This window comes from Variovorax sp. P4_D9, assembly GCF_056401695.1.
In genome coordinates this window covers 1-44450 of the sequence record NZ_JBFUIU010000006.1, presented here as the reverse complement: position 1 = coordinate 44450, position 44450 = coordinate 1, and the positions used below count along the sequence as shown (strand labels likewise).

The window sequence follows — 44450 nt, the reverse complement described above, 5'->3', positions numbered from 1 at the left end:
GGCGGCTATTCGCGACCGCCCGCCGCGGCGCCCCGCGCGCCGGCGGCGGCTCCGCGCCAGGCACCAGCCAAGTCGTCGTCGGGCTTCGACGACATGGACGACGACATTCCGTTCTAGCGCATAGCTCTTTGGTGTTGTAAATAAAGGCCGCGAACCGCCCATGGCGCCGGACTTTTCCAAGGGGGCGAGGGCGATCCTGACGGTGGTGCCTGTTGAGTTGTTTGGCGCGTCAACCGACGGCTGCGCGGCACCATGCCCCCGAAACGATCTGGTCCAGGTCATGCCGACAGGGCCAGTGCGGGGACATTCCACACGCCAGGCGAGGGAATTGAATACTGGAGCGGCCGATAGACCGACTTTCAATCTTCGGGGCAGAGACGGCAGTGCGAGAAGTACGCTCGGCGGCCTATCAATTGAAGCTGGTACGCCTCCCGGCCTGCCATGACCACGCGGGCTTCGACGTCGCGCGCAGAGAGGTTCAGGAAGTCTTGATGCGCGAGGGCAACTGATCCGAATCGACGAAGTCCATGCTGCAACTGAATCAGGAAATTGATCGCCGGACGCATTCGATGAATGGCTCGAGCAGCGGATTATTCATGTCACTGCGCCAGCAGACTGCGACGTCGAAGGCATCGCTTGCATCGAGAAAGGGCTTGAACTTGATTCCGGGAGGCCCTCCTAGTGCTGCGCAGGCAGGGACTATGGCCAGGCCTTCCCCTGCCAATACCAGGGCGAGGGCCGAATGAACGGTTGCCACTCTGTGCGCGACCTTCATCGTGACATGGTGACGGCGCAGAAAGCTCGCTACGACGGACGAATCTGCGCCTTCAGCGTATGTTGGCAGGCCGATCAACCGGCAGCCCTGCAGTGCCAATGGGTCGATAGCTCGTACGCGAGCGAACGGAGACGTCGCAGGGACAGCTACTCTCAATGCTTGTCGTCCAACGATGGCCGCTGAAATGCCTTCTCTGCGAATTGGAGGCATGCATATTCCAACGGTCACTTTTCGCTCCTCGATCTGCTGCTCATAGGTCAGCGCGCTCATCTCAAGGAATTGAAGATCCACATCCGGAATGGTTCGCCGCAAACTGGGTATCAACTTCGGAAGAACGGCATATCCCAACGCAAACATGTAGCCAATGGCCAAGCGTCCTACTCGTCCAGCAGCAACGGAGCGGGCCGCCTCCACGCCTTCATGAGCAAGTGACAAGGACTCTTTTGCACGCGCCAGCAAGGCTGCCCCTGCATCCGTCATTTCCATTCCGCCTGGCACTCGATGAAAAAGCGGAGTTCCTACGAGCGCCTCGAAATTGCGGATCTGCACCGAGAGAGGAGGCTGTGCCATGTGAAGGCGCGCGGCCGCCCTGCCAACGCTACCGGCTTCGGCGACGGCGACAAACAAACGCAGACTCCGCAAATCCATCGGCCCATATTAATGACGTATGGCCGTGTTGCATATCGGTATTGGACCTGCTGAAACGGGCGTGGGAAGCTTCATTCCGGTCAGCAACAAGGAGACAAAGAATGAATCACCCAGCATCCATGTCCGAAGTCGCCAGGAACGATTCCGTCGGCATGACTTCACACGAGTGGCGCCTGCGCTGCGATCTCGCGGCCTGCTTCCAACTCACCGACCTTTACGGCATGTCGGACGTCGCATCTACCCACATCTCGGCGGCGCTTCCCGGCCCCGAGCATCACTTCCTGGTCAACCCGCTTGGCGTGCTCTTCGACGAGATGACTGCGTCGGACCTGTTGAAGGTCGACATGAACGGCCGGCTTGTCGGCGGCGGCGATCCGTCGTTGCTCAATCCCGCGGGCTTCATCATCCACAGCGCCATTCACTTGGCGCAGACCGACATCGTGTGCGTGATGCACTCGCACACCGAAGCCAACAACGCGGTGGCCATGCAGGCCGATGGCTTGCTGCCTCTGAGCCAGAAGGCGACGGTGATGCTCGACTTCCTTGGCTACCACGACTACGAAGGAGCGGCGCTCGACGAAGACGAACGCGAGCGGCTCGTGCGCGACCTGGGCCCGCAAGGCCGCGTGCTCATCCTGCGCAACCACGGTGCGCTGACGGCGGGTCGAAGCGTCGGCGAAGCTTTCTGCTGGATGCTGCGCCTGGAGACTGCTTGCAAATACCAGATCGGCGGGCTGGCCGGGCAGGTGAAGCTGAACACGCTCTCCGAAGCGACGATTGCTCACACGCGCGCACAGGGCCGCAAGATGCTTGGAGGAGGGGGGTTTCTGGAGGTCGGGCACTTCGAATGGCCCGGGCTGCTGCGCAAGCTCGAGCGGGAGCGCGGCGTCTCCTATCGCACCTGATCCGCCTGGCCCGCCGGCTTGCGTTCGAGGGCTTCCAGGCGCGCCAGCGTGGCCGGCGCACGCAGCGATTCCTCGTAGGCGGCGCGGCCGGCCGCCTCCGTCCACGTGCCGGCGGCGATCTGGTCGATGTGGGCCTTCATTGAGCGCATGGCCGGGCGTTCGCATTCGAGCATCGCCTTCACGTAGTCCGCGACCTTGGCCTGCAATGCATCGGGTCCGACCAGGTCGGTCAGGTAGCCGATTCGAAGCAGCTCTTCGGCATCGAGCGATTGCGCCGTGAGGAAGATCTTCTTCGTGGCTGCGGGCCCGATCCTGGTGACAAAGCGGCGCAAGCCGCCGGGGTAGTAGTGAAGGCCGAACTTCGCAGCGGGCATGAACAGCCGGCTGCCGCGCACGCCGATGCGGAAGTCGCAGCACATGGCCAGGTCGGTGCCGCCGCCATAGGCGCTGCCGTTCATTGCGCAGATCGTCGGGATCGGCACGCGCTCCACGCGATCGAGCATGGTCTCGAAGCTGGTGTCGAGGCGCGACTTGATCTGGCCGAGCGTATAGCCCGAACAGAAGGTCTTGTGCTGCGACCCGGTGATGATCAGCACCGACACCTCGCGACGCAGCGCGATCGCATCGAGATGCGCGATCAGGATCGACGGATCGTCCGGGTCGATGCGGTTGTGTTCCCGCGGCCTGCGCAAAGTGATGGTGGCCACGGCACCTTCGATCTGCAGCGCGGGCGGTTGCGATGTCGTCATGCGTGCGCCGCCGCTGCCGATTGCGCCGCGGCGCCATCCGCCAGCAGTGTGTCGATTTCGCCCTGGTTGCAACCGAACTCGCGCAGCACCTCGCATGTGTGTTGGCCGAGCAGGGGCGGGGCCCTGCGGATCGAGCCCCCTTCCATCGCTTCGAGCTTGATGGGCGAGCCAACCTGGCGGACCGTGCCCAATTCGGGGTGTTCGACTTCTTCCACGAAGCGGCTGTGCTGCACCTGCGCGTCGTTGAAAACATCCGCAAGGTTGTTGATCGGGCCGGCGGGAATCTCGGCCTCGATGAACAGGCGCGTCCACGCTTCGCGCGTATTGCTCTTCAACTTGCCTTCGATGAGTTGCTTGAGTTCCTGCCGGCGCTCGACGCGCTCTGCGTTCGTTGCAAATCGCGGGTCGTTCACCAGATGGCCGAGTCCGAGCAGCGCGCAGAGTTTGTGCCACATGTCCGTCGTGGCGGGCGCGATGTTCAAGGGGCCGTCCGCGGCTTCGAACACGCCATAGGGCGAGATCACGGGGTGAACGTTGCCCGCCAGTTTGGGCACTTCTCCCAGGCTCAGGTAGCGTTGTCCCTGCACGCTGAGCAGCCCGACCAGGCCACCCAGCAGCGAGGTCTCGACGCGCTGGCCTTCGCCCGTGCGCTGCCGCTCGTTCAGCGCCGCGAGCACGCCAATCGCGCACCACATGCCCGCTGTCTGATCGCCGATCGCCACGCCCACGCGCATCGGCCCGGACTCCTCGGAACCGGTCACGCTCATGAGGCCCGAATAGCCTTGCGCGATCTGGTCGAAGCCTGGCCGTTGCCCGGCCGGCCCGGTTCGCCCGAATCCAGTGATGCTCGCGTAGACGAGCCCGCGGTTGCGCTCGCGCAGTGACTCATATGACAGGCCCATCGACTCCATCGCGCCGGGCCGGAAGTTCTCCGCGACCACGTCGCATTGCGAAGCCATCTCGCCAAGAAGGCGGATCGCGCGGGGGTCGCGAAAGTTGAGTGCGACGCCGCGCTTGTTCCGGTTGCCGCTGAGGTAATACGCGCTGGTGCCGCGGTCGAACGGGCCCCAGTTCCGGATCATGTCGCCGCCGATGGGCTCGACCTTGATGACGTCCGCGCCGAGGTCCGCCAGGACCATCGTGCAGAAGGGGCCGGCCAGTGCGCGCGTCAGGTCGAGTACCCGAACCCCGGCCAGTGGAAGCTTTGAATGTGTCATGGCTGTCTCCAAAAAATACTTGTGCATCAATGCTTCGGACTATATATTGCATACAACGGTTATGCAATTTAAGACCAACCACAGGAGACATCGATGAAGAAACCAAACATCCTTTTGATCATGGCGGACCAGCTTTCTGCGCCGGTTTTGCCGTTCCACGGCAACGTGGCAGTCAAGACGCCGCACCTGCAGGCGCTGGCCGAACAATCGGTCGTGTTCGACAACGCGTACTGCAACTTCCCGTTGTGCGCGCCGGCGCGTTTCTCGTTGTTGGCTGGCCAGTTCGCGACCGAGATCGGCGCCTTCGACAACGCGTGCGAGTTCGAGGCGTCGACTCCCACGCTGCCCTACTACCTGGGGCGCGAGGGATACAAGACCATCCTCAGCGGCAAGATGCACTTCGTGGGCCCAGACCAGAAGCACGGCTTCCAGGAACGCCTCACCACCGACATCTATCCGGCCGACTTCGGCTGGTCGGCGGACTGGAAGGAGGGCGAGTTCAGCTTCTACTCGCCGGGCCACAACCTCAGCACCGTCGACGAGAGCGGCGAGTGCTTCCGCAGCCTGCAACTCGACTACGACGAAGAGGTCGAGACCAAGTCGATCCAGCGCCTATACGACCTGGCCCGTGACGACGAGCAGCCCTTCTTCATGTGCGTGTCCTACACGCACCCGCACCCTCCCTTCCACATCCTGCCGGAGTACCTGGCGCGCTACGACCGCGCAGAAATCAACCTGCCCAACGTGCGCGACATTCCCATGGAAGAGCGTGACATGCTGAGCCAATGGATCCAGTACTCGCACGGCCTGGACAAGCAGACGGCCACCGACGAGCAGATCCTGCGCGCGCGGCACGCCTACTACGCGATGGTCAGCTACATCGACGACAAGGTGGGCAACCTGCTGAAGACGCTCGAGCGCACGGGCTTCGACAAGAACACCATCGTCGTCTTCACCTCGGACCACGGCGACATGCTGGGCGAGCGCGGCATGTGGTTCAAGCGCGTGTTCTTCGACTGGTCGGCCAAGGTGCCGCTGATGATCAAGTCGCCTGGTGCCATCACGCCGCGCCGGGTTTCGGAGCCCGCGTCGCACGTCGACCTGCTGCCGACGCTGATGGCTTTTGCGACTGGCAAGGAATCGTCGGAATGGGTGGAGCCGATCGACGGCCGGTCGCTCAAGCCCGTGATCGAAGGTGCGGGCGAACACAGCGACGCTACCGCTTTCGTGGAATACACGGCAGAGGGCGTGACCGGCCCGTGCTGCATGCTGCGCAAGGGGCAATACAAATACGTCTACACGCACGGCTACCCCGACCAGCTCTATGACCTCGAAGCCGATCCCGACGAACTTCGTAACGTGGCGGCAAAGTTCCCCGACGTCCTGGCTGCGCTGAAGGCCGAGGTGCAGTCGCGCTGGGATGCGGACGACATCAAGTCGCGCGTGCTGCACAGTCAGGCACGCCGCAAGTTCATCAAGGACCTGCCAGATGCGATCCAGCCGGTATGGGACTACCAGGCCAGCGTCGACGACACCAAGCGCTACGTGCGGCGCGGTAGCGCGCGGATCATCAAGGTAAAGAAGCGCTGGCCCGTGGTCGCCGACATCAAGAGCTGAGCGCTCGCCACATCGGAGACACACATCATGGAACACACCATCGAACGCGAAGTCGATCCCGTGCGGCTCGCGCGCGCACTCAGCGGCGTCAATCTCATCAACGGCAAGCTCGTGCCGGCGCACTCCGGAAAGACACTTCCCGTGGTCAACCCGGCCACCGGCCGCACGATCGGCTCAGCGCCGGCCAGCGATTCGAGCGATGTCGCCAGCGCCGTCGAGGCCGCCCACGCCGCACAGCCGGCGTGGGCCGCAATGGCCGCGCGCAAACGCGGCACCCTCGTTGCGGAGTGCGCACGCCTGCTAAGTGCACACGTCGAGGAACTCGGTCGTCTCGTTGCGCTGGAGACCGGCAAGGCGCTCAGGACGGAGAGTCGGGTGGAAGCCTCCGTCGTGGCCGACTCGCTGCAGTTCTACGGTGGACTCGGCTCGGAACTGAAGGGCGAATCCGTGCCTTTCAGCCCCGACATGCTCACAGTGACAACACGCGAGCCCGTGGGCATCGTCGGCGTGATCATCCCGTGGAACGCGCCCATGATGCTGATGGCGCTGAAGATCGCACCGGCGCTGGTCGCGGGCAACAGCGTGGTCGTGAAGTCCGCCGAGGAAGCGCCGCTGGCCGTGCTGCGCGTGTGCCAGATCCTCAACCAGCTGCTGCCGCCGGGCGTGCTCAACATCGTTTCGGGCTTCGGGCCCGATTGCGGCGCGCCGCTCGTCGTGCACCCCAAGGTGCGCAAGGTCACTTTCACGGGCTCCGTCGAGACCGGAAAGATCGTCGCCAAGGCCGCGGGTGAAAAACTCATTCCCGTGACGCTGGAGCTAGGTGGCAAGAGCCCGATGATCGTCATGGGTGACGCCGACATCGACAAGGCGGTGGCAGGCGCCGTGGCCGGCATGCGTTTCACGCGACAGGGCCAGAGCTGCACGGCCGCCAGCCGCATCTTCGTGCACGAAAGCGTGCACGACGCCTTTGTCGAAAAGGTCAAGGCGAAGGTGGACGCGATGAAGATGGGCGACCCCCTGGACGAAGCGACCGACATCGGCACCATCATTTCCAAGGACCAGCACGACAAGGTCAGGTCGTACATCGAAGTGGGCCGCGGCACGCCGGGCGCGACATGTCACGAATGCTCTGCGCTGCCCTCCGGTGCCGGGCTGGAGAACGGCCTCTTCGTGCGGCCCGTGATCTTCACCGGCCTGGACAACGACAGCCGCCTGGCACGCGAAGAGATCTTCGGACCGGTCACATGCGTCATCAAGTTCTCGGACTACGAGGACGCGCTGGCACAGGCCAACGACAGCGACTACGGCCTTGCCGCAACGATCTGGACCCGCGACCTCAAGACGGCGCTGGACGCCAGCCGCAGGCTTGAGGCGGGCTTCGTGCAAATCAACCAGAACATCGTCGTGCAGCCAGGCCTGTCCTATGGCGGCGTGAAGCAGTCGGGCCTGGGCCGCGAAGCATCGCTCGAAGCCATGCTGGACCACTTCACGCACAAGAAGACCGTGATCTTCAGCCTTGCCTGAAGCGCCACCCCACAAACTGAAAGGAGACACACCATGTCAGTGATCGGATTCATCGGACTGGGCAATATGGGCATGCCCATGGCCGTCAACTTGCGCGGCGCGGGCCACGAGGTCAAATGCTTCGACACGAGCCATGCGGTGCTGCGCCAGGCGGCGGAGAACGGCATGAAGCCGCAGCAGAGTGTGGCCGCGACCATCGAAGGTGCGGACTTCATCGTATCGATGCTGCCGAGCGGCAAGCACGTGCTCGAGGTGATGGCGAACGAAGGCATCGCCTATCCGCGCGACTGCGTGGCGATCGACTGCTCGACCATCGACATCGCCTCGTGCGCTGGCTTTCACAAGGTGCTGGCGGAGCGCGGCGTGCTCTCGCTCGACGCCCCGGTTTCGGGCGGTGTGGGCGGTGCCGCCGCCGGTACGTTGACCTTCATGGTCGGCGGCTCGGACGACGCCTTCGCCAGGAGCCTGCCTGTGCTGCGCGCAATGGGAAAGAACATCATCCATGCGGGCAAGGCGGGAGCCGGGCAGGCCGCGAAGATCTGCAACAACATGATCACGGGCATCTCGATGGTCGCGGTGTCGGAGGCGCTGAACCTGGCGTGCAACCTCGGTCTCGACATGCAGAAGTTCTTCGACATCGCATCGACCTCGTCGGGCCAGTGCTGGGCGCTGACGAGCTATTCACCAGAGCCCGGACTCGTGCCCACCTCGCCGTCCAGCCGCGGCTACGAAGGCGGCTTTGCCTCCGAGCTGATGCTGAAGGACCTGCGGCTGGCCGAGCAGGCCGCGATGGCCTCCAACTCGCCGGCGCTGCTCGGTGCGGCTGCGGCCTCGCTCTATGCGATCCATTGCCATGGCGGCCAAGGGCGGCTCGACTTCTCTTCCGTCATCCAGATGATGAGGAAACGCTAGCCGACCCTTCTGCTGCGGGACATTCAAAAATGTTGGAGACAAAAAATGAAGAGCGTATTGACTGCGGTGTTCAGGTTTCTGGTGCTCCTCGGAGCGCTGCATGGCTCGGCTACATTTGCGGGCCCGACGGTCGGCAAGATCATCGTGGGTTACCCGCCGGGCCAGTCCGTCGACAGCGTCGGCCGACTGCTCGCCGAGCGCCTCGGCAAGATGACGAATCGCACATGGATCGTCGAGAACATGCCGGGCCAATCGGGCAGCATCGCGCTGGCGGCGGTGACCAAGCTGCCGGCCGACGGCAGCGTGCTCACGCTGTCGGCCTCGGCGGCGTTGGCGGGCAACCCGTTTCTGTTCACGAACGTGCGCTATGACCCGATCAAGGACTTCGAACCCATCGGCCTGATCTACGACGCGCCGCTGCTCTTGCTGGTCAACAGCGCGTTGCCCGTCCAGTCGCTGCCCGAATTGCTGGCCTACCTGCGCGCCAACCCTGGCAAGCTCAGCTTTTCGTCGCCCGGCAACGGCTCGGTCTCGCACCTGGCCATGGCAGAGTTGCTGCGGCGCAGCGGCACGAAGATGGAACACATCCCCTATCAGGGCGCATCGAAGTCGCTGTCGGACCTGGCCGGCGGCCAGGTGCAGGTGTCGTTCGAGGCGATCGCGCCTGCGTTGCCTCTCATCACGGCCGGGAAGATCCGCGCCATCGCGATCAGTTCGAAGGAGCGCTCCACGCTGCTGCCCGATGTGCCAACCGTCTCGGAAGGCGGAATCGACGGATTCGACCTCGTCCCATGGGTTGGTCTTCTCGCGCCTGCCGGCACACCGAAGGAAGAGATCGAAAAGCTCAGCGCCGACCTCGCGAAGATCGTCCGTTCCGAGGATGTCTCGAAGCAGATCGTCATGCTCGGCGGCCGACCGCGCACGTCTTCAGCGAACGAGTTCAAGAGCTTCCTGCGAACGGAAGTGGAGCGCTGGTCGGGTGTGATCAAGCGCTCTGGCGCGAAGCTGGAGTAACGCGCGATGCTGATCGGCACTTCGGAACGCGCGCGGATGTCGCGGCACGCGCGCTCCCTTCCCGACGGGTTTTCATTCCATCGCAGCGAATGGATGGACGGCGGAAAAGATCCGCTGTGCTCCCCGACCGTCTTCCTTGTGGAACAGCCGCCGGACTCGGTATTGGCCTCGCACTTCCACACGCAGAACCAGTTCCAAGTGGTGATGGCCGGCGCGGGCAAGCTCGGCGCGCATGAAGTGCGACATGGCTCCGTGCACTACGCTGGCGCGTACACCGGCTACGGCCCCGTCGTGGCAGGCCCGGAAGGCTTGAGCTACTTCACGATTCGCGCGGTGCATGAGACCGGCGCGAACTTCATCGACAGTGCGCGCGAGAAGRTGGTTCGCGGGCCCAAGCGTCACATGCAGGGGCCACCGTTCGATGCCTTGCCGGCCGACGATCTTGCGCGGTTGACAGAGCCCCGCGTGACCCACCTGATCGCGCCTCAGCCCGACCGGCTGGAGGCTTGCGTCTGGTACGTGCCTCCGGGCTCTTGCATCGAGGCGCCGGCGCCCGCGCCTTCCGGCCAGTTCCAGTTCGTGATGTCCGGCAGCCTGCGCCATGCAGACATGTGGCTCACCCATTGGGAGAGCCGGTACGTGTCGGCCAACGAGCCTGCGGGCGTGCTCGAAGCGGGGCCGAAAGGCCTGCACGTGCTGCTGCTTCAGATGCCCGCGAAGGCGCCCGAATATCTGGGGCAGCGCACGGTTTGACGCTGAAGTCGACCACAGACCCGTGCGGTATAACCTCGGACATGAACGAGCCAAGGCCCCAACCTCGTGCCAAACGGGAAACGCCGACCTTGTCGGCAGAGCAGGTCTGCGATCGGATCCGAAGCTCCATCCTGGCCGGTGAGCTCAAGCCGGGTGAAAAACTGACCGAGCAGGATCTGGCGGCGGAATACCTCGTGAGCCGCACGCCCGTGAGGGAAGCCATTCGCCAGCTCGAAGTGGAACGGTTGGTCTCGCGCACGCGCTTCGTCGGCGTGACCGTGGCGCAGCTCAAGCCGTCGGAGATCATCGAGCTGCTCGACATCCGCGAGGTGCTGGAGGGACTCGTGGCGCGGCGCGCAGCGAAGGAGATCAAGCCCGAGCAGCGAACCCGTCTGAAGAAGATCCTCGAGCGCATGGCCAAGGCCGAAGAAGCACACGACGTGTCCAGATACCTGGACGCCGCGCTCGAATTCCGCAGGACGCTGGCCGAATGCTCACGCAGCGAGACGCTCATCCAGTACGTGATGGCGATCGAGAACCGCCTGCGGCTCATGGGCAACCGCACCGCCCTGATACCCGGGCGCATGGCGGCTGCGATCGTTGAGCACAAGAAGCTCATGAAGGCAATCGAGGCCGGCGACCCGGAGGCCGCTGAGCGGCTCAACAGGGAGAGAATTCAGCACATTCGTGCTGACGTTGAGCGGTCGTTTTCGTTCGTAATTCTCTGAGTCGTATCGCTGATTCGCGGTGATTCTTCGCGAAGGAAAGCTTGTAAACATGACAAAAACTCCAATCATTCCTCTCGGATCCGCTCCCCCACTTGCGCCGTACTCTCCAGGTGTTCGGGCGGGCGTCCCTGGTTGATGAGGCGGTCAGGATGTGCAACCAGGCCGGCGCGGTGGGTTTCGGCGAGCGCCCACGCTCTGAGCGTGGACCAGAGCGTGCTGAGGCGTTAGTGCAGCACGAACGCAGGGGGGCATGTAGATGAATCCGGCGAAGTCACTTCGCTCCGAGGTACAGCGGCTGCAGCGGGAGCCGTGCAAGGTGACGATGGAGCGCGACATTTAAAAACGAAGTGTGCTCGGCTATTTCGCGAAGGACCGGCACTAAAGTGCGCTTGGATCGCTAAGCAGGGCGGCATCCGGCCCGCGCGAGTCATGTGCCGGCTACTCGGAGTTTCGCCAGAAGTTTTGCGCGTGGCTGGGACGCGCTCCGAGCGAGCGATCGCAAGAGGACGCCCAGATCACTAGAGCGATTCGGGAGAGCTTCGTAAGCGTCGTCTCAGGACCCCTCTTGACGCGGGATCGGCGAAGGAACTACAGCAAGTCGCTCTCGCCACAGTTGACCTTGTCGACGAACGTGTCATTTGACCAAGCCAGGCCGATGGCCTTGTCCAAGCGCTTGAGCAGGACGCTGAAGCTCTCACCGTCGCGACGCACGAGCATGGCCAGGCAGTTGCTGCCATCGGCGGCTGTGGCGACGCACTCGTGCGGCGGCAGCGCACCGATCGTGATATCGCCGCCGTCCTCGATCAGGGCCTCGATGTAGTTCGTCCGAGCCATTGCCGCTCAGACCTTGACCTCGGCGAGCCGGTCGTTGATCTCGATGGTGTCGAAGGCCAACGGGTCCCAGGTATCGGCCCCGATCCATTCGACCAGGTTGTCGTGCTCGGGATCGCAAGGGTTCGCCATGGTCCGCACGAACTCCGCATAGCCCGGCGCGCCTCCGCAATCCTCCGGCGGCGTTGCACAGGCGCCACCGGCACAGAACGGGAGCACGAACTCCGGAATCGGTGCGATCTTCTTCTCGACCTTGATGCGGTGGTCCCAGTAGTCCCCGAAGTCGTAGACGTAGCTCAATGTCGACCGGTTCAGGGCGGTGGTCAGTCGCGTGCTCTCGCTGGTGATCGAGCCAGGATCGTCGTACATCGGATCTGGCGTGCCATAGCGCTCGCCGTCGCCAGCGATGAACTCGTGCAGATGCGAGTGGCCCCAGCCGAAGGCGGCCTGGATGACAAGGTGGAACTTGGCCAGCGTGATCGTCTCTGGCACCAGAACGCGGCGCCAGACCTTGGGCTTGGTGCCGCGCAATTCGATGTGCAGTTGCAGGATCGCCGATGGTGCCTTGATCCGTTGTACCTTGCTCGCCATGCTCAAGCTGCTTGTCGTTGGTCTGCGGCGTGTCGGCCGATGTTCCACGGCAGCAACTCGTCGATGCGGTTGATCGGTTGGTCCGCGATGCGCACAAGCACATCGCGCAGGTAAGCCTCGGGATCGATCCCGTTCAACTTGGCCGTCTCCACGAGGCTGTAGATGGCCGCAGCGCGCTCGCCCCCCGGCGTCCGAGCCCATGAACATGAAGTTTTTGCGGCCCAGGCTGATGTCGCGCAGCGCGCGTTCGGCGGCGTTGTTGTCGATCTCGATGCGCCCGTCGTCGCGATAGCGCGTCAACGACCCCAGCCGCGTGAGTGTGTAGCCGATGGCGCGGGCGAGCTCCGACTTGGCAGACACCTGTGCGAGCATCCCTCTCAACCAGGCGAACGGTTCCTCGAGCAGCGGCCCGGCTCGCGCCTGGCGCTCCCGACATCGCTCATCCGGCGGGCGACCCCGGATGTCGGCTTCGATCGCATACAGCGCACCGATGCGTCTGAGCGCTTGTTCTGCCATCGAGCCCGGCGCATGGCCCTGGCTCTCATGCAGATCCCAGAACGGTCTGCGTGCATGGGCCCAACATGAAGCCTCGATGATGTCGCCGCCGGCGTAGAGCTTGGCGAAGCCCGCGTACGCGTCAGCCTGCAGAACGCCCTTGAAGCTCTTCAGGTGCGCCTGGGGATGCTCGCCCTTGCGGTCGGGCGAGTAACGCAACCATGCCGCAGGCGCGTCGGTGCACGCCGACGCGCGATCGTCACGCACATAGACCCAGAGCCTTCCGGTCTTGGTCCGGCCACGCCCGGGCGAGAGCACCGCCACCGGCGTGTCGTCGGCGTGGAGCTTGGAGCCCGCCAACACATAGCGCCCGAGCGCTGCGACCAGTGGGTCCAGCAGCTTCTCGCTCTGGCCGACCCAGCCAGCCATCGTCGAGCGCTCGATCGAGACTCCCTCGCGGGCGTAGATGCGGCTCTGGCGGTAGAGCGGTTGGTGGTCGCAATACTTGGCGACCAGCACGTGGGCCAGCAGCCCAGGGCCAGCCACGCCGCGCGCAATGGGCCGGCTCGGTGCTGCTGCCTGGAAGATGGATTCGCACGCCATGCGGGCGAGCTTCGGACGCACGTGGCGGATTACCTTGAAGCGCGAGGGCACGTACTCCAGTTGTTCCGAGACGTCCTGACCGATCTGACGCAGCCGGCCGCCGCAGGCGCGGCAACCGCAGGCTTGGCCGGCGGCATCGCGCCGTGGCAAGCTCAGGGACCGGCAGGCCTTCGATCAACGCGATCTGCGGGTCGTCCAACTGCTCGCTGGAGGCGCCGAACCGGGCGCGAACCTGACGCAGTAACTGCACCTTGAGCTTGTCGACGAGCAGCTTGAGCAGGGCCACTTCGGCATCACGCGCCTGCACGAAACGCAGCAGCGAGTCGACGGTGTGGGGCGCGTTGGCGGTGTTCGGCACGCCCTCTACTATGCCATCGGACCTGCCCGTCATTGCCTCCGAGAGGAGGGGTCAGCAGACGAATTCCGGGCCGCGATTCAAGCCGCGAGCGCGGGCTGATCGGTGCGAGTCGGCATGCGCCAGTCGATGCCTTCGAGCAGCATCGACAGCTGTGCTGAGGTGAGCGATACCTTGCCGCCTTGTGCCTGCGGCCAGACAAATCGGCCGCGCTCCAGACGCTTGGCCAGCAGCAGCAACCCTTGGCCATCGAACCACAGCACCTTGAGCATGTCCCCGCGCCGGCCGCAGAAGACGAAGACGTGACCGCAGAAGGGGTTGGCCTCCAGCGCCGTCTGCACCATTGCAGACAGGCCGTTGAATCCCTTCCTCATGTCGGTTTGGCCGGCGACGATCCAGACGCGAGTGCTCGTGGGAAGCCCGATCACGCAAGCGCCTTCAGCGTCTGCAGGACAGGGCGCACGCTGGCTTCGTCGACCGCTCCGCGCAGTCGAACCCGCGCACCGCCGACATCGATCTCGATGGTCCCCGCAGGTTGGCGAGGCGCCGCCACCGTTGGCGAAGGGCATGCCGTGACCGGCGCCGCTTCAATGGTGACGGGCAGCAGCATCGGCGCGGGATCTGACGGCGCCGACGTCAGGGGCCGCTCTTGCGCGCTCAGGTGCATCCGGCGCCATGCGAACAGCAGGTTCGAATTGATGCCGGCCTCCAGCGCGACGGCTGCTACCGACGCACCGGGAACCAGGCTGCGCGCGACCAACTCGCGCTTGAACATCGGGCTGTGCTCGCGCCGACGGCGCTTGCTCGGGGTGTCTTGATCGTTCATTGATGTGCATTAGCAGTTCTTCATGCACACCATCGCAGCGTGCATGGACCACCGATCCTGCACACCAGCCTTCAGCAAAAACAGAGGGTACTGAGAAGACGCTTACAGAGCTTCAAGCTGAGCGACCGTATCTACGGCAGCCAGCGGGTTTTGCACGACCTACGCGTAGCCGGCGAGCGCTGCGGAATGAATCGCGTGGCTCGCCTGATGCAGCTGACCGGACTAAAGGCGCGCTGTACGCGCCGCAGGCTTCCTGGCGGCGGTTCGCAGCGCTTGGAACACTACGTCGCGCCTGGGGATGATCGCCGCAGCGTGCCGATTGGCGATGGCCCGGTGGCACGCCTTGGTGTCATAGGCACCATCGGTGCTCACCGAATGCAGCGGCTTGTCCGCGGGAATCTGCCCCAGCAACTCTGGCAGCATCGGCGCATCGCCAATGGCGTTGTCCGTGATCTCGATGGCACGGATTTCCAGGGTCTGCGCATCAATGCCCAGGTGCACCCTGCGCCACTGCCCGCCGCTCACTGCGCTACTTTGAAGCCCGAGGCCTTCACCACGGGCGTCCAGTAGCTGCGCTCCTCATCCATGGTGCGGCTCAGTTCTGCACTGCCCAGGCCGGTGGCCTCCAGGCCCACATGGTCCAGGCGCTTCTTCACGCTGTCGGTCTTCATCGCGGCGATGAAGGCCGCTTCCAGCTTCTGCACAGCGGCCATTGGCGTGCCGGCCGGCACATAGGCGCCGTAGGCGGTCACGGCCTTGTCGAAGGCTGCGAAGCCGGCCTCCTTGGCCGTCGGCACATCGGGCAGCCAAGCGGTGCGCTGTGTCCCCGTCACGGCCAGGATGCGCAGCTTGCCCGAGCGGTGCAGCTCCAGCTGGCTGGCCACGGCGTCGGTGCTCAGCGGAATGTGGCCGCCCATGATGTCGGTGGCCAGCGGGGCGCCGCCCTTGTAGCTCACGGGCTGCAGGTCCACGCCGATTTCCTGCGCCATCTTCAGCACAGCGAAGTGCAGGGTGCCTCCCAGGTTGGCCATGCCTACGCTGGCCTGGGCCGGGTTGGTCTTGACCCACTGCACATACTCGGGCAGTGTTTTGTAGGGCGTGGCCGGCCCGGTGGACAGGGCGCTGGGCACATTGGCCAGATGGGCGACCGGGACGAAGTCCTTCTGCGGCTCGTAGCTCAGCTGCGCAAAAGTCATGGGAAAGAGCACGAAGGCCGGCGTGTGCGCCAGCAGGATGGTGCGGCCATCCGGCTTGGCGTTCTTGACGGTGCCGATGGCGATCTGCGTTGAGGCACCGGGCTTGTTCTCCACCAGCACGGGGGCCTTGAGCGTGTGCTTCATCTCTTCGGCCACCGAGCGGGCCAGCACGTCCAGTGCGCCGCCGGCCGGGAAGCCCAGCACCAGCCTGTAGGGCATGTGCTCTTCGTCGGCATGGGCGGGCACCAGCGTGCAGGCGGCGGCCAGGGCCACCAGGAGGGAAGAGATGGGGAAGCGCATAGGAAGGGGGGTCCGGAGAGAGAGAGATGGGTGCGGACCGGATCAGTCCGCGATGAGGGGCAGCGACCGGCTGGGTGTGTGCGCGGCCATGAACTGCGTGGCTGCCTGCAGCAGGGGCAGGTCCTGCTTGAAGCGGCCCACCGGCTGCAGGCCGATGGGCAGGCCGTCGCTGGCCGCACCGCTGGGCAGGCTGATGGCCGGGTGGCCCGTCAGGTTGAAGGGCATGGTCCAGGGGAACCAGTGGGGCCGTACCTCGGAGTGCCGCTGGCCGTCGATCTCCAGCGTGCCGAACAGGTCCTGGTCAATCGCCAGTGCAGTGCGCGTCAGCGTGGGCGTGAACAGGAAGTCCGCGTGCTCGAAGAGCTGCTGCACCTGCCTGAACAGGCGTGTGCGCTGGAACATGGCCTGTTGGAAGGCCACGCCGTCCACATGCTCGGCCAACGCCAGCTGTTGCAGCAGCGATGGGCTCAGCCGGTCCGCATGCTGCTCGGCCAACGGGCGAAATCGGCCGTTCCAGCTGGTGTGGTTGACCACGCGCCAGATGCCCTCCACATCGAAGTCCGCGCCATCGAGCGGCAGCAATTGGGCGCCCAGGCTTTCCAGCGTGGCGAGGGCGCGTTCGAACTCGGCGCGCACGTCGGCGGCCAGCGGCCGGCCCGGCAGGCTGGCGTAATACCCCACGCGCCGGCCGCGCAGGGGCTGCGACGACCTCGAAAGTTGGTCCAGGTAGGGCGGCACCTCGGTGCCGACCGACCAGGGGTCGCTGGCATGCGCACCGGCCATGGCCTGCAGCATGAGTGCGGTGTCCGGCACGTCGCGCGTGGTCGGCGTCACGTAGGTGTAGTTGCCGAAGGCATCCTGAACTTGGCTGTGAGGGATCACGCCCAGGCTCTGCTTCAGGCCCACCACCCCGTTGCAGGCGGCCGGGATGCGCGTGGAGCCGCCGCCGTCCGTGGCCAGGGCCAGTGCCGTGACGCCCGCGGCCACCGAGGCCGCGGCACCGCCGCTGGAGCCGCCCGAGGTCCGCGTGGCATCCCAGGCGGTGGCGGTGCTGCCGAACAGTGGTGCATCCGTCAGGCACTTGGCGCCGAACTCGGAGCTGGTGGTCTTGCCGATCACGATGGCTCCGGCCGCCTTCAGCCGCGCGACCGCGACCGCGTCCTGCTGCGGCACATGGTCTTCGTACAGCAGCGAGCCATAGGTGGTGCGCAGGCCCGCGGTGTCGACGATGTCCTTGACCGAGACTGGCAGGCCGTGCAACGGCCCCAGAGGCTTGCCGCGCATCAGCGCCGCTTCGGCCTCGCGGGCCTGCTGCAGGGCTTCTTCATGGCACAGCGTGATGAAGCAGTTCAGCCGCGACTGCACGGCATCCGCGCGGGCCAGCGTGGCTTGCATGAGCTCTATTGGTGAGAGTTCGCGCCGTGCGATCAGGCCGCGCAAGGTCACGACCGACAGGGCATGCAGCGGGGCGTTGCTGGATGACGATGTTTCTAACATGGGCTGATCATCGAGGGCGCCCCCGGGCCCGTCCAATATTCTTTGCCCGGCCAGACATACCGGATTCGTATGAGACACACTGACCTCCGAGGCCTTCGCTATTTCGTCGCCGTAGCGGCAGCGTGGGCCGCGCCGCGCGCAGGCTGCACATGGCTCAGCCACCGCTGTCCACGCAGATCAAGAACCTGGAAACCCTGCTGGGCACGCCCCTGTTCCGACGCGGGCCACGAGGTATGGAGATCACATAGGCTGGTCAGGCGCTCTACGTGCCGCTGGCCGATGTGGGCGCGTCCATGGACATTGCGGTGTGATGGCGCACCGACCTGGGCAGTCCGTTAGTGGATCAGTTCATTCAACTGGCACAGGATTGTCTAGAGCGCGTCAACGCAAACCCGACGATCTGACTAGTATTGGTGCAGCACGCTTTCAATAGGAGCCTGGCGCGAGCGGCGCCATCATGTGTAGCCTCAGCCAACCGGCAGCACTCGCCACCGACAGGGCATAGGCGACGCCGCCCAGGCCGACCAGCGACCGGGCGGCACCAGCGAGCTCAAACTTCCGGCTCGGTCCTGCCGGTCGATCGAGCGCAGCGAACTGGCGCTGGCTGTCCCAATCACGTCAGCGGCGCCGATGGCCTGCATTGCAAGCGCGAACAGTGGCGCGCTCGCGCTCGAGGCCATCGCGAAGGCCGCACTCGTGGCGATGAATGCGGCCAAGCCATCGAGAACGAGCCGGCTGCGTCTCCATAGGTCAGCGAGTCGGCCTAAGCTCAGAAAACACGGAGCCGACGAGCATGTACGACAGCAGGATCCACCAGGCGTGGGGCTTCGATGCGCCGAGATCCTTCCTGAGCTGCGGCAGTACCACGTTGAGTGCGCTGTCGCTGTTGCCGACGAAGCAGAGCATCACGCCAAGCCCCGCGGCCGCCAGCACCGGCCAGTCGCCGCGGTCGGCTTCTGTGTCGGGGTTCGCTCCGACCGGGGCCCATCTCACTTCTTGGCCTGCTGCGAGTCGACCTCGCCGAAGTTGGCCATCATCGCAGTCCATCGAGCGATGTCAGACTTGACGAAGTCCATCGTCTCTGCCGGCGGACTCGGTTGGATCAGCAAGCCGATCTCTTTCATATCAGCCTGGATCTGTGGCGCCTTCAGGACCTCACCCAGTGTCTTTGAAAGCGTGTTCACGATGTCGGGCGGCAGGTTGGCAGGCCCCAGCAGTGCAAACCAGTTCGAGATGCCAAGCTCGGGCATGCCGAGCTCATGCACTGTCGGTACGCCGGGCAGTGACGGCGAGCGCGTCTGGGAAGTCACGGCAATGGCTGTCATCTTTCCCGATTGCACGTTGGGCAGCACAAGCGGTAGCGTAACGGCCGTAATGTTCAGATCTCCGCGCATCAGGTCGATCATCACGTCAGGTTGCCCGCGGTAGCTGACGTGTGTGAGCGCAATGCCCTGCTGCTTTTTGAGCAGTTCGAGTGTGAAGAAGGGAGTGGTCCCAATGCCAGGCGACCCGTAGTTGAAGTGCGTAGCCTCGCCCTTCGCAGACTTGACGAAGTCGCGGAGGTCACGCGAAGGGGTCTTGGGAGGGACAACGAAGGCCTGCGGGATGGTGCCGATCATCCCAATCGCGCTGAAGCCAGTCATCGGGTTCCAGGTCGAGGCCGTCGCGCCGGGTGGCACCATCGTCGTCGGTCCACTTGCGAGCACCAGGGTGTAGCCATCTGCCTTGGCGCGAGAGGCATAGGAATAGCCAATGCTGCCTGCCGCGCCTGTGCGGTTCTCAACCACAAAGGCGGTTTTTAGGCGATCAGACATGCCTTGTGCGATTCGCCTCGCGATGACGTCAACGATGCCGCCTGCGGGAAACGCCGAGATGATTGTCACAGGCCGGACCGGATAGGTGGCGGCGCCTGCTGATTGCAATGGCGCCATCGCAAGGGCCAGGGTCGCGAAGGCCGCGCCTGCGACGAGCGAGCGCCGTAGCGGGAACAGCGCGGGAACCTCAAGGTCGAGGCAGGAAGATGATTTGGTCATGATCGGGCGAAAGGATGGAATGAACGGAGAATGAAATTCGATAGGCGCGCGAGCGGCTGGTCGGTGAATCAGCCGATCGCTGGTCTGCGGTCCAGCAGGCCCTGTGATCGCTCCAGCAGCGCCGCGCAGCGCAGCAGTTCGGCATCCTGACGGAGGCGGCCGACAAGCTGGATGCCGATGGGCAGACCGAAGGCGCCGAAGCCGTTCGGCAGGCTGATAGCTGGATGCCCGGTCAGGTTGAAGGGCATGGTCCAGGGGAACCAGTTGGGGCGGACATCTGGAAACACCTGACCGTCGATCTCGAGGCTGCCGAACAAGTCCTGCTCGATGGGCAGGGCCGTGCGCGTTAAGGTCGGCATCGCGAGGAGGTCGTTGTCATCCAAGAGCGACTGGACGAAGCGGAAGAAGCGCGTCCGCTCGAACATGGCTTTCTGGTAGTCGACGCCGCTCACGGAAGTGACCAAGGCCATCTGCTTCTGGAAGGTTTCGCTCAGCATCTGTGGATGCTCGCGCGCCATGTCGGCATAGCAGGTTCGCCAGACTGTGTGATTGATCACGCGCCACATCGGCTCGATGTCGAACGCATTCCCAGGCATCTCGATCAGATTCGCGCCCAGGGCCTGCAAATGAACGAGCGATGTGCGGAAGGCTTTTTCCACCTCGGCCGACACAATGCGCCCTTCGGGTGCCACGCAGTACAGCACGCGCTTGCCGCGCAAGTCGCCCTGCGGTGCGGAAGCCTTTACGTAATCTGGCACCTCGACGCCGGTGGACCATGGCTCGCCCGCATCCTCGCCGGCCATGGCCTGCAGCATGAGTGCGGTGTCGGCCACCGTGCGGGACATCGGAGTGACGAAGGTCACGTTGCCGTAGACGTCGTCGGCCTGGCTGTGGGGCACCAGTCCACTGCTCTGCTTGAGGCCGACGATGCCGTTGCAGGCGGCTGGGATGCGCGTGGAGCCACCGCCATCGGTTGCGACACCGATGGGCGCGATCGATGCCGCGACCGCGACGGCTGTGCCGCCGCTCGACCCCCCGCTTGAATGTGCGGCGCTCCAGGCGTTGCGCGTGCGACCGAAAAGCGGCGCGTCGGTCAGGCACTTGGCGGCGAATTCGGGGGTCGTGGTCTTACCCACGAGAACTGCACCTTGTCGGCGCAGCCGTGCTACCACCTCCGCATCTCGTGCGGGAACGTGCTGTGCGTGCAGCAGCGAACCATAGGTGGTGCGAATGCCCTGCGTATCGATCACGTCCTTGCAGGTGTAGGGCACGCCGTGCAGCAGGCCCAGCGGTTCGCCTCGCATGAGAGCTTGTTCGGCGTCTTTGGCCTGTGCCAGGGCCTCGTCGGCACAGATCGTGATGAAGCAGTTGAGCTCGGGTTGCAGCCGCTCGGCTCGCTCGAGCACTGCCCTCGTTACCTCGACCGGGGACAGCTCTCCGTGCGCGATATACCTGCGCAGTTCAATCGCTGTCATGAAACACAACTCGTCGCTCATATCCTCGATCTCCTTCGTCTCTGCTGCCACCTGACAGTCGATGCATGAAGGTTGGCATGGAGGGTGCTTGCCGTCCAATATCGAAACACAACAAAGCCATATGAGAGTCGTATGAGCAGGATCGACCTGCGAAGCCTTCGCTACTTCGTCGCCGTGGCCGATGCGCAGAGTGTTGGCAAAGCGGCGCTGCGGCTGCACATGGCGCAGCCGCCGCTGTCGGTGCAGATCCGTGCACTGGAGACCCAACTTGGGGCGCAGCTCTTTCGCCGCTTGTCAGGCGGCATGCAGCTCACTGATGCCGGCCAGGCGTTGCTGGTGCGAGCGCGATCGGCGCTCGCGCTCGCGCAGGACGGCTTTGAGGCGGCGCGTGCCGTGGCCGCAGGCCGGCGCGGCCGTCTCACGGTCGGCTACATGTTCGCGCTGGGCTATTCGCTCTTGCCGAAGCTCGTGCCGCAGCTGCGGGCCGAGATGCCGGACGTCGACCTCCAGTTCGTGGAGATGAGCGCGGCCAACTACGAGGTCATGATCTCTGAACTCAAGGTCACAGTCGCTGTGTGCATGCCGCCAGTTATCCGCGATGGCATCTCGACCTCGACAGTTGCATCTGAGCCCTTGTGCGTGGCAATGGCAGCAGACTCGCCGCTCGCGCAGCTTCACCACATCCCCCTCGCTACTTTGTGTGGCCATAGCCTCATCAGCCTGCCGGGTCCGGTGGAAGGCGTCGACCACTCTCTGGTAGCCAGACTTCTGCGGCGCGAGCACCTCAGTATGACGATCGCGCACCGGGTCGAGACCATTCATGCTGCCTATCCGCTGATCATGGCCGGCGAAGGTGTGGCGATCCTGCCTGCATGCGCGGCCTATGGCAGCCCAGCCGGCCTAGATTTCAGGCCGCTGGCAGATGTCGAGGACCAGTTCGATGTTGCGGTCTGCTGGCGAAGCGACCTCCAAAGTCCCTTGATCGAGTCCTTCGTGGACGCGGTACGCTCTGCCCTCTCGGGGACGCCTCACATCAAGGCAACCCCACTCTGACACTCCGCAAATCGATACCTTTCAGTCGCCAAAAAGTGGGCGGTGTCCATGCCATCTCGGCCCCTACCAGAAGCGCTTCGCCGGGGCCGCACCGAATTCCCCCGGGGGTGGCCACCGGGTCGGCGACGCAAATTTCCCAACCCCGGCCACCGGCGGCGGCAGCCGGCGCGGCGTCGGCATGCGAGCCACACCGGCCGTTCATCGAAGCGCAGCTGCGTCTGCGGCCCAATGCCGTGGCCATCTACCAGGACCTCGTCGACCAATTCGGCTTCGCCGGCGCGTACGGCTCGATCAACCGCTTCGTCGCGCGACTTCGCCAGCGCCAGCCTGAGCAATTCGATCGTCGGGTGTTCCTGCCCGGCGGGGAGATGCAAGTCGACTACGGCGAGGGCGCGCCCACGTCCTGCTCGGCAAGTCGATGCTGGCACAGCGTTTCGACGGACTGCTGCCCGCGAGGAGCATGCAAGAAGCGCTCTACAGCCTTGCGCCTCAGGCGGACGGCAAAGTTATCCACAGGCGGGCCGGTTCCCCCCTGCACCCCCCTTCCAAAAAAGTAAACAAAAAAGCGGAAACCGGGGGAGTATGTTTACAAAGTTGACAGCCGTCGCGCATCCTGCACGCAGTTCTCATTGGAGAGCAACGCTTGTTGACACCGATTTCTTCTGCATAACCGTTCTAGACCCGGTTGAAAGCCCGCCCGCCTCAGACGGGTTGCTCCACCTGGGGCGTGCGGCAATTCTTCGCAATCAGGGCTGCACCCACGAAGCACAGGGATGCGAGCATTGCGAAAGCAGCTCTTGCACCCTGAGTGAATGCGGCGACATCGAAGCCCGAGAGGCCTGAACCGCCATTTCCGAGGATCATGAGCTGCGAGCTGTAGGGCAGATTGGCCAGCGCCACGCTCAACGTGAGCGCCGTTCCCGCCATGATCCCGGTGTTCTGCAGCGTCGAGCGGACGCCGTTCGCGATACCCCGCCGCTGCGGCACCACGCTCTGGAGAAGCGACGCGTTGTTCGGTGTCACGAAGCTCCCGATGCCCAGGCCCAGCATCCACAGGCAGACGGCTAGTTGCCCGGCACCGATGGCCGGTTGCAGCACGGCCGCCAACAGTGCCAGCGCGCCTCCGGCGAGCAGCATGCCTCCGACACAGATGACGTCGGGCGTGACGCGCCGCATCAGGCTGCCGGCCGCCGGAGCGGCCATCAACATCCCCAGCGCGACCGGCGCGATGCGCAGGCCCGCCTCCGACGGTGCCAGGCCCGTGCAGGCCTGGAGATACAGGGCCACGAGCAGCAGGGGCGCGGCTTGCGACATCGACAGCAGCAGGATGCCTGCGTATGCGATGCGACGCCTCGGATCCCTGAACAGCGCCGGGTCGACCAAGGGGCTCGCCACGCGCTGTTGCACGCCGGCGAACACGAGGATGGCGCAAAGACCGGCGAGCATGAAGGCCCACACGGGCGTGCTCGTCCAGCCGCGCGTCCCCACCATCGTGAGCGCATAGGTCACGCCGCCGATCCCGGCGAGCGACAGCACGGCGCCGGCCAGGTCGAAGCGCTCGGCCTTGGCCGCCGCGCTCTTCGGCAGGAGCTGCAACGACCCAGCCAGCACGCAAAGCCCGATCGGGACGTTCAGCATAAAGAGAACGCGCCAGCCCCACCAAGACACGACGAAGCCGCCGGCCAGCGGCCCCACGACCTGCGCCAGGGCGGCCACCATGGCGAGCACGCCGAGCGCGAGTCCCACCTTTTGCCGGCCGAACGCATCGCCGACCAATGCGCTGGAGTTGGCCATGATGCCGGCCGCACCCACGGCCTGGCAGACGCGAAAGACCAGCATCGCGCCGACGCTTGTCGCGACCGCACAGGCCGCACATGCGATCACGAAGAGGACCAATCCCGCGAGGAAGAGTTGCCGCCGCCCCCACAGATCGGCCAGCCTTCCGAAGCTCAGGATGCAGACGGTGCTGACCAGCATGTAGGACAGCAGGATCCAGCTCGCCTGCGATGGCGAAGCGTGCAGGCTGCGCGCAACGGCGGGCAGCGCCACGTTGAGCGCGCTGAGGTTCAGGAAGCACAGCGCCGCACCCAGGCTGGCGACAACGAGCACCGCCCATCCGGCCCTTTCTTCGTCCCCCGTCACCGCTTCACTCTTCGCTCTTGAAGCCCGAAGCCTTGACGAGGGGGCGCCAATACTCGCGGTCTTCGTTCATGATGCGCGTCACTTCGGCGCCGGGCAGCCCGGTCGCATCGAGCCCCACGCGGTCGAGCTGGCCGCGCACTTGCGCGCTGCGCACCGCGGCCAGGAAGGCCGTCTCCAGCTTCGCGACAAGCTCCTTCGGCGTGCCCGCCGGCACGAAGGCGGCATAGGACGCGTTGGCGCGGTCGAAGGCGTCGTAGCCGGCCTCCTTGAGGGTCGGCACATCGGGCAGCCAACTCAGCCGCTTCGTCCCTGCGACGCCCAGGATGCGCAGCTTGCCGGAGCGGTGCAGCTCCAGCTGGCTGGCCAGTGCGTCGGTGCCGATCGGCACGTGGTCGCCGATGATGTCCGTCGCCAGCGGCGCGCCGCCTCGGTAGGTGACGGCCGTGAGCGGCACGCCGATGGCCTTCGACAGTTGCAGCACGCTGAAGTGCAGGCCGCCGCCGAGGTTGGTCATGCCCACGCTGCCTTGCGCGGGGTTCTTCCTGATCCAGGCGACGTATTCGGGAATCGACTTGTACGGCTGGTCCGCGCCGGCGGAGACGACGCTGGGCACGCTGGCCAGGTGCGCGACGGGAATGAAGTCCTTGTCGACGTCGTAGTTCAGCCGCGCATAGGTCATCGGAAACAGCACGAAGGGCGGCGTCGCGCCGATGAGGATGGTGCGGCCGTCGGGCCGCGCGGTCTTCACGACCTCGATGGCAATGCGCGTGGACGCACCGGGGCGGTTGTCCACCAGAACGGGTTCCTTGAGCGAGACGCGCAATTCTTCGGCGATCGAACGCGCCAGGTTGTCGAGCGCGCCGCCCGCCGGAAAACCGATGACGAGGCGGATCGGCGCGTTGTCGGCGTGCGCGGCGGCGCCGGCCAGCGCGATCGACGCGCCGAGCATGAGTGTCTTCAGGAACGAGGTCATGGTGGCTACCTGCGAGTTGAAAGAATTGGAAGAGAAGAAGGCGACGAACTCAGAAGGCCACGACGGGCAGCGGGTTCGCCGGCCGGTGCGCGGCTTCGAATGAAGCGGCGGCCTGCAGCAGCTGCGCGTCTTCGCGGAAGCGGCCGACGAGCTGCATGCCGATGGGCAGGCCGTCGCGGTCCGCGCCGCAGGGCAGGCTGATGGCGGGGTGGCCGGTCAGGTTGAACGGCATGGTCCAGGGGAACCAGTTCGCGCGCACCTCGGCATATTCCCTGCCGTCGATCTCGATGCTGCCGAACAGGTCCTGGTCGATCGGCAGGGCCGTGCGCGAAAGGGTGGGCGTGAAGATGAAGTCGTGCGTCTCCAAGCGCGCCTGGATGTCGCGAAACAACGCAGTCCGCGCGAACATGGCCTGCTGGAACGCAACGCCGTCCACATGCTCGGCCAGCGCCAGTTGCTGCAGCAGCGACGGGCTCATCTGGTCGCCGTGCGCCTCGGCCAAGGGGGCGAAGCGGCCGCGCCAGCTGGTGTGGTTGATCACGCGCCACACGGGCTCGACGTCGAAGCCTTCGCCGGACATCGGCTGCAGCTCGGCACCCATCGACGCCAGGGTTGCGAGAGCGGCCTCGAAGGCGGATGCAACGTCCGCGGCGATCGGCCGCCCTGCGGGCGCAGCGCAGAAAAGGATGCGCTTGCCGCGAAGGTCGCCGCCGGCTTGCAGGGCGTCGAAGTAGCGCTGGGCCGGCACACCCAGCGACCAGGGGTCCGACCCATGTGCGCCGGTCATGGCCTGCAGCATGAGTGCCGTGTCGGCCACGTTGCGCGTGGTGGGCGTCACGTAGGTGTAGTTGCTGAACGCGTCCTGCACCTGGCTGTGGGGCACCACGCCCAGACTCTGCTTCAGGCCGACCACGCCGTTGCACGCGGCGGGAATGCGCGTCGAGCCGCCACCGTCGGTCGCGATGGCAAGCGGCGCGATACCCGCCGCCATCGACGATGCCGCGCCGCCGCTGGAGCCGCCGCTGGTGCGCGACGCGCTCCACGCGTTGCGGGTGCTGCCGAACAGCGGCGCATCGGTCATGCACTTGGCGCCGAATTCGGACGAGGTGGTCTTGCCGATGAGGATGGCGCCGGCCTCGCGCATACGCGCCACGGCCAACGCGTCTTTCGTGGGCACGTGGTCGCGGTGCAGCAGGGAACCGTAGGTGGTCCGCACGTCGGCGGTGTCGACGATGTCCTTCACCGTGAAGGGCAGGCCGTGCAGCAGGCCCGGGGCCTCGCCGCGCATGAGCGCCTGTTCAGCTTCCCTGGCCTGTTGCAGGGCCTGCTCATGGCACAGCGTGATGAAGCAGTTCAGGTGCGGCTGCAGCGCATCCGCGCGGCGCAGCACCTCTTCCACGATTTCCACCGGCGAGAGCTCGCGCTGCGCGACCCGCATGCGCAGGCTCGTTGCAGGCATCTCGCAGATCTCGGACTTGGGAAGGACGGGAAAATTTTTCATGCGCAAATGATTGATGCGCCGCCACATGGCGTCCAATACTGTTTTCTTGAAAAGGCATATGCACAGCGTATGGCTACACCCGACCTCCGAACCCTTCGCTATTTCGTGGCCGTCGCCGAGGAACGCAGCGTCGGCAAGGCAGCGCGACGGCTCAACATGGCACAGCCGCCGCTGTCGGTTCACATCAAGAACCTGGAGGCGGCGGTGGGCACACCGCTGTTTCGCAGGGCGGCGCACGGCATGGAAATCACCGATGCGGGCAATGCGCTGTTCCGGCGCGCGAAAGAGGCATTGCTTCTGGCCAACGAAGGCTTCGACGCGGCGCGCGCCGTCGGCTCGGGCAGCCGGGGCCGGCTCACGGTCGGCACCATGATCGTGCTGTCCTACCTGGTGTTGCCGCGGCTTGAAAACGAGCTGCGGCTTACGTTGCCGGAGGTGGAGATCCAGTATGTGGAGCTGAACGCCGTCAACAACGTCTCGGCCCTCGCCGACTCGGACGTGTCGGTGGCGATCTGCATTCCTCCCATTGCGCAGGAGGGCATTGCGGTCGAGCGCATCGGCAGCCAGCCGTTGATGCTTGCGGTGCGCACCGATTCACCGCTGGCGCGACTGGCCAGCATTCCGTTGGCGCGCCTCTCGGGCCTCGCGCGCATCGGGCTGCCCCTGCCCGAGGGCGATGTCGACAAATCGGTCGTCGCGTCGATGCTGCGGCGGCACGCTGTCAGCATGCCGATCGCGCAGCGGGTCGAGACGATGGTCTCGGCATTGGCGCTTGTCCTGGCAGGCAAGGGCGTGGCGATCCTGCCCGCCTGCGCCCAGATCGGCCGGCCCCCCGGCGTGGTGTTCAGGCCCTTCCGCAACGTCGATGCCAGGATGGACATCGCGGCCTGCTGGCGCAGCGATTGGGACAGTCCGCTGATCGAACCGTTCCTGGCCTGCGCGCGCGCGTCCTTGCGAGAACCGGCGATCCGGTCCACCGCAGCCATCGGCAGCTAGTAGCTGGCGATGTTCCACTCGTAGTCGGTCGCGACCTCGCCCAGCAGGCGCAGTCGAATGGCCGGTTCCGACACCAGGGCGCGGATCAGCTTGGCATTGAAGGCCGCGAGCGTGGCCTTGGCCTCGTCGGCGAATTCGGCCGTCACGCCCTGGTCCTCGTAGGTTCGCACGTACGATTGCCCGGCCACGGCCACGACGAAATACAGCGCTGCGTTCTCGGGGTCGCTCTTCATCAGTTCGAAGGCGTCCTTGTAGAAGACCTTGAAGGCGTCGGTGCCCGACTCCGCGCGCTCGAAACGCTCGGCGATATCCTTGAAATTCATTGCTTGCTCTCCTTCAACGCGTTCTGACCTCGTGAATCTGCGCCCCGACCGCCATGCGCTTGCGACCACGCAGGCGGATCGTCGAGAAATTCCTGCAACTCACGGATCCATTCAAGATTTCCTCGTTCTTCGGCGGCGCGCAGCACGTCGTGCCAGGTGGCCAAGGCATGGACCTCGATGCCGAACGACGCCAGCAATGGCCCGGTCGGAAAGCACCCATAGTCGAAGATCACGAAGACATCCGCCATCTGCGCCCCGACCGAGGTCAACGCACTGCAGAACCCCGCCTTCGAATGGCCGGCCGCCATCAGGTCGTCGATCAGCAGCACCTTGTCGCCGGGATGGATCACGCCCTCGATCTGGCTCTTGCCTGCCGGCCGCTTGCGGACGTACGCGAGCGGCAGGTCCAAAGACTCGGCGATCCACGCCGCCAGGGCAATCCCGCTCGACTCCGCGCCGACCACCGAGGCCAGGCCCTCGACGCAGCCGCGAGCCTTCAGCAGTTCGACAGCGTGGCCGACCAGTTCGCGTCGAAACGCAGGAAAGGAAATCAGTCGGCGACAGTCCATGTAGACCGGGCTGGCCCAGCCGGAGGGGAGCCGGAAGGGCTCGTCGGTGCGGACGCTGACACACCCGGCGTCGATCAGCTTTCCGGCGACGCTTCGGGCCAGCTTGTTTGGAATTCGGGTGGTCAACATCGCTCCAATGAGATCTAGTGAATTCGTTCGAGAAGCTTGCGCAGATGCTGGGCGCCCGACTTGCCCTTGTAGGCAGCTTTCCAGAGCCTGCCGATCATGGTTTCGTACATCCGCACGGCTTCCGGCGATGCGGTCACGGTGGCAATGCCGTTCCTGACGTTGGGAAGCTCGCCGAGCCGGAAGGGGCTGACGGCCAGAACGGTGCTTTCACGTCCCGAGAACACCTGGAACGTCGATGCGGGCATGGCGTCATCGATCAGGCCGATCTGGACGTCGATCGGCTCGCTTTCCATGAGCCTGGCAATCCGCTCGACCTCGCGGCGTGCCGCCAGTCGACGAGCGGCCCGAAGCGCCTCGGGAAGATCGACGCGTCCGACCAGACCCGTGTCCACGAACCGCTCCAGTTCACGCAGGCCAATGAGGCTGACGATGTGGGGTCGCCGGCGCTGGAAGAATGCGCGTCGCTCCTGCATGATCTCGAGCATCTTGTCGATGTCGGCCGAACTCGGGCCTTTTCCCGCGCCTTTGGGCGACGCCTCTGCCAGCATTTCACGCAGCAGCGGCAGGTACGCGTCGGATGTCAGGAGCAGCGAGATGGGCTCGAAATGCGCCAGGATGCGATCGGATGATTCTTCGAGTTGGCGCATGCGTTCGAAGAGCCCCAATGCCGTCGGGTAGTACTCGACCTCCACGCCCAGCAGCGAGGCGACGGAGGTGTTGAGCAGATGCGCGAGCCGCTCCAGGGTTTCGATCTTGACGATCTCGCCCTTTTCGAGGCGATAGACCACCGCGCGCGAGACGCCGAGTTGCTCGGCCACGTCTTCCGCGAGCAGCGAGGCGCCAATCCGGTAAGCGCGCAGGCGGTTGCCCAGGGCCACGTAGTCGATCGATGATTTGAATGTCTGGCTCGCGGCTTCCATCTCGTTTTCCACATTTTGGATCGAAAAAGAGACTATAGGCGAAACCAGTGAATCGAACAGCATGCGGGGTGTCCTATGCTGCGCGGTGTCGCACGATCGCCCATGGCAAGGCTACTCCGCCCAGGAAGGGGTGGATCGTGCCCCCACCGGGCAGGGCGATGTCCGCCGGCACCTGGAAGCCGGACCTCTGCAGGGTGACGGTGCCTTCGTTGGGCGGCAGGCCGTAAAACTGCGGGCCATTCGAGCTGGCAAAGGCCTCGAAACGGTCGAGCGCGCCCTCCTCGTCGAACACCGTGCAATAGCTTTGCAAAGCCGTCGGGGCATTGAAGATCCCGGCGCAGCCGCAGCCGGCTTCCTTCCGCGATCGCAGGTGAGGCGCCGAGTCGGTGCCGAGGAAGAAGCTCGGATCGCCCGAAGTGGCGGCCCGGCGCAGTGCCAGTCGGTGGCGTTCGCGCTTGAGCACTGGAAGACAGTAGTAGTGCGGCCGAATGCCACCCGAAAAGATGGCGTTCCGGTTGAACATCAGATGCTGGGGCGTGATGGTCGCTCCGAGCCGCCCACTGTTGTCGCCGGCAACGAACTGTGCAGCCTGCTCGGTCGTGATGTGCTCCATCACGATCTTCAGGGCAGGGAAGTCCCTCAGCAAGGGCCGCAGCGTCGTGTCGATGAAGACCGCTTCGCGATCGAACACATCCACCTCGGGGTCGGTGCTTTCGCCATGAACGAGCAAAGGCATTCCAATCGCCTGCATAGCTTCCAGGGCCTTGACCACCTTGGCCGTGGACGTGACGCCGAACTCGGCGTGCGTGGTGGCGCCCGCCGGGTACAGCTTGGCCGCGGTGAAGACGCCTTCGTCGAAGCCGCGCCGCAGCTCATCGGCCGGTGTGTCGTCGCTAAGATAGGCCGTCATCAACGGCGTGAACCGAACGCCGGGGTCCAAGGCGGCGAGGATGCGTTCGCGGTAGGCACGCGCCATGGCGGTCGTCGTGACCGGGGGCTTCAGGTTGGGCATCACGATGGCGCGCGCGAACTGCGCGCTCGTGTGCCTCAGCACGGTCTTGAGCACTTCGCCATCGCGCAGGTGAAGGTGCCAGTCGTCGGGGCGTCGCAATGTGATGCTCTGGATCATGTGCGCAAGCTCAGCTCAACTGGTTGAATGCATGGTTCATGGCCTGGACGCCGAGCATGAAATCGTCGATCTCCATCGCTTCGTGGGGGTTGTGGGAACCGTTCTGATTGCGCACGAACAGCATGCCGCTCGGAATGCCCGCATTGGCGAACAGCGACGCGTCGTGCCCTGCACCACTGGGAATCACTTCGAACGCTGCGTTCTGGTCCGCGCAAGCCTTCGACAGCAGACCGCAGATCCGGTCGTCCATCGTGGCGGGATCGCTGAGAAGCCGGCGGTCGAATTCGAAGCGCACGCCGCGCTCGAGGCCGATCGCCGCACATTCGGCGCGCATCAATTGGTAGAACGCCTCGAGGGTGTCGTTGCTCTTGCTGCGCGCCTCGAGACTGAAGCTCACCCGGCCCGGGATGCGGGAGATGGAGTGTTCGGCCGGATCGGTGTTGACGATGCCGGCCGTCACGACCAGATCCGTACCGCGCTCCAGCAGAACCCGCCAGTGCTCGTCGATGCGCATGATGAGGTCGGCCACCGCGAACATCGCATCATGTCGCAGCCAACGCGGCACCACGCCTGAATGCTGCGCATCGCCATGGCAGACGATGTGGTTGTGCCGGACATTGCCCCGGATGCCGGAGACAACCGCGAGCGGCAGCTGGCGGGCGATCATCACCGGCCCTTGCTCGATGTGCAGTTCGATGTAGGCCTTGACTCGCGCCTTGTCGAAGAGGATCTGCTGAGCCCGGATCGCCTCGACATCGGCGCCTGCCTTGCGCATGCATTCGGCCATCGTTTCGCCGGTGCTGCGCTGCCTCAATTCGAGGTCGGCTTCGCTCACCTTGCCGAACAGGGCGCCGGAGCCCATGTAGGCCTTGCCGAACCAGGCGCTTTCCTCGCCACGGAAGGCAATCACTTCGAGCGGCAGCCTGGGCCGATGGGCCTCTTGCTTTTGCGCAAGCAGGCACAGCAATCCGGCGACCACGCCCGCCAACCCATCGAAGTTCCCTCCCTGCGGCACGGAATCGATGTGGGAACCCGTCCATGCGACCGGCGCATCGGGCGGTGTTTCCGCCAGCCGGAACACGAGGTTGGCGGCCTTGTCGGCCGCCACGTCCAGGCCTTCGGCCAGGGCGAACTGCCGCAGGTAGTCGGCCGCCGCCGTTTCGCCGCGGCCATAGCTCTCGCGGGTCACGCCGACGCCGTCGAACGAAAGCTCGCGAACATCGGCGAAGAGCTTCTCGGCCAGTGGCCTGAGTGGGGACAGGTCCATGGCTTCAGCCCGACTGTTGCGCAAATCGCAGCCAGCGATCCGACAGTTGGCGGTCGAGCTTGACCTGGCCCGTGAGATCGCGGATGTGCGCGACCCCCATCTCCCGGCAGTAGGCAGCCAGTCCGTCGATGATCTTCTGCATCGCGCCCGGGTCGAGGAAGGACGCCGTGCCGACCTGCACGGCGCTGGCGCCGGCGAGCATGTACTCCACCGCATCGTCGGCGCTGCAGATGCCGCCGCAGCCAATGATCGGAATCCGGACGCTGCGATAGCACTGGTGCACCATGCGCAGCGCGATCGGCTTGATCGCCGGCCCCGACAGGCCGCCCATGACATTGCCCAGTTTGGGTTTGCGGGTGCGCACGTCGATCGACATGCCCAGAACGGTGTTCCCCATGACGAGCGCATCGGCGCCTGCTTCTTCCGCGGCCTTCGCGACGGCGGCGATGTGCGAGGCGTTGGGTGTGAGCTTGGCCCAGAGCGCATGCGTGGTGCGCCTGCGGATCGCGCGCACCACCTGGTACGTGGTCTCCGGCGTCATGGCGAAGGCCATGCCGTCGGCCTCGAGATTGGGGCACGAGATATTGGCCTCGATCACCGCCACTTCGGGCAGCGACATCTGCGACACCGCATCGGCGAATTCGCCCACCGTGTCGGCCGAGATCGATACCACCACCGGCGTGTCGAAGCAGGTGTAGGGCGGCAGCACCTCGCGGCGGTAGTGGTCCAGGCCCTTGCTGGGAATGCCGATCGAATTCAGCATCCCGCTGCAGGCTTCGGTCACCCTCGGCGTCGGGTTGCCGGCCCGGCTTTTCGGCGACACGCTCTTGATCACGAGGGCACCCAGCTTGTTGAAATCCAGGGCCTCGCTATATTCGATGGCGAAGCACCCCGAGGCGGGCATCACCGGGTTGCGGAGCTCAAGTTCTCCGACCCTGACGTTCAGATCAGCCAAATTCCACCTCCCCGACGACGTCGCAAATGGGGAATACGGGGCCTTCGCGGCAGACGCGAAGGAATTGCTTGTCGCCGTCCTTGTCGAACAGGCGTACGCAGGAAAGACAGACGCCCATGCCGCATGCCATGCGTTGCTCCATGGCGACCTCGCCGCGGGTCCGGGGATAGTCCCGCAGCAGCTGCTGAAGCAGCATCAGGATGCGGTGCGAGCCGCAGGTGTAGACGACGTCATGGTGCTGCGCGTCCAGCAGCCGGCGCACCAGGGCGTCCACACCTTCGACCGAAGAACTGCCGTCGCTGTCGTAGACGCAGTGCACGTCGGCTTCGACGCCGCGAAGGAACTCGTTGCGCATGAGGTCCTTGGGAGCCCTTGCGGACATGATCGCGGTGATCTCGATGCCGGACTGGGCGGCGTGCTGGAGCAGGGGCGCCATGGTGGCCAGGCCGACACCTCGAGCGACCACGAGAATTCGCTGGATTCCGGGATCGAGGACGAAGGTGTTGCCGAGCGGACCCACGATGTCCATGCGGTCACCGGCCTCGAGCGCGGAGAGGGCGCGGGTCCCGACGCCGGTCACGTTGTAGAGGAACTCGATGGTGCCGGCTTCGGGGCCGACACCGTAGACGCTCATCGGGCGCAGCAGGAAGGGGTGGAGCGCATCGGTCGACGGGCATTTGAGCTGGTAGAACTGCCCGGGCTTCGTGCTTCCCGCAAGGTCCGCCTTGGCGCTGAGCCGCAGGTACTTGTAGCGGTCGTTGACCCACCGGTGCTCGGCGACCTCGCATCGATGCGAGGCCACGCTCGCGGCGTTGCGCTGGAAACATGATGTGGCGCTCATGACGTTCTCCGATTCGAAAAAGATCGGTTGTGCGGTCGCTGCTGCGTGTGAAATTACTCGAGTTCCTTGCCCTTGAGCTCGGGAATCAGGAACACCGTGGCGAGCATGTCCAGGACGTAGATCGCGGCCAGGAGCGCGATGGCGACCTGGAAGGAGTAGGCGGCGGCCAGTGCGCCGACCACGACCGGTCCGAAGCCGCCGATCCCGCGGCCGATGTTGAACAGGACGTTCTGCGCCGTGGCACGTGCCTCGGTCGGATAGGCCTCCGACATCAGGGCGCCATAGCCGCCGAGCATGCCGTTCACGAACATGCCGAGCAGTGCGCCGGCCCACAGCATCGAGACCGGGTCCGACAACTGGGCATAGAGAAGCACCATCACGACGGCGCCGGCCTGGAACAGCAGGAAGCTCGGCTTGCGGCCGATGCGATCGGCCAGCTGGCCGAAGACGAAGATGCCGGCCATCATCCCGAGGATGGTCACGGAGGTCCACATCGCGGACTTCGTCAGGTTGAAGCTGAGCTTGTTCGCGAGGAAGCTGGGCATCCAGATCATGATCCCGTAGTAGCCGAAGTTCTGGACCGCGCACAGGATCACGATGCCGAGACTGGTGCGGGTCGTGCGGGCGTCCTTGACGAGCAGCCTGAAGGCCTTCGACTTCGAGCCCCTGGTCTTGGCCTTGCGGACGAACACTTCGGGTTCGTGCAGCCGGTTGCGGATCACCCAGGCCACGATGGCGGGGAGCACGCCGACGAGGAACATCCCTCGCCAGCCGATCGTCGGCAGCAGCAGCGGCGTCAGCAGGGCGGCGCCCAGGACCCCGGTCTGCCAGCCGAGCGCGACATAGGAAGAGACGCGCGCCCGATGCCTGGCGGGCCAGGCTTCCGCTGCCAGCGCCATGCCGATGCCGAATTCGCCGCCGAGGCCGATGCCGGCGATGGTTCGATAGGCGAGCAGGTCCCAATAGCCTTGTGAAAAGGCGCACAGGCCGGTGAAGAGCGCGAACAGGACGATGGTCCAGGTCAGTACGCGAATGCGGCCGTAGTGATCGCTGAGCGAGCCGAAGATGATGCCGCCGGCCACCGCGCCGATCAGCGTCCAGGTGACCAGGGAGCCTGCCTGGCCCGGGGTCAGATGAAGCTCCGCAGAGATCGCCGGCAGCATGAAGCCGAGGATCAGCAGGTCGAAGCCGTCCATGGCGTAGCCGATGGCCGAGCCGGCCAGGGCCTTCCAGCCGTAGCCGGTGACCTTGTCCTCGTGCTCGATGTTCCGTGCGGCGCCTGCCGCGGGGGTCGCTGTTGCTTCCACGTCGATGTCTCCTGTCCGGCGCGGGTCCTGCGCCGTGATGGCTAACGGGATCGATGGCTTGAGGGCCATCGCGAAACACTGTGCTTCAGTGCATGTTTCGATACTAGTCTCAATTTTGAGATTGAGCAAGAAGGTGGGCCGCAGGGTTAACCCGTGGCTGCCGAGGATCGTCGGAAAGGGTTGTCGGCTGAGCCGCCGGGGGCGGCGCGGGTGATGAGCACGCAAGGACAAGAGCGCGCGTCGAGTTGCGCATTCGAAGTGCTTTGACATTCCGGTCGCGGTGCAAGCGCCCGCGACTGCTGCCAGGCCCTAGCCCAGGAAGGTCACAACACCGTTCGACAGGTCGTACATCGACCCGACGATCTTGATCTGCCCCTTCTTCTCCAGGTCGGCGAGGACCGGACTGCCGCTGCGCAGCGTGTCGATCGTCAATTGCACGTTAGCCTTCGCCACGGCATCGACGAAGGCCGGGTTCTTGCTGGTGCGCTCGCCCGCATAGGTGGTCGCGGCGATGGCTGGCTTGATGGTGTCGAGCAGTCCGGTCAGATTGCCGAGCTGCACGTTGTCGATGGCGCCCTTGATCGCGCCGCAGGCGGTGTGCCCCATCACCAGCACCACCTTGGCGCCGGCGGCCGCGCACGCGAACTCCAGGCTGCCCATCAGGTCCTTGTTGGCGATGTTGCCGGCGATGCGTGCGTTGAAGGTGTCGCCGATCCCCATGTCGAGCAGGATCTCGGCCGGCACGCGCGAGTCGATGCAGCTCAGTATCACTGCGGCCGGATACTGGCCCGAGGCGCTGGAGCGTTTCTGCGCCAGGTAGTCGTGCGTCTGCAACCTGCCGGCGCGAAAGCGCTGGTTCCCCTTCTTCATCATCTCGATGACCGCATCGGGGGTCATCGCATCGCGCTGGGCCTGGCTCAGCGAGGCCGCCTCGGCGTCTTCCGCGCGCAGGCCGACACCGGCCATCAGCACGGCGGCGCCGGTTCCGGCCCCGAACTTCAACCAGGCGCGCCGCCCGCTGCGGCTCGTCGAAGCTTCGCCATCGTCGGCAGCACAGCAACCGTGGATCGATGTCATGGCAGTCCTTTCGTCGGATGATTCTTGCGAGGGCGATCCTCGACCTGCAGGACGAGACGCTCGAGCGAACGATCATGCGGCCATCAAATCCGAAAATCCAGCGCCGCGCGCGACGCCAGAAGTCACCCTTGACAAAGAGTCGCGAGCAACTGATGCTCGTTTGCACCCCGCGCTCCATGGACACGGCCGATGCGCGAGAACCGTCGACAAGAACACATGAAAACAAGAATTCCGGGGGATGCACGATCGCCTTGGCCCTCCTTCACTGATCCTGCATGACCACATCGCAAGACCAGAAGCTCTCCCGCGGCGCGCTCACCGCGTTGGTGGTTGGATGCATGATCGGCTCGGGCATCTTCGCGCTGCCCTCGGCTTTCGGCCGGTCCACCGGCGGCCTCGGCGCGCTGGTTGCCTGGGCCATCGCAGGCACCGGCATGCTGATGCTCGCGCTGGTGTTCCAGACCCTGTCGCGGCGCCGGCCCGACCTCGACACTGGCATCTACGCCTATGCCAAGGCCGGCTTCGGCAACTACCTGGGCTTCGCCTCCGCAGTGGGCTACTGGATCGGCTGCTGCCTGGCCGACGTCGCCCGCCTGGTGCTCATCAAGGCCACGCTGGGACAGTTCTTCCCGGTCTTCGGCGACGGCTCGACCGCGGTGGCGATCCTCTCCGCCTCGGTGATCCTCTGGGGCGTGCACGTGCTGGTGCTGCGCGGCGTCAAGGAGGCGGCGGCTGCTCAACACCATCGCCAAGATCGTGCCGATCGCGGTCTTCCTGGTGGTCGCGATCGCCGGCTTCAAGGCCGACATCTTTGCCTGGAACTTCTGGGGCGGCGAAGAACGCAGCCTGGCGAGCCAGGTCCGCCCGAGCTTTCTCGCCCGCGAGAACCCCAACCAGGTGCCGGCCGCCGCGCTGTGGCTCACCAACATCGTGCTCGTCACCTGGTTCGCCGAGTACGCCTTCACGCGGGCGCTGAAGATGACCCGTTCGATGACGCTGATTCCGTATCTGCTGGTCGCCGCCTACGGGCTCAAGCTCGCATGGACCGGCAAGACCTACGAGCAGAGCGAAGGCAGCCGCACCAGCGACGGGGTGCGCGGCGCGATCGCGACGCTCGATGCGGCCGGCATGATCTATGCGGGTGGACTGACGTTCCTGCTGCTCTCGGCGATCCTCTACGCGCCGGGCACCGTGCTCTATTTCCTCGCCCGCCGCGAGCAGAAGCGAGCAGAAGGAACGGACCTTCACCGAGCCCGAGCGGATCGTCTTCGGCGCGATCACGGTCTAGCGGAGGATGCCCATGCCAACGCCCTCCTTCTTCTGCCGACGCCTCCCTGCGCTTTCGCTGCTGCTGTCACTGCCGGTGCTGGCCCAGCGGTCGGCCTCAACCCTGCAGTCGGTCAACGTCCGCGCCGGAACTCAGCCCGGCGCGCACCGATCGTCAACTTCTCGGTGCCGAGCTACTGGGACCAACGCTACCGCGGGCGGCCCTGGGACGTGAACCACAACCAGTGGTCGAACTGGGGATCGCCGTCCTTCCGCCCGCCACCGCCACCGCCGATGCGGCCGCCGGGCCAGCGCGGACCCGCCGGATGAGCAATCATCACGCAGTCATTTCGCGAAAGGAGAGAGCCTCATGCATCGCTACGTCTACATCGCGCTGATCGTGATCCTGGCCGGCATCGTCGTGCTGTTCAAGGTCCAGAACCTGGAGTCGGCGACCGTCTCGCTGTTCTCGATGAGCATCACGCTGCCGATCTCGGTGCTGGTGCTGCTGATCTACGTGCTCGGCATGTTCACCGGCGGTTTCGTGTTGAGCCTGCTGCGCTCGATGGCGCACGGCGCGACGCGGCGGCCCTGAGCGGCGCCCCCCTTCCTCGATTTTTCAACAGCTAGAAAGATTCGTATGAGCAATTTTTGGGACCTGATCCAACTCCTGCTGTCGACCTTCGTCCTCATCGTCTACCTCCTCATCCTGTTCCAGATCATCGGCGACCTGTTCCGTGATTCGGAGCTGGGCGGCGGGTCCAAAGTGCTGTGGATCATCGGGCTGGTCATTATCCCGGGCGTGACGGCCATCATCTACATCATCACCCGCGGCCGCGGCATGGCGGAGCGCCAGCGCGCCAGCCTGCAGCGCGCCAAGTCCGACACCGACGCCTACATCCGCGAAGTGGCGGGCAAATCGCCGGCCGAACACATCGCGGACGCCAAGGCGCTGCTCGACGCCGGCACCATCACGCAGGAAGAGTTCGAGCGCCTCAAGGCCAAGGCCCTGGCCTGAGCCTCGCGGGGCCTGCCGGGCCAGGCCCTACAGCAGGTCCTCGGGCACCAGCGGCTGCAGCAGCATCCGCTGCAGTGCGTTCCATGGCGAGACCCCTGGTTCGGTGTCGACGGCCTGCTCGTCGTCTTCGCCGGACCACACCCAGGACAGCGCGCTGCCTTCCGACTCCAGCCGCACGCCGTAGGCCTCGCTCTTCATGGCCTCGAGCAGGCGCAGCGCCTCCCTGGCGAGCGCCGGGCTGTCGATGGCGACGCCGAGCTCGGTGTTGCGGCGGGCCGAGCGCGGGTCGAGATTGAGCGACCCGAGCAGCACCACCTGCTGGTCGATCACCACCAGCTTCGCATGCAGACGTCCGCGTGACGAGCCACTGAAGAAGGGGCGGCTCGCGCTCGCCGAAGGCTCGGCGCTGACCTCGTACAGCTTGACGCTGGCGCGCAGGATCGGCAGCCGATAGCGCGCATAGCCGATGTAGACCAGGGCCGAGTCGTTGGCCGACAGCGAATTGGTCACGAGCGTCATGTCGACGCCCTTGCGCTGCAGGCTGTGCAGCACCGCCATGCCGCGCGTGCCCGGCACCAGGTAGGGCGAGCTCACCACCAGCTCGCTGCGGGTGCCGAGCATCTGGCTGACCGCGCCGGTCATCAGGCTGTGGGCCTCGAGCTCGTCCCCGATCTGCAGGCGTTTCGACGGCAGGTCGGCGACGGCATAGGCCAGGCCGGGCAGCAGGCTCAAGCGATCGGCCGCCAGTTCCTTGCCGACCGGCTCGCGGCCCAGCAGGTCCGTGGGGGGCAGCGCGAGGTCGATCCGGCTCGCCTCCGGGGGCAGCAGCCGGGCCAGCGCGGCCGATCGGTCGGACCCCGCGGCCGGCGGGCGGACCAGCGCCTCGGCCGGATAGGATTCCTCGCTGTTCCAGTAGCGATCGAAGAGCACGCCCAGCTGCGGCACCACGCGCCCGGCGGCGACGGCGTCGAGGTCGATGAAGTTCGCCACTGCATGGCGGCCGAAGTACGCGTCGGCGATGTTGCGTCCGCCGACGATCGCCAGCGCGCCATCGGCGATCATCAGCTTGTTGTGCATCCGGTGGTCGAGCCGCGTCAGATCGCCGAGCGAGCCGGCGATGCGGCTGGCCAGGCTCTGGCGAGCGCAGCAGAACGGGTTGAACAGCCGGATCTCGAAATTCGGCACGCCGACCAGCGCCTGCAGCAGGGGCTCGGCGCCGGCGCTGTTGAAATCGTCGAGCAGGAGCCGCACGCGGACGCCGCGCAGGGCCGCATCGCGCAGCGCCGCGAACACCGCCAGGCCAGACTCGTCGTTCTCCATGATGTAGACCTGCAGGTCCAGCGTGCGCGTGGCGCGGCCTATCAGTGCTAGCCGGGCATCGAGCCCGTAGGCGCCGAGTGGCAGCAGCCGGAAGCCCGACTGGGCGCCGGCCGGAAGCTCGCTGGCGGCCAGCCGCGCCAGCGGGCTCTGCGCGGGCGCGGCCGGCAGGCTCATCGACACTGAGCGCTCGACATTCGTCGGCAGTGAGCCGCAGGCGCCCAAGGCCAGCGCCAGCGCCAAGCCAAGCATGCGGGAAGCGAAATGATGCCATCTCATGGCCGCAAGCCTATCCGGAGTCGGGCCAATTGCCCTTCGCGGCTTGAATGCGCCCGATCCGGGCCAAGATAGCAGCATGATTCCGTTTTCCATCCTCGATCTCTCCCCCGTCACCGAGGGCAGCGACCCCGCGCAGTCCTTCCGCAATTCGCTGTCGCTGGCACGGCACGGCGAGAAGCTGGGCTACCGGCGCTACTGGCTGGCCGAGCACCACGGCATGCCGGGCATCGCGAGCGCGGCCACCGCGGTGCTACTGGCCCACATCGGCGCCGGCACCTCGACCATTCGCATCGGCGCCGGCGGCGTGATGCTTCCGAACCACTCCCCGCTGGTGATCGCGGAGCAGTTCGGCACCCTGGAGTCCTTGTACCCGGGCCGCATCGACCTCGGCCTGGGCCGCGCGCCGGGCTCCGACCAGCGCACCGCGCAGGCGCTGCGGCGCGACCTCCAATCCGATTCCGACCAGTTCCCGCAGGACGTGGTCGAGCTGATGGACTTCATGTCGAAGGAGCCGCGCCAGCCGGTGCTCGCGGTGCCCGGCCGGGGCCTCGAGGTGCCGGTGTGGATCCTCGGCTCCAGCACCTTCGGCGCCCAGCTCGCGGCCCACCTGGGCCTGCCCTACGCCTTCGCCTCGCACTTCGCGCCGCAGCAGCTGATGCAGGCGATCCGCATCTACCGCGAGACCTTCAAGCCTTCGGCGCAGCTGGCTAAGCCTTACGTGATGCTGGGCTTCAACGTCTTCGCGGCCGAGACCGACGAGGAAGCCCAGTTCCGCGCCACCTCCTGGCAGCAGGCCTTCGTGAACCTGCGCAGCGGCCGGCCCGGCCGTCTGCCGCCGCCGGTCGCGGGCTACCGGCAGAAGGTCGGGCCGGCCGAGAACGCCCTGCTCGAATCTGTGTTGTCGTGTTCCGCCGTGGGATCGCGCGACACGGTGCGCGCCGGCATCGAGGCTTTCGTCGAGCGCACCGGTGCCGACGAACTGATGATCACCTCGCAGGTCTTCGATCACGAGGCGCGGCTGCGCTCCTACGAGATCCTGGCCGAACTGCGCGACCAGCCCTCGCCACGCTGATTCCCGTCCCCGGGCACCGGCTTGCCGGTCCTGGGACAATCCCAGCCCTATGAAAAAGCAGCGCATCGTGGTGGGCCTGAGCGGCGGAGTCGACTCCGCGGTCACGGCGCACCTGCTGAAGCGGCAGGGCCACGAGGTGGTCGGCATCTTCATGAAGAACTGGGAAGACGACGACGACAGCGAATACTGCTCGTCGAACATCGACTTCGTCGACGCCGCCAGCGTGGCCGACGTGCTGGGCATCGAGATCGAGCATGTCAACTTCGCCCCCGACTACAAGGACCGCGTGTTCGCCGAGTTCCTGCGCGAATACCAGGCCGGCCGCACGCCGAACCCGGACGTGCTGTGCAACGCCGAGATCAAGTTCAAGGCCTTCCTCGATCACGCGATGCGGCTCGGGGCTGAAAAGATAGCGACCGGCCACTACGCGCGGGTGCGGCTCAACGCGGCCAGCGGCCTGCACGAGCTGCTCAAGGGCCTCGACCCGGCCAAGGACCAGAGCTACTTCCTGCATCGCCTGAACCAGCAGCAGCTGTCGAAGACGCTGTTCCCGGTCGGCGAGCTGCACAAGACCGAGGTGCGGCGCATCGCCGACGAGATCGGCCTGCCGAACGCGAAGAAGAAGGACTCCACCGGCATCTGCTTCATCGGCGAGCGGCCCTTCCGCGAGTTCCTCAACCGCTACATCTCGAAGGAGCCGGGCCCGATCCGCGACGAGCGCGGCCGCAAGATCGGCGAGCACCAGGGCCTGAGCTTCTACACGCTGGGCCAGCGCCAGGGGCTCGGCATCGGCGGCATCAAGGCCAAGGGCGCGCAGCGCGGCGCCGGCGACCATGCGCCGTGGTTCGTGGCGCGCAAGGACGTCGCCAACAACACGCTGTGGGTGGTGCAGGGCCACGACCATCCGTGGCTGCTGTCGCCGACGCTCGAGGCCGACGATGCGAGCTGGGTGGCGGGCAGCGCCCCGGCCGCCGGCCCGCTGGCCGCCAAGTCGCGCTACCGCCAGGTGGATGCGTCCTGCCGGCTGGGCGAGGGTGCCAACGGCGCCTTCCGCCTCGATTTCGATGAGCCCCAGTGGGCGGTGACGCCCGGGCAGTCGGCCGTGCTGTACGACGGCGAGGTCTGCCTCGGGGGCGGCGTAATCGCCAACGTCAGCGCTTGAGCGACGGATCGACCCGCACCAGCTCCAGCGGATAGCGCCTGCCGGCCAGGTGGTCTTCCACGCCTTGCAGCAGCAGCGGGCTGCGATGCCGCACCGTGCTGGCGCGGATCTCGTCGACCGTCAGCCAGAGCGTGCGCACGATGCCCTGGTCGAGCGCCCGCGCCGGCTCGAAGGCACCGAGCGTGCCGGTGAAGGCGAAGCGCAGGTAGGTGATGTCCTCGGGCTGCCGGGTGCGCGCCAGGTAGATGCCGACCAGGGCGGTGGGCGTGAAGTGGTGGGCGGTTTCTTCGAGCGTTTCGCGGATGCAGCCGTCGGCGGGCGATTCGCCGGGGTCGAGGTGGCCGGCCGGCGTGTTCAGGCGCAGGCCATCCGCGGTCTCTTCCTCGACCAGCAGGTAGCGGCCTTGCCGCTCGATCAAGGCCGCCACCGTGACATTGGGTTTCCAGCGCGTGTCCATGCTCATGGGTCCTCGTGCGATTCGGGTTCCGCGGCCGCATTCGGGAGCAGCAGCCTGACGCTGCAGCCGCCGCCGGCCCCGCTCGAACTCGATCGATCCGCCATGGCGCTGCGCCACGATGCGGGCCTGCCGGCAATGTAGCTCGGCCACCGGCTCGGGGTTCGGGTCGTGCACCAAGACGCACCATCGATCGCCCTCCGCCGCGATGCCGCAGCGCAGCTCCGAGCCCGGCGGAGGCCAGGCAGGGCGCTTCCGCCAGCGGGCCCGCATTCGACCAGGTCCTTTTCCTCTCTCCTGTGCGTGACGAAGAGAATGGGAAGCGGATTGCCGAGGTCCTCGCGAATCCATCGGACCACGCGCGGGCCCTCGATGTCGGGCAGTCCCCAATCGAGGACCAGCAGATCGTAGGTTTCGTGGTGCAGGTCGCGCAGCAGGGACTTACCGTCGACATAGCCATGACACTCGTGGTCTATGACCTCCACCGTGTGGCGATCAGCTCGAGCTGATGCGCCTCGTCATCGAGTGCCGCTATACGCATTCCATCCCCCTGTGTCTCTTCGTTTCGATGCCGGCGTCTTTGCGCCGCTCACCCGGGAAAAGTGTACCTAGCTGCTTCGGATCCGGGGCGCTATTGATTTGATAGCAGGCCGGGCAGGCCGAATGGTCGAAGGGCAGTGATGGCGTCGGCACCTGGGGGACAACTTCCAGCTTGCGTCTTCGGGTAAGCTCGCGCGAATTCCAAATATGCCCTGAGGAGAAGTCCATGCTGATAGGCGTGCCGCTCGAAACTGCGTCCGGCGAAGCCCGCGTCGCCGTCACCCCGGAGACCGCGAAGAAGCTGGTGGCCCAAGGCCATGTGGTGCGGGTGCAAACGGGCGCCGGCGTGGCCGCCAGCGTCACCGACGCCGCCTACCAGGCCGCCGGCGCCGAGATCACCGATGCCGCGGGCGCCTTCGGTGCCGACATCGTGCTCAAGGTGCGCTCGCCCAACGACCCCGAAATCGCGCTCATGAAACCGGGCACCGTCGTCATCGGCATGCTCAACCCCTTCGATGCCGCCGGTCTGCAGCGCCTGGCGACAGCAGGCCTGACCGCCTTCGCGCTCGAGGCCGCTCCGCGCACCACGCGCGCGCAGAGCATGGACGTGCTGTCGTCGCAGGCCAACATCGCCGGCTACAAGGCCGTCATGATCGCCGCCGACAAGTACCAGCGCTTCTTCCCGATGCTGATGACCGCGGCCGGCACCGTGAAGGCCGCCCGGGTCGTCATCCTCGGTGTCGGCGTGGCCGGCCTGCAGGCCATCGCCACCGCCAAGCGCCTGGGCGCGGTGATCGAGGCGTCGGACGTTCGACCTTCGGTCAAGGAGCAGATCGAGTCGCTGGGCGGCAAGTTCATCGAGGTGTCCTACGACACCGACGAGGAGCGCGAAGCCGCGGTCGGTGTCGGCGGCTACGCCAAGCCGATGCCCGCGAGCTGGCTGGCGAGGCAGCAGGTCGAGGTCGCCAAGCGCGTGGCGCTGGCCGACGTCGTGATCAGCACCGCGCTGATCCCGGGGCGCGCCGCGCCCACGCTCATCACCGAGGACATGGTCAAGTCGATGAAGCCGGGCTCGGTGATCGTSGACATCGCCGCCGGCAAGGGCCCGGACGTGAA

The 44450-nt window shown here is 65.7% G+C and carries 44 protein-coding genes and 7 pseudogenes; 21 read left to right on the top strand and 30 right to left on the bottom strand.

Going from position 1 to position 44450, the window contains the following annotated elements; genetic code table 11:
• Positions 1-117, top strand: a pseudogene (locus AC1DY5_RS01575) (single-stranded DNA-binding protein); the annotation flags it as partial.
• Between the two features lie 424 nt (positions 118-541).
• Here AC1DY5_RS01575 and AC1DY5_RS01570 read toward each other — a convergent pair.
• The gene (locus AC1DY5_RS01570) at positions 542-1423 is read right to left on the bottom strand and encodes a LysR family transcriptional regulator (protein WP_478107697.1); all 882 of its coding nucleotides are present in this window, start codon (positions 1421-1423) and stop codon (positions 542-544) included.
• A gap of 101 nt (positions 1424-1524) precedes the next feature.
• On the opposite strand from AC1DY5_RS01570, the gene AC1DY5_RS01565 reads away from it, so the two are divergent.
• Positions 1525-2328: a class II aldolase/adducin family protein gene (locus AC1DY5_RS01565; RefSeq protein WP_478107695.1), complete on the top strand. Its 804-nt coding sequence runs from the start codon at positions 1525-1527 to the stop codon at positions 2326-2328.
• Here AC1DY5_RS01565 and AC1DY5_RS01560 read toward each other — a convergent pair.
• Positions 2316-3077 carry an enoyl-CoA hydratase/isomerase family protein gene (locus tag AC1DY5_RS01560; RefSeq protein WP_478107693.1) on the bottom strand — a complete coding sequence of 254 codons (762 nt, stop codon included), beginning with the start codon at positions 3075-3077 and terminating at the stop codon, positions 2316-2318. The genes AC1DY5_RS01565 and AC1DY5_RS01560 overlap by 13 nt on opposite strands.
• Complete coding sequence (locus AC1DY5_RS01555) at positions 3074-4294, bottom strand: CaiB/BaiF CoA transferase family protein (protein WP_478107691.1); 1221 nt, start codon at positions 4292-4294, stop codon at positions 3074-3076. Before AC1DY5_RS01555 ends, AC1DY5_RS01560 begins: the two co-directional genes overlap by 4 nt.
• A 93-nt stretch (positions 4295-4387) precedes the next feature.
• Between AC1DY5_RS01555 and betC the strand changes: the two genes are divergently transcribed.
• From betC to AC1DY5_RS01525, 6 genes are read left to right on the top strand one after another with little or no spacing between them, the layout of a single operon-like run.
• Positions 4388-5911 (top strand): choline-sulfatase, encoded by a 1524-nt coding sequence (gene betC, locus AC1DY5_RS01550; protein ID WP_478107688.1) that lies wholly within the window; start codon positions 4388-4390, stop codon positions 5909-5911.
• Positions 5912-5938: 27 nt separating this feature from the next.
• Positions 5939-7435 (top strand): aldehyde dehydrogenase family protein, encoded by a 1497-nt coding sequence (locus AC1DY5_RS01545; protein WP_478107686.1) that lies wholly within the window; start codon positions 5939-5941, stop codon positions 7433-7435.
• A 33-nt stretch (positions 7436-7468) separates the two neighbouring features.
• Entirely contained in the window at positions 7469-8347 is an 879-nt protein-coding gene (gene mmsB / locus AC1DY5_RS01540; RefSeq protein WP_478107684.1) for a 3-hydroxyisobutyrate dehydrogenase, read from the top strand.
• A gap of 45 nt (positions 8348-8392) precedes the next feature.
• Complete coding sequence (locus AC1DY5_RS01535) at positions 8393-9361, top strand: Bug family tripartite tricarboxylate transporter substrate binding protein (RefSeq protein WP_478107682.1); 969 nt, start codon at positions 8393-8395, stop codon at positions 9359-9361.
• 6 nt (positions 9362-9367) lie between these two features.
• Positions 9368-10114 carry a hypothetical protein gene (locus tag AC1DY5_RS01530; protein WP_478107678.1) on the top strand — a complete coding sequence of 249 codons (747 nt, stop codon included), beginning with the start codon at positions 9368-9370 and terminating at the stop codon, positions 10112-10114.
• The gene (locus AC1DY5_RS01525; RefSeq protein WP_478107676.1) at positions 10111-10842 is read left to right on the top strand and encodes a GntR family transcriptional regulator; all 732 of its coding nucleotides are present in this window, start codon (positions 10111-10113) and stop codon (positions 10840-10842) included. Before AC1DY5_RS01530 ends, AC1DY5_RS01525 begins: the two co-directional genes overlap by 4 nt.
• Positions 10843-11430: 588 nt before the next feature.
• Here AC1DY5_RS01525 and AC1DY5_RS01520 read toward each other — a convergent pair.
• From AC1DY5_RS01520 to tnpA, 5 genes and pseudogenes are all read right to left on the bottom strand, one after another.
• Positions 11431-11676: a hypothetical protein gene (locus tag AC1DY5_RS01520; RefSeq protein ID WP_478107674.1), complete on the bottom strand. Its 246-nt coding sequence runs from the start codon at positions 11674-11676 to the stop codon at positions 11431-11433.
• A 6-nt stretch (positions 11677-11682) separates the two neighbouring features.
• A complete protein-coding gene (locus AC1DY5_RS01515) occupies positions 11683-12264 on the bottom strand; it encodes a plasmid pRiA4b ORF-3 family protein (protein WP_478107672.1) in 582 nt (193 codons plus the stop codon).
• A gap of 2 nt (positions 12265-12266) precedes the next feature.
• Positions 12267-13753, bottom strand: a pseudogene (tnpC, locus tag AC1DY5_RS01510) (IS66 family transposase).
• Positions 13754-13797: 44 nt separating this feature from the next.
• Positions 13798-14145, bottom strand: coding sequence for an IS66 family insertion sequence element accessory protein TnpB (gene tnpB, locus AC1DY5_RS01505; protein ID WP_478107670.1), 348 nt, complete (start codon positions 14143-14145; stop codon positions 13798-13800).
• Positions 14142-14543, bottom strand: a complete 402-nt coding sequence (tnpA, locus tag AC1DY5_RS01500; RefSeq protein WP_478107668.1) for an IS66-like element accessory protein TnpA — start codon at positions 14541-14543, stop codon at positions 14142-14144. Before tnpA ends, tnpB begins: the two co-directional genes overlap by 4 nt.
• A gap of 39 nt (positions 14544-14582) precedes the next feature.
• On the opposite strand from tnpA, the pseudogene AC1DY5_RS01495 reads away from it, so the two are divergent.
• Positions 14583-14732, top strand: a pseudogene (locus AC1DY5_RS01495) (hypothetical protein); the annotation flags it as partial.
• Between the two features lie 99 nt (positions 14733-14831).
• On the opposite strand, the pseudogene AC1DY5_RS01490 reads toward AC1DY5_RS01495, so the two are convergent.
• The 3 genes and pseudogenes from AC1DY5_RS01490 to AC1DY5_RS01480 all read right to left on the bottom strand — a co-directional run.
• Positions 14832-15056: pseudogene (locus AC1DY5_RS01490) on the bottom strand (transposase); the annotation flags it as partial.
• A gap of 8 nt (positions 15057-15064) precedes the next feature.
• Complete coding sequence (locus AC1DY5_RS01485; protein WP_478107666.1) at positions 15065-16039, bottom strand: tripartite tricarboxylate transporter substrate-binding protein; 975 nt, start codon at positions 16037-16039, stop codon at positions 15065-15067.
• 42 nt (positions 16040-16081) lie between these two features.
• Positions 16082-17536, bottom strand: coding sequence for an amidase (locus AC1DY5_RS01480; protein ID WP_478107664.1), 1455 nt, complete (start codon positions 17534-17536; stop codon positions 16082-16084).
• A gap of 69 nt (positions 17537-17605) precedes the next feature.
• On the opposite strand from AC1DY5_RS01480, the pseudogene AC1DY5_RS01475 reads away from it, so the two are divergent.
• Positions 17606-17781: pseudogene (locus AC1DY5_RS01475) on the top strand (LysR family transcriptional regulator); the annotation flags it as partial.
• A gap of 505 nt (positions 17782-18286) precedes the next feature.
• Here the strand turns inward: AC1DY5_RS01475 and AC1DY5_RS01470 are convergent.
• The 3 genes from AC1DY5_RS01470 to AC1DY5_RS01460 form a co-directional block, all read right to left on the bottom strand.
• A complete protein-coding gene (locus AC1DY5_RS01470) occupies positions 18287-18529 on the bottom strand; it encodes a hypothetical protein (protein ID WP_478107662.1) in 243 nt (80 codons plus the stop codon).
• On the bottom strand, positions 18526-19569 hold the full coding sequence (locus AC1DY5_RS01465; RefSeq protein WP_478107660.1) for a Bug family tripartite tricarboxylate transporter substrate binding protein: 1044 nt from the start codon (positions 19567-19569) through the stop codon (positions 18526-18528). Before AC1DY5_RS01465 ends, AC1DY5_RS01470 begins: the two co-directional genes overlap by 4 nt.
• A 68-nt stretch (positions 19570-19637) precedes the next feature.
• Positions 19638-21065, bottom strand: a complete 1428-nt coding sequence (locus tag AC1DY5_RS01460) for an amidase (protein WP_478107706.1) — start codon at positions 21063-21065, stop codon at positions 19638-19640.
• Between the two features lie 153 nt (positions 21066-21218).
• On the opposite strand from AC1DY5_RS01460, the gene AC1DY5_RS01455 reads away from it, so the two are divergent.
• Both AC1DY5_RS01455 and AC1DY5_RS01450 read left to right on the top strand, forming a co-directional pair.
• A complete protein-coding gene (locus AC1DY5_RS01455; RefSeq protein ID WP_478107658.1) occupies positions 21219-22097 on the top strand; it encodes a LysR family transcriptional regulator in 879 nt (292 codons plus the stop codon).
• A gap of 64 nt (positions 22098-22161) precedes the next feature.
• A pseudogene (locus tag AC1DY5_RS01450) lies at positions 22162-22498 on the top strand (IS21 family transposase); the annotation flags it as partial.
• 301 nt (positions 22499-22799) lie between these two features.
• On the opposite strand, the gene AC1DY5_RS01445 reads toward AC1DY5_RS01450, so the two are convergent.
• Genes AC1DY5_RS01445 through AC1DY5_RS01435 form a run of 3 tightly spaced genes read right to left on the bottom strand, consistent with a single transcriptional unit; the run spans position 22800 to position 26713 of the window.
• Positions 22800-24239, bottom strand: coding sequence for an MFS transporter (locus tag AC1DY5_RS01445; protein WP_478107656.1), 1440 nt, complete (start codon positions 24237-24239; stop codon positions 22800-22802).
• A gap of 4 nt (positions 24240-24243) precedes the next feature.
• Positions 24244-25212, bottom strand: a complete 969-nt coding sequence (locus AC1DY5_RS01440) for a tripartite tricarboxylate transporter substrate-binding protein (RefSeq protein ID WP_478107654.1) — start codon at positions 25210-25212, stop codon at positions 24244-24246.
• A gap of 49 nt (positions 25213-25261) precedes the next feature.
• Positions 25262-26713 (bottom strand): amidase, encoded by a 1452-nt coding sequence (locus tag AC1DY5_RS01435; RefSeq protein ID WP_478107651.1) that lies wholly within the window; start codon positions 26711-26713, stop codon positions 25262-25264.
• Between the two features lie 69 nt (positions 26714-26782).
• On the opposite strand from AC1DY5_RS01435, the gene AC1DY5_RS01430 reads away from it, so the two are divergent.
• Entirely contained in the window at positions 26783-27709 is a 927-nt protein-coding gene (locus AC1DY5_RS01430) for a LysR family transcriptional regulator (protein WP_478107649.1), read from the top strand.
• On the opposite strand, the gene AC1DY5_RS01425 is transcribed toward AC1DY5_RS01430, so the two are convergent.
• From AC1DY5_RS01425 to AC1DY5_RS01380, 10 genes are all read right to left on the bottom strand, one after another.
• A complete protein-coding gene (locus tag AC1DY5_RS01425; RefSeq protein ID WP_478107647.1) occupies positions 27706-28032 on the bottom strand; it encodes a hypothetical protein in 327 nt (108 codons plus the stop codon). The two genes, AC1DY5_RS01430 and AC1DY5_RS01425, sit on opposite strands and share 4 nt — an antisense overlap.
• Positions 28029-28730, bottom strand: a complete 702-nt coding sequence (locus AC1DY5_RS01420) for an orotate phosphoribosyltransferase (RefSeq protein ID WP_478107645.1) — start codon at positions 28728-28730, stop codon at positions 28029-28031. The genes AC1DY5_RS01425 and AC1DY5_RS01420 overlap by 4 nt, the downstream gene beginning before the upstream one ends.
• A gap of 14 nt (positions 28731-28744) precedes the next feature.
• Positions 28745-29650, bottom strand: coding sequence for a helix-turn-helix transcriptional regulator (locus AC1DY5_RS01415; protein WP_478107704.1), 906 nt, complete (start codon positions 29648-29650; stop codon positions 28745-28747).
• Between the two features lie 73 nt (positions 29651-29723).
• The gene (gene pyrC, locus AC1DY5_RS01410) at positions 29724-30779 is read right to left on the bottom strand and encodes a dihydroorotase (protein ID WP_478107643.1); all 1056 of its coding nucleotides are present in this window, start codon (positions 30777-30779) and stop codon (positions 29724-29726) included.
• Between the two features lie 10 nt (positions 30780-30789).
• Positions 30790-32046, bottom strand: coding sequence for a hydantoinase/carbamoylase family amidase (locus AC1DY5_RS01405; RefSeq protein ID WP_478107641.1), 1257 nt, complete (start codon positions 32044-32046; stop codon positions 30790-30792).
• A gap of 4 nt (positions 32047-32050) precedes the next feature.
• Positions 32051-33001, bottom strand: coding sequence for a dihydroorotate dehydrogenase (locus AC1DY5_RS01400; protein WP_478107639.1), 951 nt, complete (start codon positions 32999-33001; stop codon positions 32051-32053).
• Positions 32994-33842, bottom strand: a complete 849-nt coding sequence (locus tag AC1DY5_RS01395) for a dihydroorotate dehydrogenase electron transfer subunit (protein ID WP_478107636.1) — start codon at positions 33840-33842, stop codon at positions 32994-32996. The genes AC1DY5_RS01400 and AC1DY5_RS01395 overlap by 8 nt, the downstream gene beginning before the upstream one ends.
• 53 nt (positions 33843-33895) lie before the next feature.
• Positions 33896-35149, bottom strand: a complete 1254-nt coding sequence (locus tag AC1DY5_RS01390; RefSeq protein WP_478107634.1) for an MFS transporter — start codon at positions 35147-35149, stop codon at positions 33896-33898.
• Between the two features lie 309 nt (positions 35150-35458).
• On the bottom strand, positions 35459-36226 hold the full coding sequence (locus AC1DY5_RS01385) for a carbonic anhydrase family protein (protein ID WP_478107632.1): 768 nt from the start codon (positions 36224-36226) through the stop codon (positions 35459-35461).
• A 262-nt stretch (positions 36227-36488) separates the two neighbouring features.
• Entirely contained in the window at positions 36489-36662 is a 174-nt protein-coding gene (locus AC1DY5_RS01380; protein WP_478107712.1) for a hypothetical protein, read from the bottom strand.
• Here AC1DY5_RS01380 and AC1DY5_RS01375 point away from each other — a divergent pair.
• From AC1DY5_RS01375 to AC1DY5_RS01360, 4 genes and pseudogenes are all read left to right on the top strand, one after another.
• A pseudogene (locus tag AC1DY5_RS01375) lies at positions 36580-36906 on the top strand (amino acid permease); the annotation flags it as partial. The gene AC1DY5_RS01380 and the pseudogene AC1DY5_RS01375 sit on opposite strands and share 83 nt — an antisense overlap.
• A 76-nt stretch (positions 36907-36982) precedes the next feature.
• Entirely contained in the window at positions 36983-37822 is an 840-nt protein-coding gene (locus AC1DY5_RS01370) for a hypothetical protein (RefSeq protein WP_478107710.1), read from the top strand.
• A 40-nt stretch (positions 37823-37862) separates the two neighbouring features.
• Positions 37863-38087, top strand: a complete 225-nt coding sequence (locus AC1DY5_RS01365) for a LapA family protein (protein WP_478107630.1) — start codon at positions 37863-37865, stop codon at positions 38085-38087.
• A gap of 45 nt (positions 38088-38132) precedes the next feature.
• Positions 38133-38510: an SHOCT domain-containing protein gene (locus AC1DY5_RS01360; RefSeq protein ID WP_478107628.1), complete on the top strand. Its 378-nt coding sequence runs from the start codon at positions 38133-38135 to the stop codon at positions 38508-38510.
• A 27-nt stretch (positions 38511-38537) separates the two neighbouring features.
• On the opposite strand, the gene AC1DY5_RS01355 is transcribed toward AC1DY5_RS01360, so the two are convergent.
• Positions 38538-40079 (bottom strand): phospholipase D-like domain-containing protein, encoded by a 1542-nt coding sequence (locus AC1DY5_RS01355; RefSeq protein ID WP_478107626.1) that lies wholly within the window; start codon positions 40077-40079, stop codon positions 38538-38540.
• Between the two features lie 103 nt (positions 40080-40182).
• On the opposite strand from AC1DY5_RS01355, the gene AC1DY5_RS01350 reads away from it, so the two are divergent.
• Positions 40183-41178: an LLM class flavin-dependent oxidoreductase gene (locus AC1DY5_RS01350; protein WP_478107624.1), complete on the top strand. Its 996-nt coding sequence runs from the start codon at positions 40183-40185 to the stop codon at positions 41176-41178.
• Between the two features lie 49 nt (positions 41179-41227).
• Entirely contained in the window at positions 41228-42340 is a 1113-nt protein-coding gene (gene mnmA, locus AC1DY5_RS01345; protein ID WP_478107622.1) for a tRNA 2-thiouridine(34) synthase MnmA, read from the top strand.
• On the opposite strand, the gene AC1DY5_RS01340 is transcribed toward mnmA, so the two are convergent.
• Both AC1DY5_RS01340 and AC1DY5_RS01335 read right to left on the bottom strand, forming a co-directional pair.
• Complete coding sequence (locus AC1DY5_RS01340) at positions 42330-42797, bottom strand: NUDIX hydrolase (RefSeq protein WP_478107702.1); 468 nt, start codon at positions 42795-42797, stop codon at positions 42330-42332. The two genes, mnmA and AC1DY5_RS01340, sit on opposite strands and share 11 nt — an antisense overlap.
• A 2-nt stretch (positions 42798-42799) precedes the next feature.
• Complete coding sequence (locus tag AC1DY5_RS01335; RefSeq protein ID WP_478107700.1) at positions 42800-43195, bottom strand: response regulator; 396 nt, start codon at positions 43193-43195, stop codon at positions 42800-42802.
• Here AC1DY5_RS01335 and AC1DY5_RS01330 point away from each other — a divergent pair.
• Complete coding sequence (locus tag AC1DY5_RS01330) at positions 43094-43303, top strand: hypothetical protein (protein ID WP_478107708.1); 210 nt, start codon at positions 43094-43096, stop codon at positions 43301-43303. The genes AC1DY5_RS01335 and AC1DY5_RS01330 overlap by 102 nt on opposite strands.
• A gap of 257 nt (positions 43304-43560) precedes the next feature.
• On the top strand, positions 43561-44450 hold an 890-nt coding region (locus AC1DY5_RS01325), incomplete at its 3' end, for an NAD(P) transhydrogenase subunit alpha (protein ID WP_478107620.1).

Coding starts and splice junctions, on each gene's coding strand:
- AC1DY5_RS01570 (WP_478107697.1), bottom strand. CDS start 1,423: ATGGATTTGCGGAGTCTGCGTTTGTTTGTCGCCGTCGCCGAAGCCGGT.
- AC1DY5_RS01565 (WP_478107695.1), top strand. CDS start 1,525: ATGAATCACCCAGCATCCATGTCCGAAGTCGCCAGGAACGATTCCGTC.
- AC1DY5_RS01560 (WP_478107693.1), bottom strand. CDS start 3,077: ATGACGACATCGCAACCGCCCGCGCTGCAGATCGAAGGTGCCGTGGCC.
- AC1DY5_RS01555 (WP_478107691.1), bottom strand. CDS start 4,294: ATGACACATTCAAAGCTTCCACTGGCCGGGGTTCGGGTACTCGACCTG.
- betC (WP_478107688.1), top strand. CDS start 4,388: ATGAAGAAACCAAACATCCTTTTGATCATGGCGGACCAGCTTTCTGCG.
- AC1DY5_RS01545 (WP_478107686.1), top strand. CDS start 5,939: ATGGAACACACCATCGAACGCGAAGTCGATCCCGTGCGGCTCGCGCGC.
- mmsB (WP_478107684.1), top strand. CDS start 7,469: ATGTCAGTGATCGGATTCATCGGACTGGGCAATATGGGCATGCCCATG.
- AC1DY5_RS01535 (WP_478107682.1), top strand. CDS start 8,393: ATGAAGAGCGTATTGACTGCGGTGTTCAGGTTTCTGGTGCTCCTCGGA.
- AC1DY5_RS01520 (WP_478107674.1), bottom strand. CDS start 11,676: ATGGCTCGGACGAACTACATCGAGGCCCTGATCGAGGACGGCGGCGAT.
- AC1DY5_RS01515 (WP_478107672.1), bottom strand. CDS start 12,264: ATGGCGAGCAAGGTACAACGGATCAAGGCACCATCGGCGATCCTGCAA.
- tnpA (WP_478107668.1), bottom strand. CDS start 14,543: ATGAACGATCAAGACACCCCGAGCAAGCGCCGTCGGCGCGAGCACAGC.
- AC1DY5_RS01485 (WP_478107666.1), bottom strand. CDS start 16,039: ATGCGCTTCCCCATCTCTTCCCTCCTGGTGGCCCTGGCCGCCGCCTGC.
- AC1DY5_RS01480 (WP_478107664.1), bottom strand. CDS start 17,536: ATGTTAGAAACATCGTCATCCAGCAACGCCCCGCTGCATGCCCTGTCG.
- AC1DY5_RS01465 (WP_478107660.1), bottom strand. CDS start 19,569: ATGACCAAATCATCTTCCTGCCTCGACCTTGAGGTTCCCGCGCTGTTC.
- AC1DY5_RS01460 (WP_478107706.1), bottom strand. CDS start 21,065: ATGAGCGACGAGTTGTGTTTCATGACAGCGATTGAACTGCGCAGGTAT.
- AC1DY5_RS01440 (WP_478107654.1), bottom strand. CDS start 25,212: ATGACCTCGTTCCTGAAGACACTCATGCTCGGCGCGTCGATCGCGCTG.
- AC1DY5_RS01435 (WP_478107651.1), bottom strand. CDS start 26,713: ATGAAAAATTTTCCCGTCCTTCCCAAGTCCGAGATCTGCGAGATGCCT.
- AC1DY5_RS01430 (WP_478107649.1), top strand. CDS start 26,783: ATGGCTACACCCGACCTCCGAACCCTTCGCTATTTCGTGGCCGTCGCC.
- AC1DY5_RS01425 (WP_478107647.1), bottom strand. CDS start 28,032: ATGAATTTCAAGGATATCGCCGAGCGTTTCGAGCGCGCGGAGTCGGGC.
- AC1DY5_RS01420 (WP_478107645.1), bottom strand. CDS start 28,730: ATGTTGACCACCCGAATTCCAAACAAGCTGGCCCGAAGCGTCGCCGGA.
- AC1DY5_RS01415 (WP_478107704.1), bottom strand. CDS start 29,650: ATGGAAGCCGCGAGCCAGACATTCAAATCATCGATCGACTACGTGGCC.
- pyrC (WP_478107643.1), bottom strand. CDS start 30,779: ATGATCCAGAGCATCACATTGCGACGCCCCGACGACTGGCACCTTCAC.
- AC1DY5_RS01405 (WP_478107641.1), bottom strand. CDS start 32,046: ATGGACCTGTCCCCACTCAGGCCACTGGCCGAGAAGCTCTTCGCCGAT.
- AC1DY5_RS01395 (WP_478107636.1), bottom strand. CDS start 33,842: ATGAGCGCCACATCATGTTTCCAGCGCAACGCCGCGAGCGTGGCCTCG.
- AC1DY5_RS01385 (WP_478107632.1), bottom strand. CDS start 36,226: ATGACATCGATCCACGGTTGCTGTGCTGCCGACGATGGCGAAGCTTCG.
- AC1DY5_RS01380 (WP_478107712.1), bottom strand. CDS start 36,662: ATGCCGGTGCCTGCGATGGCCCAGGCAACCAGCGCGCCGAGGCCGCCG.
- AC1DY5_RS01365 (WP_478107630.1), top strand. CDS start 37,863: ATGCATCGCTACGTCTACATCGCGCTGATCGTGATCCTGGCCGGCATC.
- AC1DY5_RS01360 (WP_478107628.1), top strand. CDS start 38,133: ATGAGCAATTTTTGGGACCTGATCCAACTCCTGCTGTCGACCTTCGTC.
- AC1DY5_RS01355 (WP_478107626.1), bottom strand. CDS start 40,079: ATGCTTGGCTTGGCGCTGGCGCTGGCCTTGGGCGCCTGCGGCTCACTG.
- AC1DY5_RS01350 (WP_478107624.1), top strand. CDS start 40,183: ATGATTCCGTTTTCCATCCTCGATCTCTCCCCCGTCACCGAGGGCAGC.
- mnmA (WP_478107622.1), top strand. CDS start 41,228: ATGAAAAAGCAGCGCATCGTGGTGGGCCTGAGCGGCGGAGTCGACTCC.
- AC1DY5_RS01340 (WP_478107702.1), bottom strand. CDS start 42,797: ATGGACACGCGCTGGAAACCCAATGTCACGGTGGCGGCCTTGATCGAG.